This window comes from Vibrio astriarenae, assembly GCF_010587385.1.
Lineage (GTDB): Bacteria > Pseudomonadota > Gammaproteobacteria > Enterobacterales > Vibrionaceae > Vibrio > Vibrio astriarenae.
In genome coordinates this window covers 519042-576712 of sequence record NZ_CP047476.1, presented here as the reverse complement: position 1 = coordinate 576712, position 57671 = coordinate 519042, and the positions used below count along the sequence as shown (strand labels likewise).

The following is a 57671-nucleotide window of genomic DNA, read 5'->3' as shown; positions in this document are numbered from 1 at the left end:
AGTCGTATCCTGCAAAATCACCTACTACACCTTGGTGAAGTCTCGATTGAACGACCTCTTCAGGTGTGAACCACCCTAAATCCACCATATAGCTGTTTTCACTCATATCACCAACGCCGACAAGAGCCACATCCGCTTTACGTGCAATATCTAAGGTTTGTTTGATGGTCGAGTTGTGCAAAAAAGCGTTTTTCTGCTCTTTATTCTCTGCATAAGCGGGGGCATAAAGAGTTTCGGAGCTACCGCCATATTTTTTGGCAAATTGGCGACAGATATGATCAGCGTTATACATCCCTCCTTTCGGGTGTATCCCACCGATACCACAGACGAACTTACAGTCCTTTTGGGTGTTAACTCCAACGTGATGCGCAATCGAAGATACGTTGCGTCCTTGCCCTACGGTGACGACCATGCCGTTTTTTAGGGTGGAATCGAGATAACTGGACACCAACCCTGCCACAAGCTCACGCTGTTTATCCTCTGAAGGTTGGTCCAATGCGATTAAAGCGCGCTTAATGCCAAATCGCTCTATCAATCGCTGTTCAATCTTGGCACTGAATACTGGGTGATACTTTACCGTGATTTCAACGATGCCTTCGTCCCTAGCCATCTTCAGCATACGTCCGACTTTTGCTCGTGAGACGGCAAACTTTTTAGAAATCTCTTCTTGAGTTGCACCATCTTGATAGTAAGCAACGGCAATCTCAGTGAGGAGGTCTGTGTTATTGTGTTCAGGTGTCGACATCAATTTTCCTAACTAATTTATAGTTTACAAAACAACAAGTAGCCTATGTTTCATACAACTGCTCAATGAGTAAGCATCTGTAACGCCATGCGCCATTTGATACATTTGCTCGTCATTATTACAAATGTTCAGACGGTTTTACATTCACTTTTTACCCTTAGTCATGACTAAATATCATAATTTTTACTACATATCGGCTAAGTGAGTTATTTTTTTTCGTTAAATACTAAAAATGGCTCGGTTTTGCTAATCAAGCGTTGACAATATTTTTGGTTGATATAAATATGGATTTATCAATTACTCAAGCCAAGAGCAAATGCTCAAGAGCAGTGAGTGAACGTACAAAATAACAAGTTTCGGTGTTCGGCAGAGGCCGCACACGGATAGAAATTACTGCCCGCGACCGCTTCGTTGCAAAGAGATAGGATGAACACAATGAGTAATAAGCTAGAGCAACTTCGTAAACTGACAACAGTAGTAGCAGACACTGGTGAAATTGATGCAATCAAGAAGTACCAGCCTGAAGATGCAACGACTAACCCTTCACTGATTTTGAAAGCAGCGCAAATCGCTGAATACGCCCCTTTGATCGATGCCTCTATTGAGTATGCGAAATCTCAAAGCAGCGACAAAGCTCAACAAGTCCAAGATACATGCGACATGTTGGCTGTAAACATCGGTAAAGAAATCCTGAAGACTATTCCTGGTCGTATCTCAACTGAAGTTGATGCTCGCCTTTCTTATGACACAGAAGGTAGCGTTGCTAAAGCGCGTCAGCTAGTAAAAATGTACAACGATGCTGGCATCACTAACGATCGCATCCTAATCAAACTAGCTTCTACTTGGGAAGGTATTCGCGCTGCTGAAATTCTAGAAAAAGAAGGCATCAACTGTAACCTAACACTTCTATTCTCATTTGCTCAAGCTCGTGCGTGTGCTGAAGCTGGCGTATTCCTAATCTCTCCATTCGTTGGTCGTATCATGGACTGGTACAAAGCAAAAGAAGGCCGTGAATTCGAAGCTCAAGAAGACCCAGGCGTAATCTCAGTAACGGACATCTACAACTACTACAAAGACTACGGATACAACACGGTTGTTATGGGCGCAAGCTTCCGTAACATCGGCGAGATCTTAGAACTTGCTGGTTGCGACCGTCTGACTATCGCTCCTGCTCTTCTTGCTGAACTAGAAGCGGCTGAAGGTGAAGTGGTAGAGAAGCTAGTCGACTCTAATGGCTCTAAAGAGCGCCCTGCTCCAATGACTCACGCTGAGTTCCTATGGGAGCACAACCTTGACGCGATGGCTGTTGAGAAAGTTGCAGAAGGTATCCGCAACTTCGCCGTTGACCAAGGCAAACTTGAAAGCATGATCGAAGCAAAACTTTAATAACAATATTTTAGGGGAACGTTTGCGTTCCCCTTTTTCTATCTACTAAATCATTTTATTCATATACGGTATTTATTATGGATCGTAAAAACCTAGCAAATGCAATCCGTGCTTTGAGCATGGACGGCGTACAACAAGCAAACTCTGGCCACCCAGGCGCACCAATGGGTATGGCTGACATCGCTGAAGTTCTTTGGCGTGACCACCTGAACCACAACCCGTCAAACCCAGAGTGGGCTGACCGTGACCGTTTCGTTCTTTCAAATGGCCACGGCTCTATGCTGATTTACTCTCTGCTTCACTTAGCAGGCTACGAGCTATCAATCGAAGATCTTAAGAACTTCCGTCAACTGCATTCTAAGACTCCAGGTCACCCAGAGTACGGTTACGCACCGGGTATCGAAACAACCACTGGCCCTCTAGGTCAAGGTATCACAAACGCTGTTGGTATGGCGCTTGCCGAGAAAACGCTAGCAGCACAATTTAACAAAGAAGGCCACGACATCGTTGACCACTTCACTTATGCATTCATGGGTGACGGCTGTCTGATGGAAGGTATCTCTCACGAAGCATGTTCTCTAGCGGGTACGCTAGGTCTTGGTAAGCTTATCGCTTTCTGGGATGACAACGGCATCTCTATCGATGGTGAAGTTGAAGGTTGGTTCTCTGACGATACGCCTAAGCGTTTTGAAGCTTACGGCTGGCACGTAATCCCAGCAGTAGACGGTCACAACGCTGAAGCGATCAATGCAGCTATCATTGCAGCGAAAGCGGATCCACGTCCTACTCTAATCTGTACTAAGACGATCATCGGTTTTGGTTCTCCAAACAAATCTGGTTCACATGACTGTCACGGTGCACCACTAGGCGCTGAAGAAATTGTAGCGACACGTAAACAACTTGGTTGGGAGTACGGTCCTTTTGAAATTCCGTCGGAAGTCTACGCAGAGTGGGATGCGAAAGAAGCAGGCGCAGCTAAGGAAGCAGCGTGGAACGAGAAACTTTCTGCTTATGAAGCAGCACACCCCGAGTTGGCGGCTGAGTTTAAGAGACGAGTAAACGGTGAACTTCCTGCGCAGTGGGAAGAGAAAGCAAACCAAATCATTGCTGATCTTCAAGCTAATCCAGCAAACATCGCATCACGCAAAGCTTCTCAAAACGCACTAGAAGCGTTCGGTGCTATGCTACCTGAGTTCCTAGGTGGCTCTGCTGACCTTGCACCTTCTAACCTAACTATGTGGTCTGGTTCGAAGTCTGTTTCTGCTGAAGATCCAGCAGGTAACTACATCCACTACGGTGTACGTGAATTCGGTATGACTGCGATCATGAACGGTATTGCTCTGCACGGTGGTTTCGTACCATACGGCGCAACGTTCCTAATGTTCATGGAATACGCTCGTAACGCAATGCGTATGGCTGCTCTGATGAAAGTTCAGAACATTCAAGTTTACACGCACGATTCTATCGGTCTTGGCGAAGATGGTCCAACTCACCAACCCGTTGAGCAAATGGCTTCTCTACGTCTAACTCCAAACATGAGCACATGGCGTCCATGTGACCAAGTTGAGTCTGCTGTCGCTTGGAAACTGGCTATTGAACGCAAAGACGGTCCAACGTCTCTCATCTTCTCTCGTCAAAATCTTGCACAACAAGAGCGTAGCGAAGAGCAAGTCGCTAACATCGCGAAGGGTGGTTACATCCTGATAGATTGTGAAGGCAAGCCAGAGCTAATCTTTATCGCTACAGGTTCTGAAGTTGAGCTCGCGGTTAACGCTGCGGCTGAACTGACAGCTGAAGGCAAAAAGGTACGCGTAGTCTCTATGCCTGCAACTGATGCATTCGACAAGCAAGACGCTGAGTACCGTGAATCTGTACTTCCATCTGACGTAACAGCGCGTATCGCTGTAGAAGCAGGTATTGCAGACTTCTGGTACAAGTATGTAGGCTTTGATGGTCGCATTATCGGTATGACGACCTTCGGTGAATCAGCACCTGCTGGTGAGCTATTCAAGATGTTCGGCTTCACGGTTGAAAATGTGGTTGAAACAGCACAAGAGCTGCTTGCCTAAGTCTGGTTAAGCTTTGTTATCCTAAGGGTCACATTCGTGGCCCTTTTTTATTTTTGCTGTACTACTCTGCCCTTTGTTCTCTGTTCGAGCTGAGGAAGTGCTTTCGGTAAACGTAGTTTAGGCAAAAGAGGCCTAGCTAAAGAGCGCCACAGCTTTCGATATACTTGGCTGCTCGTATCTTTTGTTTGAAACTCTTTACGCTCTTCTGGTGATAAAACAGTCTTTGAACTTGTTAAAGTCTCATGTTTCATCGATTGCTTGTTTCTTTGATAAATAAGTAGCCTAGCCTTTTTAAAGTCTTTTCCAAACAGGCTCTTTTCAAATAACCAACGGTTAGGTGTTGCTAAATCGAGTTTATACCTTCGGGCTAAGTAAATTATTAGACACAATGATGTGATGAACAACGCGAACAACAGCAATGGAGTCTGATGTAGATGAACAAAAGATTTAAATGTGTGAGTCACGTTATATTGTTGACCTTCAATGAGCACCGTGCGTAACTCTTGACGCTCAGTGTCCCAAAACTGGAAGCTGAACTCAGGAAATGTCACCTCTCCACCCACTTGAAGGATATTAGATTGGCTTTGGGTTAGATTTGAGGTGAAATCTCCTCGATCATATTTGTCCGACCTTTTAGCTGGGTTGAGGTAGCTTACGTATCCTGCTTTCTCTGATGTTTGTTCAAACTTGGGCATCAATATAGACAGCGTATCGTTAGCGCTGATTGAAATGCTTCTGTTGACGCTGTCACCTACTTTAGGTGACTCTGAACTGAGCTGCCACTCTTGTTCTACCACTAAATTCTTGCCAGCAAACCAGGCATATTGGGGTTTGGGTGATGGTAAGGATGCATTGAAATGTAATGGTTGTATTGATATTTCACCAGTAACAGAGTGGCGTGATGACTGAGCAATGGAAACATAAATGTCCAATGTGGGTATCGTATATTTGCCCTCTTGCTGTGGGTAGATCTGAATCTCCCATAGTTGCATAGACCAAGTTTCACCCGATACCTGTTCAGAATAATTTGTCGCTGTCGATGAGCGCTGCTTGACGATGGCGTTGGCCAAGTCGAGGTAAGCCAAACGTGTTCCCGCTGAAAACCACGTTGATGTGCCTATCTCAATAAAGAGCGTGACTTGCTGATTAACGATAAAGTTTTCACTGGGGTTATTTGCTGATGCCCCCACCCATGCTTTCACGCGAAGTTGCTTATCGCGCACAAGTTCCTGTACAGTCATTTCACTGGCCAATGAATAGCTAATGTTGCTAACTGCTAGCAAGAAGAGAACCATTCGCCACCAACGACTTATCATCGTCATAACTCCTCCCGCTGAAGATGTTGAATCTGGAACTTAGCACGTAAGAATCGTTTAGGGTCCGCCTCTACACCTTTTAGCCATTTGTCAGCAATTTCACCATCACTAAGGATTTGTTCCGCGCTTAATGTTTGCTGGTCTATGAAATCACTCGTGGTCTCCTCGTCTACGCCATCGCCAGTTTGAGGCTCATCATCAGCCAGCTCTGTTGATTGCTCAGGCCCGTCTGGCGTACCTATCTGGCTCTCACTCATCCGATTCACCTCATCGACAATGCTGCTAATAACCTGATAGTTGACTTCTGCTTGCTGTCTTAATTCATTAGATAAGTCTGTTTGTTCCAAAAGTGCCTTCAAGCTATCCCGTGCTTTATCGTACTCTCGCTGCCTTGCCAGTGCATTAGCCGCATAGATGCGCGCGCGTGGCGTCTCTAGTTGAACAAACTCGTTATATGCCCGTTGATAGTCATTGCCATAATAGAATGCGATACCTTTACGTAAAGGCTCTTCAAATCGTGCTGCTGCCGCTAGGTATTGTTTGTCTTTAAATAACCATTGAGCTTGTTGGTCTGGTGTTAACCACAAAGAGATCCACCACTGCTGTGCCTGTTCTAACAACGCTCTTTCTTTTATGATTTCTGTATTTTGTGCCTTCAAACTCACTGATTCAGCCTTAACTTGCTGTGTGATGAGTATTGTAGGTAACAGAACGAGTGCCCAGCTCCATTGAACCAACCAACCTTTGCGAAACCAAAGCAGCATGAGCAAAGCTAATGGATAAACGAGGTAGTAACCCATATCTTTCCAAGGCATCGCAGAATCACCATTTAGGGCCATATTACGTTCGATGTAGCGATTGAACTGCCTGATGTCTGAATCATCGATAGAGACTTCAAGGTAGTGGCCTCCAAGAGCAGATGATAGTTGCTTTAACGAGTCCAAATTTGCAGGGTTTTGGGAGACTGAATTGGGGTTCCCGATACCAAGAGCGATAACTTGATTATTTGCCGAAAGTCCGCTCGCTTCTAGGCTACGGATAGTCGATTCGGACACTTGATCGGTAACGACTAGCACGCTACCACCTGATTCTCGTTGAATTATCTCTTGGACGATGGGCAAAGTTGCTATCAGATTCTTTCCGGCAACGGGCATGATACTAGGTTCTATTGCATCGAGAAAAGGCGTGAACACTGCGATATCTTGAGTCAGTGGCATGGTCAAATGGGCTGAACCAGCATAAACCACAAGGGCATTTCTCCCACCACCTCTAATCGCGAGTAGATCACGAATCTTTTGCTTGGCTCTCGTCAGTCTACTAGGCGCAACATCAGTCTCTAACATTGACTCACTGACATCTAAAACGATAACCAATGCCGCTTTATCTTCGCCGAAGGGCGATGGCTCTCTTTGCCACGTTGGCCCTGCAGCAATTATTGTGGCTAAACTCATCAGTAGTGCGAGAAGTTTCAGAGGAAGTTGACGTTTCCAGCCCTGCTCCCCTATGGTTAACGCCTTTCTAAGATGCGTCGGTAAAATGTCGATCCATTTGGGTTGAGTAGACATTCGGAATCGATAAGCAACTAACAAAGAAATAGGCAATAGCGCCCAAAGCCATTCAGGGCGTAGAAAATGAAATTGAGTCAGTAAAGCATCATTCATCATGTCTCTCCTTTGACAAAGAGATTGTGTTGAAGAATGCGTTTAAAGGTTGCTATTGAGAAGGCCAAAATATAGAGAACAAGTACGGTATAAATGAAGTAGTGATGAAATGATTTTTTCGGATAGTAGGTAGTGCTTTCATAAAGCTGAGGCTCAAGTTCGTCAATCGTACGATAAACTTGAGCAAGCTGGTCGCGATCAAGGGCCTGGAACGATTGTCCTCCAGATGCTTGTGCGATGCGGTCTATAACTTGTAGATCAATAGCGGTCTCACCCACTGTCGTTGGATCGCCTATCGCAATGACATGTATCCGCACTTGTTTCGCTTTAGCGACTTTTGCCGCTTCAATTGGATCGACAAAGCTACCCGTATCGTTGCCATCGGTTAGTACAATCACCACTCTTTCTTTATCTTGTAAGCCATTGTCCAAGCTGAGCTGGTCGTTGAATGACTTGATCGCTAATCCAATCGCATCGCCTAGATGGGTACTTTGGCCCGCCATTCCTACTTGTGTTTCATTGAGCAGCGCTAACCAAGCCTCTTTATCAGCGGTAAAAGGGGCTTGAACAAAGGCGGCATCACCAAATAGGATTAACCCAACGCGATCCCCTTCTCGCTGAGAAATGAAGGACTCTAATACCGACTTGGTGGCATCAAGTCGGCTTATTCGTTCCCCTTGTTCACTGGTAAAGTCGGTTTCTTGCATTGAGCCTGATAAATCCACTGCGACCATTAGGTCTCGTCCGATACTCTCTTTGATTTGTGGGACGTCCAGCACAACGGGCTTTGTGAGTGCAAACACAACCAGCATCCACGAAACGACTAAGATTATACGTTGCCACCATTGTGGTTTAAGTTCAACTACGCCCTCTGATGGCTTATTGCCCGTAGCGGTGACGAGCTGTTGGAAAAAAGGCACTTTAATCGCTAGTTGTTTGGTTTTATAGGCGGGAACGAATACGAGTAATAGAGGTATTGGCAATATCAGTAGCCAATAAGGGTACGTAATTTCTAAACCACTTAGCCATTGATTGATCATTTCACCTCTCCCTCTTTGGGGACGACGTGCTGCAGTAACCACTGCTCTAGATAGGCTTTTAATTCCTTTCGTTGTTCTAAACTGAGTCTTAGATCGCTTCTATTGAGGCAATTCACCCACTGAATACTGACACTTCGGTCGAGTGTGAGATGTTGCCCTGTTTCATCGAGTGTTGTTATGAAGTCAAGGCCATGAATCACTCTGTATCGGTTAGAGCAGCGATTAAGGACAATTTTTATCAGTCTAAATGTCTCGTATTCAAACTGCTCCAATTCAATACTTATTGATCGGAGATAACCGAGCGCCTCGGTTCGATAGCGGTTATGCCACCAAGTAGTTAACCTTCTGAATAGAAGGTAGAGAAGCCAAGTAATGATGATAATGGCAACAACCTTCCATCCTATCGTTTGGGGAAACCAACTCACACTTTCTGCAGGGACGATGTCCTGCAGTTCTCGCAAAATATAAGAGGTAGGTACCTCATGTTGTGCATTCGCAAATCCCATTTATCCACCTCCAACAGCCTGTTTGTATTGTGAGATGTGATCCCCTGTCGTTGAAAGAAGGATACAAGGTAGGCGTTTAGCCGCCATTAGGCGCTGTAGCTGGACAATTTGTTGTTGTTTCTCTGTTAACAAAAACTGGCTAGCTTTCGCGACTTTATGTTGGCTATCCAACATGATCTGGTGGGTTCCGTCTCCAACAACCCAGCCCTGTTTGGCTATCTTTTCTGGCAGTTCAGTTTCAAAAGGATCGACAACCATAATAGCAAGCACGTCGTTCTGTCGTTGAAGCTGCTTTAGACGGTTAATATCATCTGCGCTACAGCCACTCCAGTCAGAAACGATAATGATGGTTGATTGCTTTAACGCCCGTCGGGACAACTCATTTATCCACCTTGAAAAGGTGAGCTTTTCATCATCCGCGCTTAAGGCCGAGAGCTGTTGATTCGCTTTAGCAACCTGTTTCAGTTGCTCTAGTAATTTAGGTTGAGCGCGCGAAGCAACCTGCCATTGGGTTTTGTCTGTATCAGCAATGCAAACACCGACTCTATCTCCATCACGCAGAACACGCCAAGCACTCAAAGCGGCGACTTCAGCTGCAACAACAGATTTCATGCAATGCTGTGATGAAAAGAACATACTGCTTCGTTGGTCCACTAGGATCAGGCAGTGTCGATCTTTCTCTTCACTGTAAACTCTTACATGAGGTTTACCCGTGCGCATGGTGACTTTCCAATCTAGGCTACGAATGTCATCGCCTAGCTGATAGTGGCGTAATTCTTCAAAATTGAGCCCTCGGCCACGAAAGAGTGACAGGTGCCTGCCGGACATCGAGTTCGAAGCATGCAGGTGCGGTAATAAAGTAAATGACAAAGCGTGGTTTTGCAGTCTCACTAAATCTGCATAAGAGGTATGGATTCTTGCATCATGGCTTTGCATAAGCTTGCCTTAGCCTATCTCAACAACGTTCAAAAGTGTTTCGATGACTTTTTCATGGGTCACGCCGTCTGCAAGCGCATCATAACTCAAGGTAAATCGATGACCCAAAACATAGGGCACGACTTCTCTGACATCATCAATTTCTACATAGTTTCGTCCATTTAACCAAGCATTGGCACGTGCACATTTATCCAATGAAATTGATGCCCTAGGGCTCGATCCGATTTGAATCCATTGTGCGAGATTGACATCACTGTAGCGTTGGGGGTTTCTTGTTGCCATAACGAGCGCGACGATATACGACTCAACCATGTCGGAAACTTCCACGAGAGGTAACTCTCTTCTTGCTTCTAGTATCATTTCTGTAGCAATATTTTCTAACGCAGGCTGGGATTGGTCGATACTCGCGCCAATCTCTTCCATCCTAACTAATCTCACAATCTCTTTTTCAGCTTCTTCATCTGGATAGTCAACTGTGACCTTCATGATGAATCTATCCATTTGCGCTTCTGGTAGTGGATACGTCCCCTCCTGTTCTATTGGGTTTTGGGTCGCTAACACCATGAAAACATCGGGTAAAACGTGAGTCTGCTTGCCAACCGTGATGGTTCCTTCCGCCATCGCTTCCAATAGAGCAGCTTGAACTTTAGCCGGCGCGCGGTTTACTTCATCTGCAAGTACAATACTGTTAAAAATAGGGCCAGGTTGAAAATTCAACTGAGGCTTTCCGTCGACCTCTTGGTAGACATCAGTACCAGTAACATCTGAAGGAAGAAGGTCGGGCGTAAATTGAATTCGTCCGAAAGGCGCATTTAGCAGCATTGCGAGTGATTTAACCGAACGAGTTTTAGCGGTACCAGGTAGCCCTTCTAACAGAACATGGCTGTTGGTTAGCAGTGCTATCGCAAGGGCTTTAATCACATGACGCTGACCGATCACAGTTTGCTGTGTTTGGTCAATCAGTTGGTTGATGGCTATTTGACACGGGTTCATTTCGCTATCCTTTCGAACTCAATTCCAATGGGTTACTGACTCGTCGCTCTGGTCGACTCAAGTTGGTCAATGACATTTTTCGGCGCTATTTTCGATAACTCACTTAAACATGTTTGATAGCGTGTGCTTATGCCGGCTTGCGAATAGTTTCTTGCGAGCACTTCACAGCGGGCGTAGAGCATTTCCGGATTATTGCTTAATGCATAACTCTTGCTTAAGGCATCATCAGCTTGTTTTACATTAGTTTGCTCTAACAAGAGTCCATATAGATACCAATATTGAGGATTATGCTGAGCCATTTCAGCGGCTTGGCCAATTTGTTCGGCCGCGTTCTTATAATCATCCTGTCTCATATAGCTTAGACCAAGACTGTAACGAATAGCATGAGAGTTAGGTTGATTTGTAACGCCCTGTTGAAGCGTAGATATCACCATATCTTCATCAGATAAGCGTCGATATACATCGGCTAAATTGACGTAAGCGTTCTCAAAATACGGTTCGATTATGATTGAACCTTTGTACCAATTGATCGCTGTCTGGTAATCGCCTTGAGAGGCGTACACATTACCAAGATTGGTGCGACCAAACCCTCGGTCTGCATTGAACTCTTGAATCATGATGTAATCATTGAGTGCGGGGGTAAGCTGTGCTTTCTGCTCAGAACTTAACTGTGACCAATAGAAGACCAAAGCGCCAGCGGCATCGGAGCGAACAGCAAGCACTGGATCATCGAGCAAAGGTGAAAGCATTTTCCAGCGATCTTGCCAATCGTATCCCGCGCTCCCCGCTATACTTGCAACTCTTAACATCTCGTCGTCGTTTTTTACCGCACGCGCTAACGCAACGGTTGTATTATTGCCAGCATTGCCTGCCATTCGCTCAAGAGCTGATGCTCGAATGATCGGTGCTTGAGAGTGGTCTTGGGCAATCATTGATAAAGCACCTTCAGCGCCTCTATGCCCAATGGCATCGGCATAAAATGCGACGGCAAAGTGTTGTTGGTTGAGGTATTTAGAATTTGGGAAATGCTCGATTAGTTTTTTAGTTGCCCATTGGTTGTCCTTGCCCTCACTTTGATGGCAGTCTAAGCAAACGTTAGGTGTGTTGATGTGCTGGCTCAAGTCTGGTCGTGGCACGTGCCAACTATGATCTCGTCGTGGGTCAACCTGCATATAGGTCGTTTCGGGCATGTGACAAGTCGTGCACTGCGCAGCTTCAGTACCCATTTTATGCATCGTATGTTTTGGAGAGTGGTACTCGCTCGCGACGTGACACTGCAAGCAAACCGCTTCTTGGGGAATTTTGAGTTTTGCGGTGTGTGGGTCGTGGCAGTTGGTGCAAGTCACCCCTTTTTCTGCCATTTGCGACTGTAGAAAAGAGCCATAGACGTAGTTCTCATCGTAGATCTGTCCGTCATGGTAGTAGAGCTCGCTCGATACTAAATTCAAACGATAACGATCGAAAAAACTCCCTTGGACATGATCATAGTCACGTGAATCGGTAAGCTGTGTTCTGCGGCTGTGGCATTGAGCGCACGTTTGTACTTGATGAGTTTGTCGGATATTTTTCGGTTGCAGGGTGCTGTGCCCTTCCTTAATTACCCACTCTTCCACCGCTTGTGATAAGTCTCGGTCAAAACCGAAATGATTAATCCGCTGGTTTTGGTCGTTGTTCGCCCACTTTACGTGATGCTCTGCGGGGCCATGACAAGCCTCGCATGACACATTGATTTCGCTCCAACTAGTTTGATAAGTGTCAGATTCAATATCGTAATTCTTTTGTAAGTTTGTTGAATGACAGTCAGCACACATGAAATTCCAGTTTTGACCCGTATTAGTCCAATAGAACTCATCGTGAATTGTTTGATCAGGATATAGGTGGAACCAACGTTGACCTCCCTCTTTTTTATCGCGACTATCCCATGCAAACGGAATTAGCTGTATACGTCCATCTGGAAACTCGACCATATACTGTTGAAGCGGTTCAAAGCCAAAGGTGTAGCTGATTTTATAATCGGAATACCCATCATTAGGCTCCTGTATATTTACCCAGTACTCGTTATCTTTGCGATAAAATCGGTTGTCTTCACCGTTATGAGAGAACACTGCGTCATTAAAATCGCCTAAAACAGCATCTGATGTGGCATGCCGCATTGCCATGTCGTGATGAGAACCTTGCCAGGCGCTAACTTGTTCGGAGTGACAGTCAATACATGACTCAGAGCCAATAAAGGTCGCGTTTGAAGCTAATAAGGAAAATGAGACTAGCACATTACTTAGTAAAGTGGTCAATCCCATGAGCTTGAACACTACTTTCATACTATTCCTTGTATGAATGCTGCACAGTTATGATTATAACTAACTGTAGTACAAGTAGTTTCTTTAACCAGTTCAAACCAACAAAAGCGGTTTTGCGTCACAGTGGAAGGTGTTTATCGCTGTTCAAAAGTTACAGATAGTACGTAAAGCCCCAATTAATGATGTTCTGGCTTAGGTTTGAACTCGCTGTATGGTCGTAATCGATGGTCACAGCAAGCTTTGAAAACAGTTGGTATTCACCACTAATACCGAACGTATGAAAGCGCTTATCGAATAAACGGCTATAAGCATAATTAGGTTTGAATGACAGATTGTTTGCTACAGACCAAATCACGCCTGTCTCTATTACCGGGCCAGTGCCTTTGGTTGTTTGATATTCATACTGACACTGCTCTATGGGTTTATCCTTTCGGCAAGAAGAGCGTCTTTTATTTTCACTACGTCTAAGCCCAGCCCCCATCGACAGTGATGTCTCATCGTTCAGGCTGTAAATGATCCCCGCCGTCCATTGGAATAGCTCTTGAGTAGTTGAGCCTCTTGTTGTCCATTCGTAGTCGAGATTCAGATAAACATTAGACTGGCTTACATAGGTTCCCCCAATATTTAAACCATAGAGCTTCTTGCTGCCTTGATTGTTATAGATTGGGCCAAAGTAATCTTGAAATCCGTCATGACTAACTCGGTTTTGCACCGTGTTGAGATAGATATTACTTTGACCTGGTGAAGCAAAAGCGTGTGTGCTGGACATCAATAGTCCAAGTGAGGAGAAAATGAGAGTTGAGCAACGCATAGGACCTTTACCTTGTTATTTGAGGTAAGCAGGATACGCGCAATACTCTGTAATTTTGGAATAATAACTATTCCTAACGGATGATTAAAAAAGGGACTCGAAAGTCCCTTTTTTTGTGAGTGCGACAGCCTACTACTTATTCTGCGGCTCTTGCAGCTTGATCATCACATCATCCAAACTGAAACTTGCTGCTTTTTGACGAGGTGGATACTCTTTAAATGTCTCCAAGAACTGACCCACATAGGCCTGCGCTGGGACAAGCATATATGCCCTATCAAGCATCCAGTCATAATAAGTATTCGATGTGACATCTGCGATTTCGTAAGGGTCCATGCGTAGATTGAAGATCTTCGGAACGCGCAGCGGTGTGAAAGGTTCTGCCCATATACGAAGAGTACCTTCAGCTCGTTGTTCCATAAACACGATTTTCCACTTGTTGTATCGCAGCGCGGTCAAATCACCATCATCAGAGAAGTAGAAGATCTCCTCTCGCGGCGCTTCCTCCGTTTCGCCAGTCAAATAAGGCAAGAAGTTATAGCCATCTAAATGGTTTTTGTAGGAGCGATCACCCGCAGTATATCCGTCTAGCAGCTTCTGCTTGATATCAGTGTCACCTGCTGCAGCAACAAAGGTTGGCAACCAATCCATGTGGTGCATGATCTCATTGGAGACTGAACCCGCCTCGATTTTGCCAGGCCAGCGAACCATGGCTGGAACACGATAAGCGCCTTCCCAGTTGGTGTTTTTCTCACCACGGAAAGGAGTCAGACCTGCATCAGGCCATGTATTCATGTGCGGGCCATTGTCCGTTGAATAGAAGACGATCGTGTTGTCTTTCACGCCTAAATCATCGACTTTTTCAAGAAGTGCCCCAACATGACTGTCGTGTTCAACCATCGCATCGGCATAAAAACTGATGCCTGTTTTTCCAAGGTTCTCGTCTTTCACATGGGTACGGAAGTGCATGCGGGTGGCATTCCACCAAACAAAGAACGGCTTATCCGCTTTGACTGCGCGATCCATAAAGTCAATCGCAGCATCAAGCGTCTCTTCATCCACCGTTTCCATTCGTTTACGAGTTAACGGGCCGGTATCTTCAATCTTGCCATCAGCATATGACCGAATAACGCCGCGTGGACCGAACTTCTTGCGGAACTTTGGATCTTTTGGATAGTCTACGTTTTCCGGCTCTTCTTCCGCATTCAAGTGATAAAGGTTGCCAAAAAACTCATCAAAACCGTGATTGGTAGGAAGATGTTCATCTTTATCGCCCAGGTGGTTTTTGCCGAACTGCCCTGTCATATAACCCATGGGTTTAAGTAGGCTTGCAATGGTGGCATCTTCAACTTGTAAACCTAGCTCAGCACCCGGTAAGCCAACTTTACTCAAACCCGTTCGAAGAACACTCTGACCAGTAATGAAGGTTGAGCGGCCAGCTGTACAAGACTGTTCGCCGTAATAGTCGGTAAACATCATGCCTTCTTTTGCGATACTGTCGATATTTGGAGTTTGATAACCCATCAAGCCAAATGTGTAGGCACTGAGATTGGATTGCCCTATATCATCCCCCCAAATCACGAGAATGTTCGGTTTGTCAGCAGCGTATACTGCTGACGATGCGCCTATCATGGCAGCGGTGAGAATAGCCAAGCGACGTTTAACGCCATATTTCGTTATCATACGCACCTCTATATCCTTTGTTAGAGCATTATGCCTTTACAGATATAGGACAGGGCGGCTAATAGTGCGAATTCTAACCAGTAGTTTTAGTTTCTTTTTCAGAAACCTAAACTCATTTCATAGTTTGAAAATGTACAGTGATCTTTTAGGCTTTCGAGCTTCTGAAGCGCTTGGGTGATATTCCGTGGTATTTTCTAAAACGGTGAGAAAAATTATTGGGGTCTTGATAACCAAGACGTGAGCTGATCATTTTTATCGACCAGTCAGTGTTCAATAGCAACGCTGCAGCACGGGTCATTCTCAGCTTTACCAAGTATGAGCGCGGGTTTACTCCATAAAGTGACAGTGTCACCCGATTTAATTGTTCTTCACTTAAGAAACTACGCTTCGCGACTTCAGAGACGCGCCAGTCAAGGTGCAATTGTGATTCTACCAAATTATAGACAGCCATTACTCTCGTTGGTGTGTCGTAGTTACTGGTATCAACCCGCGTTAAACCTCTAATTAGCTCTGAAAGCAATATGCGCCTGAAGGTTCTTCGGCCGCCTATCTCAGAATGCAGTAATTGCACCGTCGACCAGGTTCGTTCTGCATCGTCAAAATTTGTTACCCGTTTCACACCATCGTACCAACTACTCCAAGAGTCGGTATCTTTAAACAGAATCCAGATCATTTTCCAAGACGACACCAAAGGCGCAAGCTCAAAGCGAAACGGAGATTTCGCCGGAAGTACGGTTATGGTGTTTGGCAGGATTCGCTCTGATCCGCTATCGGTAATCAACTGCCCTTCCCCTTCAATCGTTATCAAAATGGTGTGTATCTCAGGCTGAGTGCGTTCTACCCAATACTCTTCTTTGAGCTCTGCCATCCCAGCCATGTGGATACCAAACTCCTTCATTTCGGGAATATCGCTGTCTACTAGGAATCGTTCATAACAAGCTGGGCTCAGAAAGACACCATCTTGCCAATCTCTGTTGATGTTGCTTTTGTCGATGACGGATTCGCACAGGTTTATCTCTTGTTTGAACATGTTAACTTCCAGCTGATGGCTTTAAAGTAGCGACCATTCCATTAGACAGGAGAAGTACCACTATGAAAAGTCTTTCCCTAACGTCAAAGTCACGTTCTTTAATCAGTCGCACACTTAAGCTGGGTATCCCTGTGGCAGTTCAAAGTGCTTTGGTTTCAATACTGGCTTTGGCGGACGTACTGATGGTCAGTAGTTTTGGTGAAGCAGCAACAGCATCTGTGGGTATTGCATCGAAGTGGCACTTTGTCGCGATTATGGTGATGGCAGGTTTAGGCATGGCAAACGGTATACTCATCGCTCAATATTGGGGCAAAGGTGATATCAGCCGATGCCGGAAAATCACACGTTTCGCTATTACGGCTGGACTGGTGTTGTTGGTGCCTATCTCAATTGCCATCGTGGTGTTCGCTGAGTCGATTATGCAACTTCAAACGCCTGATATGAATGTCATCGCGTTGGGTAAAGATTATTTACTTTATGCTGCGCCTGTATTGTTGCTAACGCATATCATCATCATGTTTGAATCAAGCATGCGCTCAACGGGCAATGCGGTTACGCCACTGAATATTGCAGCGGTGACGATTGGGGTAAACATCTTCCTGAACTACTGCTTGATACAAGGCAATTTTGGCTTTCCAGCGATGGGGGTTGCCGGGGCAGCATTGGCAACGACCATTGCTAGAGTTTTTCAGGTACTCGTATTCGTCATTTATCTTAATAAGCGTAATCATTGGCTCAAGAAGCTGAAATTTGAACAGCGTGATACGGCAGTCGAGCGTTCGTTTATCAAACTCGCGATACCTGGCGTAAGTAATGCCGTACTTTGGGGCGCAGGAACACTGGTATACCAAATTATATTTGGTCACATGGGCACCACGGAGCTTGCTGTGTTTAGCATGTTTGGCCCTTTTGAGTCACTCTGTTATTCGGTGTTTTTTGGTTTATCGGTCGCCTGTTCTGTCATTATTGGTCAGTCATTGGGGCAGCGTGATTTCGAAGAAGCAAAAGAGACCGCGAAGACATTTCTAAAATGCAACATCGCTGTTGGCTTCGCAATGAGTACTTTGATGTTTGTTTTTAGAGGCGAGGTCTTAAGTTGGTTAAGCCTAGACACAGATCAATATTTGCCGCTTTCAGCGCCTGCAATTGTTGTTGTTTGCTGGGGTTTATGGCTTCGTATGAGTAACTTAATGATCATCAATGGTATTTTAAGAGCGGGTGGCGAAAACGCCTTTTGCTTGCGTATGGATTTTATTGCCATGTGGGTGGTGGGTTTGCCCTTCACTGCCATCGCCGCCTTTATATTAGGTTTGCCATTCCATTTGGTATACGTCGCGATGTTGTGTGAGGAGATAGTTAAGTTATCTCTTTGCTACTATCGATACCGCCAATTTATTTGGGTTAAAGATCTAACCTTAGGCTCTGATACCGTCAAAGCGTAAAACACAAGCTCTCTTAATATGTCGTGTACTTGTCTACCACGGCGGATAATTGTTAAGAGAGCTATTTTGTATCTTGATAATTCAATTGAAAGAACTGAGATACATCCTTGGCGTTAATAGTGGTATTCTAAGACAATTCGTCATTAGCTCATTAGTATCATGTCTTCCAAGCTCCATTATCGTGTCCTCGCACTGTGTGTGTTGATCATCAGCATTGGTCAACTCTCAATGGGATTAGTGTTCCCTTCTCTACCTTGGATCGCCAAAGATTTTTCAGTCACCCTAGATCAAGCTCAGTTGCTCGTTAGTATCTATCTGCTTGGTTTTGGTCCATCGCAGTTTATTTACGGCCCAATCTCTGACGCGCTAGGCCGCAAGAAAGTACTCCTATTTGGTTTGGCTGTCGCCCTGGCAGGGTTGATGAGTATCATCTTTTTTCACGATTCGTTTGAGGCCCTTGTTTTAGGGCGCCTATTGCAAGGCGTTGGTACAGGCTGTTGCGCCGTGTTAGCACGTGCAACCATTCGTGACAGTCACAGTGGTGACCAGTTGGCAAAAGCACTGGCCTATATTGCGATGGCCGCTTCTATTACCCCGCTGTTTGCCCCCGTTATTGGCGGCTTTATCAACCATCACTTTGGTTGGATGATGGTTTTTATCTCGTTGTTTGGTTATGTATTAATTGCTTGGCTGTTACTGTTGGGCTTTTTTGATGAGACTCGAACTCAACGAGCTAAGGTGCCCTCGCTTAAAGAGATGTTCAATCAATATAAGACGTTGCTCAGTTCAAAGTACTTTGTGAGTTTTGCCATGATCACCTGGCTTAACTTTAGCTTGATGATTACGACTATCTCGGTCATGCCATTCATCATGCAAAATCAAATCGGTATGGATTCGGATGAATATGCTTTATGGGCACTGATTCCGGCTATTGGTATGCTTTTAGGCACGAGCTTGTGTAATCGTATTCGGCCACAAATTGGCACGCAGAAAATGTTGTATTGGTCACCGGTGCTTCATGTGTGCGCAGCACTATGGCTACTCTTCTGCCCTCTAGAGCCTTTGTATGTGATGGTTGGTCAGCTATTTATGATTTTAGGTAATGGTATCGCCTTACCATGTGCTCAAACAATGCTCCTACAGCCTTATAAGAAGCAGGCAGGCGCAGCAGCGGCGATGGCGGGCGGCGGACAAATGGTCATGTCTGCAGTGGTGAGCATGGTATTAACACAGCTTGGTCTTCAGTTTACTTGGCAGCTAGCGATCGTCATCGCGATTTTTGCTGCCATTACACTGACCAATATTACGAGAGGCTTTAACTCTCAGCCCTGATTGGGTTATAAAGATTAAGCCGACAAAAAAACGCCGTTGCTACTTCTAGCAGCAACGGCATTTTTCTTAGTTAGCAGGTTATAACCAGAACATCATGACGATCACGGTTAACGCCGCGATACACATAAGGTTAAGAATAATACCCACCCTCATCATATCGCTTTGCTTGATGTGACCAGAGCCAAATACAATCGCGTTTGGCGGTGTTGCCACCGGTAGCATAAATGCACATGAAGCCGCTACCGCGATCAACACGGAAAGAATCACAGGCGAGATACCAAAGGCTTCTGCCACCGTTGCAAATACCGGAATGAGCAACGCCGCACTGGCCGTGTTACTTGCAAATTCGGTTAAGAAAACAACAAACACTGCAATTACCGCAATAATAAAGAAAATACCGAAATGAGCGATCAGTTCACTGAGTTCATTGGCAAGAAAGACACTCGTGCCTGTCGTTTTAAGAACATTACTAAGGCAGATACCCCCACCAAATAGGATGAGCACGCCCCAATCAGCGGTTTTCTCGATGTCTTTCCAATGTACGACTCGCGCAAAATTGACTGCGATGATAGCTGCGAGTGCAACGATGGTATCGAACTTTGAAATACCTCCTAGCATCGCATTGATTGGTTTACTAAAAATCCAGAAAAAGACAGTTAAGGCAAAAATCGCTAAGGTAACGACCTTACCCTTATCCCACTCAACAGGCTCATAATTTAGCTCAAAGTTACCTTGGAGTTTAGGACGCATGGTGAAGTAAAGTACTAGTAGAGCAATCGGCAATAAAATCAGTGATGTTGGTAGGCCAAACGCGAGCCAATCACTAAAGGTTAATCCAACCTCAGCGGCAGCGATGGCATTGGGAGGGCTACCAACAAGTGTCGCAATACCGCCAATACTTGCGCTGTAAGCAACGCCAAGAAGAACAAAAACATAGGTTTTTCTTTCACTTTCCGCGTCTACTTTACTCAAAATACCTAGTACAAGTGGCAGCATCATCGCCGCAGTTGCCGTGTTACTGATCCACATTGATAGGCCCGCAGTCACGCCAAATAACATAAAGACCGCGACACTCATCTTCCCTTTCGCCATGATTAACACTTTGTCAGCAATGACTTTATCAAGGCCTTGACGATGCATAGCCGCAGCAAGCGCAAAACCACCTAGAAATAGGAAAATAATCGAATTAGAGAAGTTATTAAGTGCAGTTTGCGTGTCAAACACCCCCATCACAACGGCTAAGACGGGCACGAGAATAGCGGTAACGGTAACGTGAAGTGCTTCTGTGAGCCACAGCACGGCGATAAAGGCGAGAATACTCAATCCGAGTACAACGTTTTGTTCGAAAGGTAACGTAAAATAGAGGGCAAGAAATAGAGCAATATCAGCCAAGACAATCATGCTATTACGATGTAAGAACCACTCTTTGGTGTTGGTGGGGAGCGGGAAGAGATCATTCCTATGCATGCGACTTTCCTTCTTATTAAATTGACCTCCTTATAATTCCATACATTTCACAGGGGAATAGTAGACCTTGGTCGCATATTAACTAAAATTTAACCAATCTGTGACATCCATCATCCGCGACAAGGTGTGAAATGATACAAAAAAACCGCTCTGTATTAGAGCGGTTTATTCAACGTCTTTGGAATCTATTTCGCGTAAACAGGATAATCTGTCAGGCCCTTTTCAGCGCCACCAAATAAGGTGTTTGGATCATGTGGAGCAAGTGGGTGACCGTTTTCTATACGTGAAGGCAAGTCTGGGTTCGATACAAATGGTCGTCCAAAGCCAATCATATCCGCCAAACCATCATTAATGGCTTGCTCGGCCTTTTCAGCGTCGTATTTGCCTGCCCAGATAAGTACATTGCTAAATGATTCACGCATATCACGTTTAAACTCAACAGGAGTTTCCGGAGCGTCGTCCCAATCCACCTCTGCAATGTGCATGTATGCAATGTTGTGCTTGTTCAACACTTTCGCTGCTGCAGGATAGGTTTCCAGTGGGTTCGCATCAACAGTGCCGTTTAGTGTTGTCAGTGGCGCTAGGCGAACACCCACTTTATCTGCACCAATCGCATCAACCAGAGTTGCAACAACTTCATCCAAGAAGCGCAAACGATTTTCTAAGCTGCCGCCGTATTCATCAGTACGGTTGTTTGATTCTGAATCAATGAACTGGTTAATGAGGTAACCGTTCGCTGCGTGCAGTTCGATACCGTCAAAGCCTGCTTCAACCGCGTTCAACGCCGCTTGATGGTACTCCTGAATGACCGCTTTAATATCCTCTTTCGTCATCTCGCGAGGTTCGACAACATCGACAAAGCCTGGCTCATCGCTGCCATTATCGATAAAGACTTTTACCCCTTCCGCTTTTAGTGCAGAAGAAGAGATCGGCTGTGCGCCACCAATGTTATCTGGGTGTGTAACACGACCAACGTGCCAAAGCTGCGCGAAGATTACGCCATTTTCAGCATGAACCGCATCCGTTACTTTTTTCCAACCAGCGATTTGCTCTTGTGAGTAGATGCCTGGTGTCCACGCATAGCCCTGACCCATTGCTGAAATTTGTGTACCTTCGGCAACAATTAGACCTGCACTTGCTCGTTGAGCGTAGTAAGTCGCCATCATATCATTTGCAACATTACCTTGTTGTGAAGCACGTGAGCGAGTCATCGGAGGCATGACTATACGGTTATTAAGTGTCAGTTGACCAAGTTGAATAGTTTGGAACAGAGATTGAGACATACGTATCACCTTTAATTGGAAACAACGTTGGGCACAGATCTTTGCTTGGGATTCATAAATAACAAGCAAGTCCGATACCCTTCTTTAATGGCGACACAATACGCGTTTAGAACCCAATAATATAATTATTGATAATTATTTTGTTGATAATTTAACGTTATCAATAACTGTTGCCTAACTACTTCATGCTAATGGTAAGCTCATATCCACTTACGATTAGTCGTTATGCCTGCTTTTTAACGGCCTTGGTCAGTTTGCTCTCTTTAGACTCTGTCACTTTCTCCTTGATGCTTGTCACCTCACTAGGGGCCATCTCAGAATTCTCACCAATGAATTTACCCCCAGGCTCAATACACAACTCATGACAGGCTACTTTGCCGTTCAATCGACCTTTAGATAGGACTTCAATGTTTGATGCGGTGCATTCACCCTCAACCATACCGTTGATCACGAGTTTGTTACTGAAAACTTCACCTTTGATACGTCCAGACTCAGACACAACCAATGTGCCTTGGACATCAATACGTCCCTCGATGAACCCATCAATCTGAATATCGCCTTCTACTTTGATTTGACCGCTAGCGTGGCAACCTTTTGCGATGAGGGTTGCAATAGTTGGGCTAGTCTCAGTTCGACTGTGTTTATTAAAGAGTCCCATGGTATTAACTTCTCCTTTTTTATTATGGATTCAAAATCATCTAACCCCCACTCTACAAAGTTGAGTGGATCTAAAGCTCGACCGACGAAGCGAACTTCGTAATGTAAATGTGGGCCACTCGATAGCCCACTGTTTCCTGAAACGGCAATAAGGTCACCTTTGCGAACAAATTGCCCTGAGCGGACCTTAAACTCATGTAAATGCGAATATGAGCTAGAAAACCCGTAAGCGTGTTGGACTCTTAGAAAATTACCGGAGCCTTCATTGCTCCGTCGTGTGACTTCAACTACCCCGTCTGCTGGTGCGTAGATATTGGTCCCGGTGTTGACGGCAAAGTCGAGCCCACGGTGCATTCTGCGTTCACGGGTTACGGGATGTATCCTTGCCCCAAAACCTGAGGAGATTCGCGCTTTACCCACGGGCGAGCCGTTTGGGATTTTACTTAGCATCATTACTCTTGTGCTCATCTCAACGGCCGCGACATTCAGGCGCTCCTCGAGAGAGTGACTGTCATCTTTTTGTATGTCAGGCGACAGTAATAACTCAATATCGGCAAGTCGGTCGGAAACCAGTGCAACTTGTGACTCTCTTTCTAGAAGTTCATCTTCCAGCTCTTGTTTCATCGAATTCAAAGCGACGAGCTCGTCATTCAGATCACTAGATTGCTTAATCAACAAAGAATTTTTTAGGTGAGCATTATCAAATGCGACGTATAAATAGGTAGAAACGCACAAAATTACCGCGACAATAGAAGCGACAGTGTATGCAAACGCTTTGATTTTTTGTTTCTTTTTTCTATCGATGTGCCAATGGCGTGAACCTGATACCGACGATATCGATATGGTTATTTGGTCTTTCATTACCAATACAAACTAACATTAATACTCAATTATAATCAGTAGTTTATAGGATGACTGGCGTTATAGATGAGTGATTAGATACGGTTCTGTGAGTCAGTTTCAAAACTTTAATTTTAACATTTCAATTGTTTAAGTTTGCTCGATTTCAGTCGTTTAGGATTTCTAACCTGCGGTTCAATAGACAAAAAAAAAGCCCAAGCAAAAACTGCTTGGGCAAGGATAAAAAATAAAACTATCAATACTAAATCGAGGTAAAACCTAAGGGAGCATGACTTCCCTAAGTAGGTTTGGCGCAGTGTGAGAGATTAAAGAAGCTCTACAGACTGCTGTGCAATTACAAACTCTTCGTTTGTTGGGATAACCATTGCAACGGCATCCAACATCTCAGATTTTGCAATAATGCCTGAGTCACCGAAACGAGCAGACTCGTTTCCTTTTTCATCTTCAACAAAACCTAGAAGTTTTAGGTTGTTCAAGATTTCACGGCGAATTGGTAGTGAGTTCTCACCGATACCACCAGTAAAGATTACTGCGTCTAGGTTAGACAGTGGAATCATGTAAGAGCCAATGTATTTAGCTACACGGTAAGTGAAGACTTCAAACGCAAGCTTAGCGCCTTCGTGACCTTCTTCCATCGCATCTAGGATACCGCGAGCATCAGAAGTCAGGCCTGAAACACCTAAGAAACCAGATTTCTTGTTTAGTGCATCGAATACTTGTTCAGTTGTCCAACCTTTCTTGATTAGGAATTCGATAACGCCTGGGTCAAGGTCACCAGAACGTGTACCCATCATAAGGCCAGCTAGCGGTGTGAAGCCCATTGAAGTATCAACTGACTTACCGTTTTCAATCGCACAAACTGATGCGCCGTTACCTAGGTGAACAGAAATGAAGCTTGCTTCGTCAATGTTCTTGTCCAGCATTTTAGCTGCTTCACGAGATACGTAGTAGTGGCTAGTACCGTGGAAACCGTAACGACGGATACCGTACTTAGTGTACAGCTCGTTTGAGATAGCACCGGTAAATGCTTTTTCTGGCATTGTTTGGTGGAACGCTGTGTCAAATACAGCAAACTGTGGAAGCGCTGGGAAAGCTTCCATTGCTGCACGAATACCGATAGCGCCTGCAGGGTTGTGTAGAGGTGCAAGATCAGAAAGAGCTTCAATCTCTGCAGTGACTTCTTCGGTGATACGTACAGTCTTAGTGAACTTCTCGCCACCGTGTACGATACGGTGACCGATAGCAACGATGTCGTTTGAGAAACCAAGTTCTTCAGTTAGACCTACTAGCTTGCCGATAGCGATCTTATGGTGGCTGTCGTCGCCTTCGATAGCGATTTCAGTTTTCTCACCATTGAATTTCCAACTCATGCGAGACTCTGGAAGACCAAAACATTCACCTAAACCAGTAAGAACATCATCACCCGTTGCTGCATCAATCACAGCAAACTTAAGAGATGAACTACCTGAGTTGATAACCAGTACAAACGATTTCGACATGAGTATAATCCTGTAATATAAAAAGGTGTGGAGCACCCTGTTTTGTTGAGCCTATTATTCAATAATTTTTGAGTGTTTCAACTTTTATTTAGCCATATCAACAAAAGTTAAAGCCTTTTTTTGATATACATCAAGTTCTGAATTTGTTCACACCTCAAATTATATCAGCATAGCGCAACCGTTTGCGCCTTATAGAATGAGAAGTGTGCAACATGTTGAGCTTACTACATCCAATTGCATGACAATTAAAAATATTTTGAGTTGTATGACAATTGAGACACTCAGGTTCTATCATAGCATTTAGGAGCATAATTACTACGATGAATATTGGAGAAGTTGCCAAACTGACTGGCCTCACTGCAAAATCAATTAGACTCTATGAAGAAAAAGGCCTGATTCTGCCCCCGACCCGCACAGAGAGTGGCTATCGTGATTATGGCGAAAAACAGATTCAACAGCTCACTTTGGTGGCTCGCGCAAAAGCGGCAGGCTTTTCACTCATCGAGTGTAAAGAGTTTGTCCAACTTGCTGAAAACCCGCATCGCACGAGTAAGCAAGTTAAAGCGCATGCACTGGAAAAACTAGAGGAAGTCGAGAAAAAAATTCGTCATTTAGAAGAAATTCGTGCCCAATTGAAAGCTTGGGTGGTGAGTTGCCCAGGAGATGAAGGAAGTGAGTGTCCGATTATTGATGACCTGACACACCCTACTGTTGGAGGCTGAAGGCTAAAGGTTGGGCGTGAAAAGAAAAACGACCATTTTCAGGGTTTGTACAACCCTGAAAATGGAAGCGCTAGTTAGAAGAAGTTGATTTCGCCTCTTCCGCCATTGTTAGATTTCTTCGGTTTGTCTTGCGGCTCAGGTTTCTTTTGCGAGCTTGCAGAAGATTTTGATTTGCTCTTTTGAGAAGAAGATTTGTTTTTCTTCTTTTTGGTTTGTTTTGGCTCAGGTTCAACCGCTTTTGGTTGTTCAACCTCTTCAACGGGTGGTTGGTCACAAACTACGACGTAGTACTCTTGGTTAAACTCAAGAAAGTCACCGTCATACATTTTTCTGCGTTTGCGGATTTCAAGCTCTCCATTTACCGCGACATAGCCTTCAGCTATATAGTGTTTAGCTTGACCACCACCATCAACGACATTGGCAAGCTTTAATACCTTATACAGCTCGATAGGCTGAGACGAAACTTCGACACCAATCGCTTCGATTTCGATCTCTTCTTGAAACTCTTCTTCCACACTTAACCTCAATTGTTCTTTCTACATCGCTGAGAGCGATACAAGCGTCTTAGTGTAATCGTGTTTTGGGTCAGTAAACAAGGTTTGTGTATCACCCTGCTCTACGATCTCCCCTGCTTTCATTACGATGGTGTAGTGGCATAGCGATTTAACTACATTAAGATCATGACTAATAAACAGGTAGGTTAAGCCATATCGCTCTTGTAGAGACTTCAGCAGATCCAACACTTGCGCTTGAACGGTGCGATCAAGCGATGACGTTGGCTCATCCAGCAAGATAAATTCAGGTTTGAGTATTAATGCGCGTGCAATCGCAATGCGTTGGCGCTGACCGCCCGAAAACTCATTTGGATATCGGTGCCGTGTTTCTGGGTCTAAGCCCACTTCAAGCATCACACCTTTAATGCGCTCATCGAGTTCGGCCTCTTCCAGATCATGATGAACACGCATCCCTTCGCCAATCACTTGTGCAACTGACATTCTTGGATTCAGCGCAGAGAATGGGTCTTGAAAGACCACCTGCATACGGCTGCGATACGGCAGCATCCCTTTTCTATCGAGAGGCTGTATATCGCTGTTGCCGTATTCAATTGTCCCTTCCGAGTCGACAAGTTTGAGGATCGCTAGGCCGGTGGTCGATTTACCCGACCCCGATTCACCGACAACACCGATGGTTTGCCCAGATTTAAGTTTGAACTGCATATCGGTAACGGCTTTTACATGATCCGTGGTTCTTTTAAAGATCCCAGACTTTATTGGAAACCAGACTTTTAATTTGTCCACACTTAAAAGCGTTGCTGCATCATCTTTCATCATCACTGGTTCCCCACGGGGGTCAGAGTTGATGAGCATTTTTGTGTAAGCATGATTCGGTGCCGAAAACACTTGCTGACACGCACCCACTTCAACCAGGTCACCACTTTTCATTACCGCTACACGATCAGCGATTTGACGTACGATACTCAAGTCATGAGTAATGAACAGCATCGCCATGCCTAACTCTTTTTGAAGGCTTTTCAGTAATTCGAGTATCTGAGCCTGCACTGACACATCCAGTGCGGTTGTTGGTTCATCCGCGATTAACAGTTCTGGCTCATTAATCAGCGCCATCGCGATCATCACACGTTGCCGTTCACCGCCAGACAACTCATGAGGATAAGCATCAATTTTTTGCTCTGGATGACGAATTCCTACTTTAGATAGCCACTCTAGCGCTAAAGCGCGCGCCTTAGTCGCGCGCATGCCACGGTGTATCTCCAGCGTTTCAACTAATTGCTTTCCGACTTTGTGCAGTGGATTTAATGACACCATTGGCTCTTGGAAAATCATCCCAATACGACCACCACGAATGCCCCTCAGTTGACGCTCTGAGCAACTCAACATATCGATGCCATCGAAAGTGATCGTCCCACCTTGATATTCAACTGTTGATCGTGGAAGCAGCTTTAAAATGGAATTGGCGGTCACGGATTTACCCGACCCACTCTCACCCACTAACGCCAGGGTCTCCCCTTTATTAATTGCCAAGGAAACGTCCTGTGTGACAGTGCGCGTACCCTCTTTACTCTTGAAACCAACCGTTAGATTAGAAATATTCAGTAATGTCTCAGTCATCGGTTAGTGTCCTTTCTGGTGAGGGTCAAATGCGTCACGTACGGCTTCGCCAATAAACACAAGCAGCGTCAACATAATAGAGAGAACGGCAAAAGCAGAAAGACCAAGCCAGGGTGCTTGTAGATTCGCTTTGCCCTGAGCTAGTAGCTCACCTAAAGAAGGCGAGCCAGCGGGTAAACCAAAGCCAAGAAAATCAAGCGAGGTTAATGTCGTGACTGAGCCTGAAAGAATGAAAGGCATCATGGTTAATGACGCGACCATTGCATTAGGCAACATATGACGCCACATGATGCGCTTATCATCCACCCCCATCGCTTGAGCAGCTCTGACGTAATCGAAATTTCGGCAGCGTAGAAACTCTGCACGAACGATGCCGACTAACCCCATCCAACTAAACAGGACCATAATGCCGAGTAGCCACCAGAAGTTCGGTTCAACAAAACTACTCAAAATAATGAGCAAAAATAGGGTTGGCATGCCGGACCAAACTTCAATAAACCGCTGACCGAAAAGATCGAGCCAACCACCGTAATAACCCTGACTAGCGCCAACAGCCACCCCAATCACACTCGACACTATTGTCAGCACAAAACCAAACAGTACTGAAATCCGGAATCCGTAAATCACTCGAGCGAGTACGTCGCGCCCTTTGTCGTCAGTTCCTAACAGGTTGGCCTCACTTGGCGCTGATGGAACTGAACCAACAACGTCAAAGTTAATCGTGTCGTAGCTAAATCGAATCAATGGCCAAATCAAAAAGCCCTTCTCTTCTATAAGCTCTACCACATAAGGGTCGGTATAGTCTGCTTCGGTCTCAAACTCACCGCCAAAACGAGTTTCAGCGTATGGCTTAGCGATAGGGAAATACCAGCCGCTATCGTAGTTAACTACCAATGGCTTATCGTTGGCGATAATCTCCGCGAACAAACTCAAGACAAATAAAATGGAAAAGATCCATAGTGAATAGAAACCACGCTTGTGATTGCGAAATGTTTCCCAGCGCTCTTCCCACATCGGATTGCGATGTTTATTTTTACGACTCAATAGCATCTTAACGTGCCTCAAAATCAATGCGCGGATCAACCCAGGTATAGGTTAAGTCCGAAATGATACTCAAAATTAATCCCAACAACGTCATGATGTAAAGTGACGAGAACACCACCGGGTAATCACGCTGAATAGTCGACTCAAAGCCAAGTAAACCAATACCTTCCAACGAGAACATCACCTCTATCAACATTGAGCCTGTGAAGAAAATACTGATAAACGCACTCGGGAATCCAGCGATGATGATCAGCATCGCATTGCGGAAAACATGACGGTACAAAATCTTGTTATCGTCGAGCCCTTTGGCTCGCGCTGTGACCACATATTGTTTGTTGATCTCATCAAGGAATGAGTTTTTGGTTAGCATGGTTAAGGTAGCAAAACCACCAATTACCATCGCCAGTGTTGGCAGTGTCAAATGCCAGAAATAGTCACCAATTTGTTGAATTAGGGTCATTTGATCAAAATCTGATGACACTAAACCGCGTAAAGGGAACCAACTAAAGTAGTTACCGCTAGCAAAGAAAATAATCAAGATAATGGCAAATAAAAACCCAGGGATTGCATATCCCACAATCACCACTGCACTCGACCATATATCAAACCGAGAACCGTGATGAATGGCCTTCATGATGCCTAAAGGAATGGAGACGAGATAGATGATCAGCGTACTCCACAAACCAAGAGATATGGAGACAGGTAGACGCTCAATGATTAAGTCAATGACATTCCCCCCTTTAAACAGGGAATCACCGAAATTAAACGTGGCATAGTTTTTCAACATGTCCCAATATCGTTCAAGAATCGGTTTATCGAAACCAAACTGCTTTTTGATCTCTTCAACCACTTCGGGGTCTAATCCACGCGAGCCTTTATAGCCTGTTGCGGACGTGTCTTGACCTGAAGGCAAGTCAACTTCACTGCCCCCACCGGAAAAGCGCTCCATAATGCCCGAAGAGTGGCCTTCTAACTGTGCAATCGCTTGCTCGACTGGGCCACCAGGCGCAATTTGAATAATAAAGAAGTTAATGGTGATGATTGCCCACAGAGTTGGTATCACTAAGAGCAATCGTCGAAAAATATAGGCTGCCATATTGGTTGTTCTGTATCCTTACTGACGTTTAGCAGGTAGTTTCTGTGCTTTCTCTTTTGATACCCACCATGTATCGATCGCTAAATCGTATTTTGGCGTAATTTCTGGACGCTCAAATTTATCCCACGTCGCCACACGATAGATACTGCTGTGCCACTGAGGGATAATGTAGAAGTTCCATTGGAAATATCTGTCTAACGCGCGACCAAGCGCCAATAGCTTTTCTGGGTCTTCTTGGCTTTCAGAGATTTCAAGTGTGAGTGCGTCTACTACTGGGTCAGCAACCCCTGCTCTATTATAAGTTGAGTCTATATATGACGAGTGCCAGACAATCATCATGTCTGGGCTTGGGTGAGTAAAGGCTGGGTATGCGGATGACACCATATCAAAATCACGTTCACGCAGGCGTTTAATGTACTGCGTGGTATCAATCGTGCGGATCTTCATATCAATACCCATACGCTTAAGATTCTTTTGCACGGGTATCGCGATACGCTCTGTCGTTGGACTGTAGATAAGCAGCTCAAAACTCATCGGCTCACCAGTCTCAACATTTGTCATAACTTTATTTTGTAGCTCCCAACCCGCTTCTTTTAGCAAAGCAAACGCCGTGCGCATTTGAGCTCGGATACGACCCGAGCCATCGGTCACTGGTGGCTGGTATTCTTCGGTATAAACGCGTGGGGGTATCTTGTCGCTGAACGGCTTTAACACCGCGACTTCCTCGTCACTCGGCAAGCCTTTGGCCTCATATTCAGTATTTTGGAAGAAACTACGAGTACGTTCATACTGGTTGTAGAACATATTGGCGTTCATCCATTGGAAATCGAGTGCATAGTTCAGAGCCTCTCGTACCTTAGGGTCACCAAACATCGGTTTTTGGATATTGAAGACTAAAGCCTGTGTCCCCGTTGGTTTTGAATGCGGTATCTCTTCTTTCTTTATAAAACCTCGGTCGAAGTTAGCACCTGTGTATGAATTTGCCCAGAACTTGGCTGACGACTCTTCTCGATAATCAAATTCACCGGCTTTAAACGCTTCAAGCATAACGGTTTCATCGCGATAGTAATCGTATTGAACCTGTTGGAAGTTGTTGCGCCCTATGTTGACAGGTAAATCTTGCGCCCAGTAATCCTCGACCAACTCGTACGTCAACGATTGACCTGACTTATAAGTAGAGACTTTATAAGCCCCGCTACCTACAGGCGGTGTATCTAATGGCTCGGAAAAGTCTTTCCCTTTCCAAAAATGCTTTGGAAGTACAGTCATCGTCTGAGCGAGACTAAAGAGCTTTTCGCGATTCGGCGTCTTCATCTCAATACGAGCGGTTTTATCATTAACCGCTTTTACGCTCTCTACATCTTGATAATAGACGCGGTATTGAGGCACACCCTTAGTCATAAAGGTTTCGAACGTAAACTCGACATCATGAGCGGTAATGGGTTGACCGTCATGGAACTTCGCAGCGGGATTAATATCGACTTCTAACCAAGAGTAATCATCAGCATAACGAATCTTTTCTGCGATCAGTGGATAGTAGGCATCCACTTCATCAGCGGGACTAAACATCAAAGTGTCATACAACTGCCCAGTCGCCGCTCCCGCAACGCCTCGCGAAGCGTAACGGTTGAAGTTATCGAATGTCCCGACTTGTCCGTAGGTCACTTTGCCGTATTTAGGGGCTTGGGGGTTAACGTAATCGAAATGAGAAAAATCGGCGGGGTATTTCGCTTCTCCGAACCCAACAAGGCGAGTGGTTTCAATGACCGTTACGTCTGGTTCAGTTTCAGCCTGAACCGCTAACGCCACAAGTGTCATAGAAACACCCAACACTACCTGTTTCATTTTTCCCATTGCTGATTCCTTACATTCCTTTAGGGATAGAATTTGAGTATAACCTACTGAAAAAGAAAAAGACCAGTTGGTTTCCCGAACTGGTCTTGAGACAACAAATTTACCCGAAGGTTTGATCTATGACTCTATTAATATTGTGTCAACACTTTTACATCACCAGTAACAGCCGATGCGTCGACATAACCAATCGCGTTCACGTCACTTTTCACGGCATTGATGACAGCAGAATAATCGGCAACTTGGATTGGCGCTTCTGCTTTACCAGTAAACACCAGGCGAGACCAAGCAGATTGAAGCTGTGATTCACTACGACCTGTTGATACTGAGTGAAACGCCAAGCGACCTTCTGCGCCATCCGTTAGCTCAATAATTTTAGCCGTTTGGCCGTTTGGAAGTTGTGTCTTTTTTCCCATGAATAGCTTTTTCACGTCACCTTCACTCAGTGCATCAACGCCTGATGAGTTGCCGATCACAACCATACCTGCTGATACATTGAAAGCTAGAGCCGCTGTTGCTAGAAGAGTTAGTAGTTTCTTCATGTTTTCTCTCCTTAGAATACGAAGTCTAGTCGTGCTGAGTAGACAAGTGAGCTGTCTTCATACTCGTTGCCAGAAACCTGAGGCACATTTGAGGTGAACCCGCCACTCGTCTCTTTGTAATCGACGTAAGTTACATCAAATTTGAGAGCCATATTTTTTGTGAAATCCCAACGAGATCCTACCGAGTATGATATACGCTCATAGCTCATAGACAACGCAAGTGGTGAGCCAGTACGCTCTTCGTTGTCTGTTGTTTCTACCCAACCTGCAGCTAGGTACGGAGTAAATTTACCCACACGATAGCCTAGAAGACCTGTAACTGAGCGGTAGTCATAAAACTGACCCTCTAGTTGAACATCAGCAGCTTCAATATTCGCGAGTAAATCACCATTATCATACTGAGCGCCTAGCGAAATAAACTGTCCATCTTGCCCAGCGACAATACCGTGGGCTACGGTGCAAGCGTCTGTTTTACTCGTAGGGTCTGTAACCGTACAAGTCGGATTTGCCTCAGCCGCAAAATAAGAACCACGAAGCATCAAGTCCTCATGGATCCACTGCGCACTTAATCCGTACATGCCATCAAGATCTACCTCACCGAATACAGAGTCATCCTCATCGATTTCACCTATACCCACTACAGGTTGAAACAGTAGCGTTGAGTTTTCAAACTCCACTGGAATCAGTAGGTCAGCACCGGTGTAACCCTTCAATACAAGGTTTTCATACAGCTCTTGTGACGGACGAATCATTGGGTATGCGTAGCCTACATCTGTGTAATCAGAGTAGAAGAACAGTGGCAAGCGAAGCTTACCCGCACGAGCAGTGAACGATTCAAACGAATAGCTCGCGTAAGCCATTTCAATCTTTGGAGCGTAGTCGTAGCGACTGTTTGATACGATTTGAGTAACAAACTTTGAACGGTCGTTGATTCTGAAATCAAACTGCAGACCCGCTAACGTTTCTTGTTCCCAATCTACTTTTTCATCTGTGTAACCAGCGTAGCCCACTGCGTTATCTGATTGTCCAATTCCTACAGAACCAAAACCACTGATTCTTAGATCATCCCATCCAGCAGCTTTCGCGCCTAATGATAAACTCACTAAAGCGGCAACGAGTGTTCTTTTCATTTTTAACTCCACTACGTTAATACGTATTATTGTTTTGTCGTTCATTGAACGAATTTTGAATAAGCAACCCCCTGCGCAACCATGTGTCACACATATTGATATCGAAGGGGGATTGTTTTTTGTAAGAATTAACCGACCTTAAAGTGACCCGTTAATTCAGATAGGTTTGACGCGATATTATTAATATCTTGCGCAACTTGATCGAGTTCTCCGACACTTTCAGCAGTGCCGTGCGCCATATGGCGAATATCGTCGACAAAGCTTTCAATACGAGATGACGTTTGTTCTTGTTCTTCCGTTGCAGCTGCAATCACTTCGTTACGTTGACTAATTTCTGCCACGTCCGAAGTGATACGAATCAGTGATTGTTCAGCAATAAGCGATTTATCAACGCACTCTTCTGCTTTAGTTGCACTTTCAGCGATGATAGCAGCGGCAGTTTTAGTCTGTTCTTGCAATTGATGTAAAACCGTTTGAATCTCTTGAGTTGATGTCTGAGTTCTCGAAGCAAGAGTACGTACCTCATCGGCAACAACCGCAAAACCCCTCCCCTGCTCGCCTGCTCGTGCCGCCTCAATGGCAGCGTTCAGCGCTAACAAATTGGTCTGCTCGGCAATCGCGCTGATGGCATCAAGAATCGATCCAGCACTTTGTGTATTATGGTCGAGTTGTTGAACCACTTCCGATGCATTTCGCACATCGTTTGTTAACTCTTGAACTGCCGTAATCGTACTCTTCACTTGAGCTTCACCATGTGACGCCTGTTCACTAGCGCTCATCGCGGAAGTTGATGCGTCGTTCGCATTTTGAGCGATATTACGAGCTGCAGCGAAGAGTTGCCCGAGTGATTCGGATACTTCTTCAATAGACGTGGTCTGTTTCATCGTTAACTGACTGGTTGTACGGCTCGAATCCACCAGTGAGTTTGAAATCATATCGAGCTGGCTAACATTCTGAATAGTATTCGTTACGTTATTCTGCAGTTTTTCTACGAAAGCATTAAATGATTCAACAAGGTCACGTAATTCATCTTTTTTATCATGAACTAGGCGAACCGTTAAATCTCCCTCACCTTTCGCAATATCATGCATCTTGTCTGTGATTGAACCTAAGTCAGCACGAATACCACGAACGACAAAGAAACCCATAATAGAAATAAGCGACAAAGCAAGACCACCCAGAATAAGCATAATAGCTTGAGCCTGTGAGTTATTCTTTTCAAGCGTCGCAACAGATGATTCGAAATCTGCTTGACGTGCTGTAGAAAAATCATCCATTGCAACTGTAATACGTTCAAGTAACTCGCTATTGTCAGATGCTAATTTAGCGGCTTGTTGCAGATTAATATCCCCTTCTATCATGCCATAAGCGACTTTATAAGCTGACTCAAAATAAACATTGATATCTCGCTCTAAGGTATTTACTTGAGATGCTAAGTTAGGCTGAAGCTTTTGTTGGAGCTGGAAGTTAGCGACAATTTGTTCAACAGTTGTGCGATTGACTTCAAGCATTTCTTCGTCACCGATAGTTACAGCGAGATTAAAACGCTCTGCTAATTGATTAATTAATACACTATTCAGTGAAGCCGAGTTCATGATTGGATAGTAAACTTTATCGATATCGGTCACTTGGTCAGTATTACTTATTAAAGCATTTCCACCGACAGTCAAAACACCACCAAAACCAGCTACAGACAGTAAACACAAACTTACTATTTTATTTTTGATAGACAGCGACAACATAGCTTTCCCTAACTGCAAATTAAATATTTCTATCGTCTCGATAAAAATATGATAACTGTTATTTTTGTTACCTTTTGTTACAGCGCGAAATATATCAGAAGCAGGTTTATAAAAGAATATGGTTAAATGATATTTTTACTAGCCATTATTTTGGCTAACGACAAATTTACAGCACAATATAATTTACTAAAATATAAAACATAGACTTATGAGTAGTGATACAAAAATGGCGCCAAATTGGCGCCATTTTATGTGCTTTCATTTGTGATGAATATCACGGTTTCTAACTACGCAGTTATCAGAAACCACAATCAGTTAGAGTGAACAACTATATCTACTAACGGTGACTAATTATGTGCGATACAGTACTTTAACCACGTGCCAACCGAACTTAGTTTTCACTAAATGTGGCACCAGTGTTTCGCCAGAAAAACACACCTTATCAAACTGTGGTACCATTTGGCCGCGTTTAAACTCACCTAAGTCACCACCTTTTTTACCGGAAGGACAAGTTGAATATTTACGCGCTAGCGTTTGGAACTTAGCCCCTTTTTTCAATTGTTTTATAATATCTTCAGCTTGTTCTTTATGCTTTACCAAAATATGAAGCGCAGCTGCTGTATTCGCCATCTCGAGAAACCCTTAGAAAAATGTGTGATCAGTATAACAGTTTATGGGTGCAGACTCACTACTGTAACTATGGTTACGTTAACTTAAGGGCTATCGAAGTCTTTAACGCATTGCCCATAAGTCCTGGTAATATAGTGCGTTAGCAGTAAAGGATCGAATTATCATGGCGAAAGTAGAAAGTAAGGCAAATCAATCCCAAGGTATGTTGATGTTTAAGCTCAACATGCAACAGCAGCTCTTTGCTATTGGTACACTTAAGGTTCGCGAGATCGTGCCCTACCAGCCAACAACTCAGATCCCTTACTCTCATCATCATGTTGTCGGGACGGTAACTATTCGAGGTAAGACAATTCCCGTTATCGACATGCCTGGAGCAATTGGGTTTCGACCGATACAACCTGAAGAGTATTCAAACACCTATCTGATTGTCACTGACTGTTTGAGAACCGTCGTGGCGTTCATGGTTCGTTCGATTGAAAAGATCATCGAGTGTAACTGGCGCTCGATTGAGCCTGCTCCAGAAAGTGCTGGTAAAGATGTGTTCGTAACGGGTATCGCTCGTTTTGAAGATCAAATTGTTCAAATGCTCGATGTCGAACTATTACTTTCAAAGATTTACCCTCAATACGAGTCTGCAACGATCCCGATGGTGACGGATGTCGAGCGAGAGCTTCTCAAGCAGATGAACATTCTGCTTGTTGATGACTCGTCTATCGCGCGTAAACAGTTGTCCGATGCCTTAGATAGCATCAACATCAGTTATCACATTTCAAACAATGGCTTAGATGCGCTTGATAAAATGCGAACGGCTGCCGCAAATGGTCAAGCATTTGACTTGCTAGTCAGTGATATCGAAATGCCAGGATTAGATGGCTATGAGTTGGCTTTTGAAGTGCAAAACGATAAATCACTCAATCATTGTTATCGTATCTTACACACGTCTTTATCCAGCGAGATTTCCGTCGATCGCGCCCACCAGGTCGGCGCACACGACGCATTAGAGAAATTCAACGCCGGAGAGCTTGTTAAGTCGATGCTTAAAGGTGCAAAGAGTATCAATGATCAGCTAGTGGCTTAATGTACGTATAACACTTTACCGATATATCTTAGGTTAGCGTTATGGCTCATAATAAAACCAACCTACCCTCCAAAACATGCCCAGTTTGCCACCGGCCTTTTAGTTGGCGCAAGAAGTGGCAGCTAAATTGGGAACATGTCGTTTATTGTTCAAAACGCTGTTCAACACAAAGAAAACAGAGTGGTTAAAGCGAGTTTAAGTCCGAAAGGTAAGATAGTGCCGTCTCTAGTGTCGCGTTTTGCTCTTGATCATCGAGGTTATCCCAACCTCGATACACCATATTCATCCTAGGATTTTTCGTTAAGCGTTCTCGATGTTTAACCATAAAGCGCCAGTACAAAGCATTAAATGGACAGGCGTTATCGCCACTTCTGGCTTTTATGTTGTACTCACACCCCTTGCAGTAATCACTCATTCTATTGATGTAGGCCCCCGATGAGACATAAGGCTTAGACGCAATTAGCCCACCATCCGCGTATAACGCCATACCAATCGTGTTTGGCAGTTCGACCCACTCTATCGCATCGATATAAATGCCCAAATACCACTCATGAACTTGTTTGGGTTCTATTTCAGCCAACACGGAAAAATTCCCGGTGATCATTAATCTTTGAATATGATGTGCGTACGCATAGTCAAGAGATTGGTCGATAGCATGCTTCATGCAACTCATTCTCGTTTGACCGCTCCAGAAGAAGTCAGGCAACACATTATTGTGTTGTAGAAAGTTTTTCTTTTCATACCCTGGCATGTTCGCCCAATACATGCCGCGAACATATTCGCGCCATCCTAGAATTTGACGAATAAACCCTTCTACTTGTGCTAGCAGTGAGCGGTCAGGACGCTTGTTGTAAACATCTAAAGCAGATTGAATCACCTCCATCGGTGATAGGAGCTTACTGTTTAATGCGAACGAGAGGCGGCTATGGTAAAGGCTCCACTTGCTATCACCTTCCTGGGTCATAGCATCTTGAAAAGTGCCAAACGTTGGGAGACAAATCTGACAAAAATGTGCGAGGAGATTGAGTGCTTGACCTCTGTTAACGGGCCACAAGAGTTGTTGTTCAACGCGACCAAAACCCATTAACTCATGCCGTTGTAACCTATCGATAATATCCGCGACATTATTAGTGAAAACTAATGGTTGAGGCACGTCATCAATATCCGCCTGCTTGAGCTTTTTGCGATTCTCTACATCATAGTTCCATTTTCCACCTTCAGGCTGCTGCTCTTCATCAACCAAAATACGATGCGTCTTTCGCATTTTTCTGTAGAAGTTTTCTAGCCTTACAGCTTTATTACTTGGAAATGTCTGAAGGAGATCTTCAAATCCACATAGAAAGTGCTCTGTATCTGCTTCAACGCTAACAACTGATTCTATCGACAACTGTCTTAGCTGTGACAGTAGTCGATACTCGTCAGGCCTTTGGTAATGGAACTGCTGCGCTGAAGTGATTTGGCATATTGAGACTATCAGCTCAGGTAAGTCTTTGAAGTTTTCCGTATCATCGAGTGTAAGGTGTAAGACGTGGTGCCCTTCGCTGACGAGTTCTTGTGCAAATGACTGCATCGCGGCAAAAAAAGCGACCTGTTTTTGCCCGTGATGACTAACGTATTCTTGCTCTTGTTTAAGCTCGGCAACCACAAATAGAACATCATTTGATAATTGTTGAAACCACGAATGTTGAGCGTTGAGTTGATCCCCCAAGACCAGTTTAACGTGGGTAATATCCACAACCTTTAGCGAATCTAACCAGCTATTATTCAAACGTTTGTACTCCATCTGCCATTTAGTTTTCGTTCCAGCGGGAAATAAATTTTCCCTTAGGGTCATACCATTGTTGCTGCTTGTCTAAATCAAACTTTCTATGGCCTCGTGGGTCTGCACCGACACCCGCTAGGTATTGCCAGTTTCCCCAATTTGAAGACACGTCATAATCAATCAACATAGCTTCGAAGTAAGCAGCACCAAAACGCCAATCCAGTCCCAGTTCGTGAACGAAGCAACTCGCAACGAGTTGTCGACCTCGATTAGACATCATGCCTGTTTGATTAAGTTGTTTCATGCAGGCATCCACAACAGGGAACCCAGTATTGCCTTCGCACCAAGATCGATAAGGTTGTGTGTAGAAGGTTGTTAACGGCCTTTTATCTGTAATGCCCTTAAAAGCAAATAACTTACGGCCGTGCTTTAGAGCATATAGGCGAAAATACTCTCTCCACAGCAATTCAAAATAGATCCAGTAGGTTGAGTCATTACTCCCGTGTCGATGCTCATACTGCCTTAGCTGAGTCAATATTTGTCGCGGGGTGATGCATCCCCATGCCAACCAAAGTGAGAATGCTGTCGAATGGGTCCAATCGTCAAAGTGATTTCGTGTTTCTTTGTAGCTTAAAGCTCGAGGGGTATTGAAATAAGAAGCCAAATGCTCATGCCCTTCACTCTCCCCGCCTAGAAATTGAAATTCTATATTGGCGACATCTTCATCCCAAGCTGTTAATCCTTGGTCATTGAGGTCAAAACGGGCGATGGCATTTAGCGATGCTTCATTCAAAGGGAGAAGCACTGGTAAATCTTCCGCTTTTTTACGGAACGAAGTAAAGGTCTTGGGGAGTTCACTTAGGTCAAAAGGAAATTCATTGTATTCAAACAGCTGGTTATTGCATTTCGCGTGAATGTCCAAAGATGCATGCTTATTTCGCAAATACTCCTTGAGCTGACGTAACTCCCAGTCACTGCCGTCTGCAAAATATACGTCGGTGATCTCTGGGTTGAGTTCTAACAGCGTATTAAGAACAATACTACGCTTTCCTTGATAGCCAAGGAGAACTTGGCCCTGATCGCCTAGATTTACACGTAAGTTTTTGACTGACTGCACCTCAAAACTCAAGCTTGCTTGTCCTTGATTAACATGTGGCGAAAAGTGACGGTGAAAATTCGACACCTCCGGCTTAATGTATATAAACGCAATTTGTTCACATTCGCTGGTTGCGCGAGTTAATAAAGTGTTGTCATGCAATCTAAGATTGCGTGTGAAGCAAAAGATCCCTATACGTTTCAAAATACCTCTCCCCGTCCATAGATATCGCTACGACTTGGTTGGAGTAACGATCATAAATCCTTGGGCACATAAATTTAGTGGCAGAAATCCGTGATGCTTTTCGGTATGATTTCAACATAACTATAGGATAAGGCTAGACAAACAGATTATGAGCAAAGAAGAATTTGTAAAGGCTACGGAAAATCTAAAAAAAGCAGTGCCTCTCATGATGAAAAATAAAGTTGCTCCGACGCCAGCAAATTATGCTTTGTGGTACACCTATGTCGATGAGGTCAACCCAGAACTCAACGCCGAACTTAACACGATCCTAGACAATTACGGGGAATGCCCCCCTAGCCAGGTTAAGTCAATGTATAAACGTCATATCGCTCGACAAGCTGAAACAGATATTAACGAGCTTAGAGCCAGTGTAGAGTTGATGGTCAGTGAACTGAAATCCTCGATGACGGATACTCTCAAAGATACGAATGACTTTAGCGAAACCATTTCAAATTCGTTCTCTGAGTTAGAAAGAATCGACAAAGAAAACCTCTCTTTTGATGAGGTGATGTTGGTTGTTCGTGACTTAGTGAAAAACTCTCGTGAAATCCGTCACTCTACCTGCTTTTTGAATAATCAGCTCACATCGGCAAGTGATGAAATATCTCGATTAAAAGAGCAGCTTGCAAAAGTTCAACAAGACGCGCTATTTGACTGCTTATCAAACCTCTATAACCGACGCGCTTTCGATTCAGATATCAAAGCATTATGTGAAGGCAAACAACCCATGTCACTAGTCCTACTGGATATTGACCACTTCAAAAACTTTAATGATGAGTTTGGCCATCTGCTTGGTGATATGGTCATTAAAGCAATCGCAAAAAGGCTCAATACTGCCTGCCGTGATGGTATTAATGCCTATCGCTTCGGCGGTGAAGAGTTCGCATTGGTCATTCCAAACAAGTCTTTGCGTATTGCTCGCCAATTTGCTGAAAGTCTGCGTCGTTCAATAGAAAAGTTGGTTTTAAAAGACCGTCGTTCAGGAAATACGGTGAATAACATCACAGCTTCATTTGGTGTTAGTGAGTTTCAAGAAACCGACTCACCTGACTCTCTGATTGCCAGAGCTGATCGCTTACTCTACGAAGCCAAACAACTTGGCCGAAATCGTGTCATGCCTTTATAGGAGTCGACTTAAATGTTTGAAGAGTGGTATTCCACTAGCGCTCTGATTGCGATGGGCCTTATTTTTCTTGGCTCATTTGTTCAATCAGCGATTGGCTTCGGGTTAGCAATTGTTGCTGCTCCGCTTTTGTTTCAAGTCGATCCAATTTATGTTCCCGGTCCAATTTGTTTTGTGGCCCTTTTCATCTCTATTCTTAATGCGATGCAAAATCGGGCTAATATCGAAATCGGTGGCCTCAAAATGGCATTACTTGGCCGCATACCGGGCTCATTAGCCGGAGCTTGGTTACTACTTGTTGTCTCCGGTGAGCAATTATCCTTATTACTTGGTGTGATTGTGTTATTAGCCGTTGTTATTAGCCTGTTGCCATTCAGAATAGAACCTACACCACGACGCATGGGTATTGCCGGTTTCTTCTCTGGTTTTTTTGGCACAAGTAGCGCTATCGGTGGACCGCCTATGGCGCTACTACTACAACATCAAGACGCAGGAAAGTTACGTGGTAACTTATCTGCATTCTTTGTGTTCAGCTCTATCATCTCACTACTTATCTTAACCCCAACGGGTTACTTTGGTTGGTATCACCTGTACTTAACACTGCCGCTGCTGCCTGCGGCCTTGTTAGGTTATATTATCGCTAAGAAAACAACTCAATCGCTACCAAAAGAGAAAATCCGGATTGGCGCGTTGCTTCTTTGTGCCACGAGCGGGCTCACCGCCGTTTTACAAGCCGTTTTATAATGACAAGGAATAGACATGATTGATTTACGCTCTGACACAGTCACGCGCCCTACTGAAGAGATGCGACAAGCAATGGCACAAGCCCTTGTGGGAGACGACGTGTATGGTGATGACCCTACCGTAAATGACTTAGAAGAGTATGCAGCACAACGTCATGGTTTCGAGGCTGCCCTTTTCACCACATCAGGTACGCAGGCTAATTTGCTCGCTTTGATGTCACACTGTGAACGTGGTGATGAATACCTTTGCGGCCAGCAAGCACACAACTACAAGTACGAAGCGGGTGGTGCCGCGGTTCTAGGTTCCATTCAACCACAACCGATTGAGAATAACCCAGACGGCACTTTGTGTTTTGACAAGTTACGAATGGCCATTAAACCAGATGACTTTCATTTTGCTCGTACTAAACTACTAAGCCTTGAAAACACAATCAATGGCAAGGTTCTCCCAATTTCTTATATGTCAGAGGCTCGAAAGTTCTGCAATCAACATCAACTTTCACTGCATCTAGACGGCGCTCGAGTCTACAATGCAGCAACAGCACTCGATGTCGACATTCAAGAAATTTCAACACACTTCGATTCCATGACGATTTGCCTCTCGAAAGGACTGTGTGCCCCTGTAGGGTCTTTATTGCTTGGCTCAACGGCTTTGATTAACAAAGCAAAACGTATTCGAAAAATGCTCGGAGGTGGGATGCGTCAAGCTGGCATATTGGCTGCAGCAGGTAAGATAGCACTGACTGAGCAAATCAAACGCCTGCAAGTCGACCATGACAATGCGAAATACCTTGCCCAACAGCTTAATCAAATCGAAGGTTTCAGCGTTAACGAGCAGCATGTTCAGACTAATATCGTATTTGCTAAGGTAGACTCAAGCTTAGATATTGAGCAGCTCGTTGAGACATTAAAAACAAAAGATATTCTTCTATCAGCAAGTAACCCAATGCGTTTTGTCACTCACCAAGATGTGTCTCGAGAAGATATCGACATCATGATTAGAGAAATAAGTAACGCATAGCCGAATATGCAAACACACCAGTGTCAGCTGGTGTGTTTAAACTTATCTTTTTGGATAAAGTGGTCGATCTGCTTCGTTACGACATTGTTGTATATCAGCGCTGTATGGCTGAAATGAGTGACGATGTGGTCGGTCATCCCCTCAATGACGGTTTCTTCAACCGTAACGGTTCCATCAGAGGATTCCATTCCGCCCAATAACAATCGTCTTGCACCAATATCAAAATCCCCGGCAATACTGCCCAACTTTTGTGGGTGAAGCCACTGATTGTCGTTCATGGTGAGGCCGTGCTCAGGAGAATTGCCTAACAATGCCCCCATTCCCATCTCTTCTATGACTGAAACAATGGAAGCGCCCTGCAATGGTGAGCCTATGGTCACAACATGAGAGACCACATCCGTACTAGGCTGACGACTATCAAGGTAACGTTGTATCATCACGCCTCCCAGGCTATGACCAATCAGCACGTTGGTTTTGGACTCGTCTAGTGCTCGATCGATGCGCCTAAACAGTCTCTCAGGTTCAATAGCGAGAGAATTATATGTGATAAGGTGAGTGGTGTAGCCAATCTTCTCCATGTTCATAGCGAGCGGCTGCATAGCAATGCCGTGCATGTACAACCCATGAAGAATAACCAAGTTCATACTTACCTCCTGATTATATTGAACTGTGTTCAATATATCGCTTTTACGTCAGCAAAATAAGTAGATACGTGAAAAACTTTCATATCATTCGACATAACTATGTTACGACGTCACTATTACGCCCCTGTTCGACGAGCGATTCTGTATCAAATCATTCAAATTCTCACACTGAAGGATATCATCTAAGGGGCGTGGGCGACTAAAGAAGTAACCCTGCACATAGTCGACGTCTAAGCTCTGCACGGTTTTCAGTTCACTCAGCGTTTCTACACCTTCAACCACGACCTTCACATCCAGCTCATGTGCTAACTCAGTAAGCATTTTCACCGCGAGAAATTTATGGCGAACTGAATCGATATTCGAGATAAAACTCTTGTCAATTTTGATGCAATCAAACTTCAAGTTATTGAAATATTGGAACGAAGAGTTACCAGAGCCGAAATCATCGACGGCAATATCAATGCCATTCTTACGTGCCTTCACGACTTCTTTCGAGTCCATCAAGCTATTGTCAAAATAGGCCGACTCAGTAATTTCAACGGTCACCGAGGATTGTTCAGGTTTAAATTTCTGAATGACGCTACAGAGCTCATCAAAGACCTTTAACTTCTCATCAGCGTCAACAAGCGAGCAGTTTAGCGAGATATTTTGGTTCCCTGCGAACTTAGACTGGATTTTGGCAAACCCTCTGAGCGCCTTCTCTGCAACAATTTTATCTAACACATGAACCACACCAAGTTTTTCCGCGGTATCAATCAGGTTTTGTACAGAGAAGAGCTTAGCAACATCTCCAAAACGACACAAAGCCTCAAAGCGGTGAATCTCCCCTGATTTGAGGTCAATAATTGGCTGAAAAGCAACGTCAATATTTCGTAAGCGAATCGCTTCAAGCACGATAGACACTTGCTTTTGTTCACGAGTTGCATCTTCTATAAGCTGAGGATTAAAGAATGCGTACGGTCCCTTTCTACGATCATGGAGTTGCATTGTTTGTATCGTTCTTTCAATAACTTGCTCACTCGTACTACCGTCGATACCGAGAATATCTATACCCCACAAACCATTGATAATGTCTCGATAAATTAGATCATGAACGTGATTTTTAAGCTCTTTTCTCAATTTTCTCAACAACTTGGTAATAGCATGAGAATCTTTAAAATTCTGCGGGCAAAGTTTGGAAACAATGCAATAAACGCCCTCATCGACTTTTGCCATAACAAGTGGGAGTGAGAGTTGTTTTAAGGCGAGAGCAAGTCGTCTGTTTGCCTCTTCTTTGACCGACTTGTGGAAATCAGGTTTTATACAGGTAATAAGTAGCACTTGGTCTTTGCAGGACATACCGTTTATGGCTTCCGCTAAGGCTTTACGGTCAGGTAGATCAAGACTCGACTTCCAGTGGGTATTGGTACCCTCATTGAGATCGAGTTGGAGCCCAGTCACCTCAGAAACGCGTATGAGGTAAACGACATTCTCAGTACACCAATAAAGCTTCTTAACGTCGATTTCATGGGTGACTCGATCACCATTGCGCTTTTCAAACTCAATCACTCCCCCCCAACTGTCTAGCCCTCTATTTTCATCCTTAAGTGTACGCAGAGCTACTTGGGTTGAAGAACTCGAGCTTAACGCAGAAAGATCTCTCCCTACGATATCTTCCTCCCTTACGTCAAAGAGATTGAGAAGCTGTTGATTAACGCAAAGTATATTCAAATCAACGTCTGCTACGACAACACCTTTACGCTGATCTTTTAGAAAGCTCATGAGAATCCATTCAGAATCGACCTGGCGCGGAATGATAGACTGGATTTTCAGTCTGCCACAAACTGATTGGGGTGAGGACGAAGTGAGCTCCACATGAATTATCGCCTTTCTCTCAGTGTCCAAATTGTAAATCAAGGTTGCTTTCGAAGGATGATCATCTTGGTATACAGAAAGCAATTGCTTGAGTCTTAAACGTCCACGTTTTGAAATTCGCTTAAATATCTGCTTGATCGGGCGGCTTTCCGGGAATTTTACATCTCTGTTTTGAGGATGATACGAGAACATCAATGTTGGCCTATCCAGATGCCAATCAAATGTTTCCCCAATCGAAGAGCTGATTAATTCATCCATATTAAGCCCCTATAAAATCCCTTGCATACATCACTATAAAAATAATAGGACACATTTATTTCAAAACAAGGATAAGTCTTTGAAATTTAGAAGCCTGTTTTCAAAACTGATTCCGTATTTTTACTTCTGATCAGTAAAAACTTTGCGTATGTTTTTGCGACTGTATTCTCTCTCCACTGGCTCACTATACGAGTCGCAGCACAATAGTAGTCTGGGTTCTTTAGTAACGTTTCTATTAAGTCATTCATTTCATAGAATCGAACAGACTGATTTTGAGTGAGCTCGTCCGGCGCTAAATCAAGCAGTGGCTTTAAACCAAACTCAAGCCATGCACGCAGTACCTCAATCATTTCTAATTCCGCTTCGGGAACATCATCTGTTGTTAACTCACCGTCCTTTGGTGGCAGCTTACTATATTGGAGTGAGTGTCTCGAATTAACGTATCTGTACATAGCCATCATTCCTGAATCCCGATATAGGTAAACTAGGATCGTATAGTGACAAAACAAGCCAATCGTGATCAGTTTAACAATGAGCTGACAATTTTTAGCGTCACGCAAAGTTTAACTTTGAATTTATCCGTTTTGTCCTATCTTACAAATAACTGAAGATAAGAAGGATCAAATCATGATAGATATTGCCCAACTTGAAGAGATGTTCGAAGGAGATAAGGAGCTCATTCAAGCCCTGTTTATGGCATATTTAGATGACAATTCGCAAGCCGAATCAAAAGTTCAAGAGAACGTCACTAACAAAAATTTTGAACAGCTATTTTTTATCTCTCATACTTTATATGGAACGTTGTTTAACTTGTGTGAGTTCGATATCACACCCAACTTAAAACAGTTGGAAGAGGCAGCCAGGGACGGGGAACTCTCGAGTACCGAAGATTTAACAAAAGTTCTTACCGAACTACCCAAAATAGAGCAACAGATGCAGGCTTACATAAGTTAGTCAACGAACTATGTACCGACATAGTCCATTTGTATTGCTGAGAATGGACAGCTTTGCTTACAACGCCCACAACCATCACATATACTGTTGTCTACTTTAGGCAATTCGTAATCAGTGATGGTTATAGCGTTAGTTTGACACGCTTCCTTGCACAAATAGCAATCGCCAAAGATTGCATTTTGGCAGCTCATGCTAAAAACAGGTCTCATTGCTAAATCACTGATGGAGCCGTGAAGTGCTCCTGTCGGACATACCTGATTACACCCTCCACATTGACTGCAGTAACCGTAATCTAAATTCAGTTGGGCTTTGCCTTCAACAACCTCAATAACTTGTTCGGGGCAGCTCGTTGCACAAGTACCGCAACCGTCGCAGATCTGCAGAAACAAGGTCTCGTCGAGGGCTTTAGGCGGACGCGCAACAACGCGTTCCACACGCTCTAGCTCACCAACCCCCAGCACATAGGTGCTTTTTTCGGACTCCTTTAGACTTCGCCTTGCACCACCTGTAAGCGCACGAAACAGCCCACGGCGACTGACCGTATTCTGCTCCATGTAGGCTTTGTAGTAGCGTGAATCTCTGTCTGTCATTAGCGATATAGTTTTAGAGGTTTAGGTTCAATCGATAGCACTTCTTGCACGGCTTCACACCACTGCCCGGCTAAGTCAGCCAGCTCTTTATAACTTTTGGACAACGCATGCTCTTGCACAAGCTCCAAGTAACGATAGCACCATGGTAGCAAATGGTCAGAAAACAGATTCTTGACAACCTCTAGCTCTGCTTTTTGTTCTAGAAATTGACTGACAGCGAACAACATCAAGCCGAACTGATCCTCAGGCTCACGCATACCCGTATCCAACTCAATACCATGTTCACGCAAAAACTGACGATAGGCTACAGTGCTATCACCGAAGATCACTTCTTCGCGGTCCAAATACACTGAGCCCCAAGGCGGAGCGACCATGATTTCACCGCCTTCAAAAAGCAGGAAGAAATCTTGGTTCAAGGTATCTTTCAACTCGCTATTGACGGTTTGACACCAGTCTGAAAATGCACTTTCTTGCTCAGTAGAATCAGCGGCCATCGCTTTAATCAGTGATTGGTTATTCTCATCAGTCAGAGGAAAGTAAAATAGCGAGCCAAGGACTTTTGCCATGGTTTGCAAACTATCTAAATCAATACCGTTTTGTTCTGTCATTCTGTTTATTCTTGTTAAGTGATACCCAAATAACTTTATACCTAAAGTTTAAGTTACTCTATTTTGATAGGTGTTTTACAGAGAAAAGTAATTTGGGTAGTACTCAAAAAGGGGGCAAAATAGCCTGCCCCCATTCGATTAAACTTACATGCCCGCCGTCATGTGCAGTCCAAAGAACACACTGCGACCAACCAGTTCTGCTGCCATTACGAGAACAACGCCTGCTACCGCAAGTGGTAGCGTGTTTTTGCGAATAGACAATAACCATACCGCTACACCAATGAAAATCATAGCGAAGCGTGCGTTTTGAATACTCGCCATATTTGGTACAAGTTCATTCGCCGACACAATGGCAGATTGAATCGTATTCAAGTCACCCACCATACCCATCGTCGCGATAACGACAGCGATAACAGCGAATACACCGCCAAAGATGGCCCATCCGTTAAACTTAGGACATTCGAAGCCAGCACCAGCCGCAAGAAGTTGCGCTAACATCACGCCACAAAGTACTACAGTTAATGCAAAATTAACGCTAGTAAACGGAGTATCCCAAGTGGGAACCGTGTTGATTAGGTAAACATTCGTCATTGCATACATAAACACAACACCAATGAACATCGTAGCGACCATCATCAATTTACGAAGCCCCACTGAGCCCTTATCGAGCAGCTCTGCCAGCCAGTAAAGACCACCAAGTCCGAAGAACATTGAGCCAAATAGAATTTCTCTTGATAACCAAGATTCCCCCACCTGGTTTAGCGCGTTGATCGCTCGCATCGGACTGCCTAAGTGCGCAGTAGATGCCATAAAACCAAGAGCCATCAAAGCCCACACGAAGAACAAGTTGCGATTGAGTTTTGCCTTTGTCTCTCCTCTGAGGTCAACCAAAAGGTTTAGAAGACCTACAACAATAAACGCACCGACTGCGGTCTGAGCAAATACTGTGAAGAAAATCAGTGGCCATTCATGCCATCCCATCTTAAACCTCCTTAGGGTTTGCTAGGTGACCCGTCTGATCATCCGTAGGACGTGCATGACGGTTTGGTTTAATGACAATGTTGGGCTTCGTCAGAGACGAAGAAGGTAAAGGAGCAACATCTGCATTGGTGCCATATTTCGCACGTAGCTCGTTGATTGGGCCAAATTCAAGTGCACGAAGAGGACAAGAGCCGACACAGATAGGCTCAAAGCCCTCGGCAACACGCTCGAAGCAACCGTCACACTTGGTCATGTGACCTTTTTCTTTGCTGTATTGTGGCGCGCCATACGGACACGCATTGGCGCAGTGCTTACAACCAATACACACCTTTTCGTCAACGATAACGAAACCATCTTCGCGTTTATGCATCGCGCCAGATGGACACACTTTGGCACACGCTGGCTCATCACAGTGATTACAGGCGATTGACGTGTAGTATGCGAACACATCTTGACGATAAGTGCCGTTCTCTTCTACCCAGTTCCCACCTGCGTATTCATACACTCGACGGTAACTACGGTCGACACCTAAGTCTTTAAAGTCTTTACAAGCAAGTTGACACGTTTTACAACCCGTACATTTGCTTGAGTCAATATAAAAACCGTATTGTTTCATCATTCAGTCCTTACGCCTTAGTTGCTAGCTGAACTTCAACTAGGTTTGTATGTTGCGGGTTACCTTTCGCCAATGGGCTCGGCTTTTGTGATGTCAGCACGTTAATAGAGCCATTGTGGTCCACTTTGTTACCATCTGGCGCGTACCATGCTCCCTCACCCAACGCGACAACACCAGGCATCATACGCGGTGTGACTTTGGCGTTGATTCTAACCTCACCGCGATCATTAAAGATACGGATACGGTCACCGTTCTTAATGCCACGACGCTGAGCATCAACGGGGTTAATCCACATTTCTTGTTGTGCGGCTTGCTTCAAAACATCAACGTTGCCATAGGTCGAGTGACAGCGTGCTTTAAAGTGGAAACCTGTTAGCTGCAGTGGGTATTGACCACGTTTAGGTGAGTCCCATCCCTCTGAAGTGCTCACGTAAATAGGCAGCGGGTGAATCACGTCACCTTCTGGTAGCTCCCACTCCGCAGCAATATTGGCTAGTGCTTCCGAGTAGATTTCAACCTTGCCTGAAGGTGTATTCAATGGATTCGCTTCTGGGTTTTCACGGAACGCCTGATAAGCAACGAAGTGTCCGTTAGGATCGCTGCGTTTGACAATGCCCTGCTGACGGACAGTTTCGAAATCTGGCAGGCTTGCGTCTAATTTGAGTGTTTCAGCGTAAAGGTGGCGAAGCCAACCTTCTTGGTCACGTCCTTCAGTGAATTCTTGACCAACACCTAGGCGCTCTGCCAAGTCCGAACAAATTTGATAGATACCACGAGCCTCAAATTGCGGCTCAATCGCTTTATCCGCAAAGATAAAGTAAGGCATGTTTGCCGCTTTACCATCCATACAGAAGTCCGCCTGCTCTGAGGTGGTCAAGTCTGGGAGGATAATATCTGCGTACTTCGCTGAAGACGTCATGTGGTTATCAATGACGACAATCATTTCACAGGCATTTTCATCTTGCAGGATATCGTGAGTGCGGTTGATATCTGAGTGCTGGTTGATCAGGCAGTTGCCTGCATAGTTCCAGATAAACTTGATTGGCACATCTAGCTTGTCTTTACCACGAATACCATCACGTGTTGCTGTCATCTCCGGTCCGCGAACAATCGCATCAGTCCACAAGAACATTGAAATCGACGTTTTAATAGGGTTCTCTAACGTCGGGAAGCGAACAAATGGAATGTTATAATCAGATTCACGTGCACCAGAGCCGCCACCGTGAATACCTAAGTTACCCGTCAGCAACGCAAGCATCGCAATAGCGCGAGAGGCGATTTCACCATTTTGTGTACGCTGTAGACCCCAGCCTTGGTAAATAGCACAAGGCTTGGTAGATCCGATCTCACGAGCAAGCTTGATAATAATATCTTCAGGAATACCCGTAATCGGCGCTGCCCACGCTGGGGTTTTCTCAACGCCATCTTCACCCAAACCTAGGATGTAAGACTTATAGTCACTGTTCTTTGGTGCTGAAGCAGGTAGCGTTTTCTCATCATAACCGACACAGTATTTGTCCAAGAATGGCTGGTCCACCAAGTCTTCTTTGATCATGACATGAGCCATCGCAGCAACTAGCGCAGCATCGGTACCTGGCTTAATTGGCACCCACTGATCTTCACGACCGGCTGCCGTATCGTTGTAACGCGGATCGATCATGATCATTTTCGCGTTAGATTTCTCTTTGCTCTCAATCAAATGGTGAATCAAGCCACCGCCCGACATACGAGTCTCTGCAGGGTTGTTACCAAATTGAACGATCAGTTTGCTATTTTCGGTATCAGAGAAAGAGTTACCATTAGCCCACCCCCCATAGGTATAGCTAAGGCCTTTCGCGATTTGAGCGGTTGAATAGTCACCATAGTGATTCAAATAGCCGCCAGTCAGGTTCATAAGTCGAGCAATCAATGAACTTCCTGGTGGCCACGACTTCGTCACTGTGCCACCCAGCGTACCTGTCCCGTAATTCAGGTAGATTGCTTCATTACCATATTCTTTTTTAATGGACTGAATGCTATTAGCGATTTCGGTATACGCTTCATCCCAAGAGATACGTTTAAACTTACCTTCGCCTCTCTTACCGACCCGTTTCATTGGGTATTTCAGGCGGTCAGGGTTGTAAACACGGCGGCGCATCGAGCGGCCACGAAGACAAGCACGAACTTGTACATCTTTCGCTGCGTAATCATCATTGCCCGTATTATCGGCATCTACCCATTTGATCTCACCGTCAGCGACATGCATGCGTAAAGGACAACGACTACCGCAGTTTACCGTACAAGCACTCCAGACCACCTTCTCTTCGGAAGCAGGTTTAGTTTCACTGTTGGCTTGAGCAGATTTAAAAGGCAGAGAGATGGCACTGGTTGCTGCTGCAACACCACCCAGAGCCGAAGACGTTTTGATGAATCCGCGTCGGGTCAACGACGGACTCAGTATTTGCTTCAGTGTTTTTTTCATATTGAATTGCTCGATTATTGTTATGAGTCTTTCATGTGCCATAGTAGCCATGAATACGTAACCAAATCTTGACGCAAATCAACCATTACTCTTTAGTGGTGCACACTTTTTAACATTCTGAAATTAAATGATATTTATTTTCAATAATGTCACTCACCGTGCGCTGAACATTATGTTCGATTCAGATCTAAATACTCTAACGGTGTCACACCTCTTTGCTTTTTGAACATACGATTAAAGCTTCCAACATTGGTATAGCCAATAGACTGAGCGACGATTTTAGGTGACTTGCCTTTGGTTAATTGCTCAGCAGCATAATTGCCTAAAACGTAGTTAAATAGGACGGTGAAGCTAGCCCCTTCGGCATTAAGTTTGCGCTGTAACTGCTGACTCGATAGACCCATAAAACCAGCGACACGCTCTACTGTTGGCAAACCGTAATAGCGGCAATATTTTATCATCTCTGATACATTCTTTAGAAACTCATCAGGATTTGGCATGTCTAGTAAACTGTCTAACTCACTGTAAGTCATTGCAAGATTGTGGGTTTTTCGAGTATCTAACTGTTTACTGTGCAAGCGATCTTCATTACTCAACCATACTTCGGTTCTATGGTGATTCCATACGACTTCGCACCCAAAAAAAGAATCGTAGACTTTTTGGTTTGAGCGAAAGCCGCAGAGCAAAACTCTGACAGGTGTGTAATTTTCACCAAGGTAATCACGCAATAACTTGACCATAAATATGGCGAAACGCACACTGTCATGTACACGTATATTCACGGGCAATCCCTTTACATCATAAGTCCATTTAATGATGTTGCCTATTTGTGAACCCTGCACCGTCGCACCAGAATGGAGGCAAAACACACCACCGTTAAATCGTCTAACGCAACTGGTGACATCCGGCGCAGATAAAATCCAACGACTGATCATTTTGGTATGATCTAACGGTGAACCTGCCATACTGTTAAGGACATAATCGCCATCACCACTGTGTTTCTCCAGTTCACTATATAAAACCGCGACTTGGGAGGTTGGAATAAGCGCCATCGAATTTTCAAATACCGCTTTAGGCACTGAAATACTGTCTGGGTCTACTCCATATTTGTTGAGACAGTTTAAGTAGAGGTTCTCCATAACAAAAACTCGAATAAATCGCGTTACCGACATTACACATTCCATCAATATCCCATTATTTATGAAGTAATCTGTCATAGTTTAAACCCCATAACAATCTATTTTGCAGAATCCAACGCCTAATATCAGGGGAATATCTATGAGTTTACTATCCACTCCTTTTGTTGGTACTGGTGCCGACACTGCACTCCATTTCGTCGCTTTCGTCGTTTTGGTTAGTTCTATAGGGGCTGCTATTTATGGCTTTTGGCGTATTCATGAGTTGCCAATCAATAAGGCACATAATCGTCAGCATAATCAAGTTGGTTTAATTACCATTCTCACCTGGATCGGTTTTATTTGGCATTGGGTTTGGGTACTCGCGGTTATTCTTGCATTTGTCGATGTTGAAAAAGCCATCATCTCACTTCGCGATACCTGGCACAGCCCAACAAAACCTAAAGACCAAGAGGAGTCAGCATCATGTTAGAGGGCTTAGCGGTATGGGCACTTTTCATTTATCTACTCCGATTAGTGGGTATGCCTTGGAACAAGTTCACCAAAGGTTTTGCTTATCTTGGCGGGACTGGATGGCTGATGTTCGTTTGGGTTGGCTTGATTAACTATACGCCGATGGATTTGTCCGGAGGCTCTTTAGTTCAATCTCCTCATATTCAGTTAAGACCGGACTCGCTCAATGTAAAGGGTAAGGTCACTGCGATTCATATTGAGCCCAACCAACAGATAGAAAAAGGCCAGCTCATTTACGAAATTGACGATACGCAATACAAAATCGCGGTCAAACAAGCGCACGGTCAGGTTCAGGCTTCACAAATCGCATGGGCACTGGCAAAGGAAGATGTCGATATTTCAAAAGCCAACCACCGTGCGCTACTGCAAAATATGAGTACCACTCAAAGTCAGTTAAATAGCGCAAAGGTCGACTTAGAGCTTCAAACTAGTATGCTCAATCGCTATTTAGAACAGAACAGTGTGGTTAAAAACACGATTACAGAGAGTGACATTGATAAACAAAGAAGCCTGGTCGATGTAGCAAGCCACAATGTGACTGCTATGCAAAGTCAGCTAGATACTCTGAAAATAGAAGCAGATAAAGCACTGTTAAGTATTGACAAATCCAAGCTGACCGTCTCTTCTCGTAAAGCAGAACTGTTAAAAAGCGAGCAGCAACTAGAGCAAGCTGAATGGGAACTCAGCAGCACCAAAGTCTATGCACCGGCAGACGGTTTTGTGACTAACTTTATTCTACGTGAAGGTCAGCGCGTTTCGACCATGCCGCGCCTGCAAATGTACACCGATGAGAAATATGTGTTAATGCGCGTCAATCATCAGGCAATCCGCAATATTAAACCTGGCAATACAGCAGAGTTTGCTTCTTCTGTATACCCTGGTCATATATTTTCTGCCGAGGTAGAGGGTGTGGTTGAAGCGACGGGTGAGTCACAGAGTAACCTGTTAGGTTGGGATGCGAAAGTAAGCAGCACTACCGGCCAAAACGTGAATAACAAGCATCACTTTGTGCGCCTAAAAATCGAAGAAACAGAGGGGTATGATATTCCCGTGGGTTCAGTAGGCTTGGCTTGGGTGAGCGGTGACAAGCCAATTGGCTTCCTCAACTTCCTAGATGTGATCAGGGGTATCATTGTTCGAATGAAGTCGCAGCTCTACTACTTCTATTCGGTGTAATTCTGCTGGGTGTCCGGTCATTCATGATGTCAGACACCCTCTCAAAATGGGCAGTTACAGACTTAACTTCGGCTGTATATAATCTATAAACGCGGCGATTCGCTTCGCTAGATGTGATTGCTTATAGAACACTGCATTCACTAATTCCCTACCCGTGTCTGTTCGCTTGTTTTCTTCAAAAAGTGCAACAAGACGCCCGTTCTCAATATCGCTTTTAACCATAAACCCAGACAAACAAGCCAAACCATTACCATCGAGTGCCAATTGTCGAACGGTTTCGCCATTACTCGCAGTGAAAGTTGGCGTAATCATAACCCCATTGTCGATTGGCCAGTGATTAAGTACTTTCACGCCGGAAAATCCCAGCAAATCATGTTGAGTAAGTTCCTCGGCTGCTGATGGCACACCTCGTTCAGCGAGATAACTCGGTGAAGCAACAACATAAAGATCACTCTTTCCTAAAGCTTTCGCGTGCAGCGTAGAATCAGTCAATTTTCCGATACGAATTGCAATATCGGTTTTCTTCTCAAGAAGGTCAACGAAACCTTCGTTAGAAGTTAACTCGAGTTCGATATCAGGAAACTGTTGTTTAAAACCCTTAATCAGTGGAACGAGTTGATGAAAGATGAAGGGACTCGCTGCATCCACTCTGAGTTTGCCGCTCGGTCGCTCTCCTCTCTCCATAACGTCATCTTCTGCTCCGTTCAGGATAGCAATCCCTTCGCGAACTTGATCGACAAACTGTTTACCTTCTTCTGTCAGCTCCACTCGTCTTGTGGTTCTGTTGAGAATAGTAATGCCTAACTGACTTTCTACCCGTGTTACCGAACGCGATACTTTCGCCACTTGTATCTCCAACTGTTCAGCAGCAGCAGAGAATCCGTGACTATCTACGACAGCCAACAATATTTCGAGATCATCAGAACGTGTAATCATGGTGAACACTCAAACGTTTAATTTATGCAATTTTAGCAAAAGTAATTTGTAAAACTCACTGTTTTTGTAAAAATAAAATCTCTGCATAATGCGCCCCAACGAAACACACAACACAACGGGATAACATTATGCCTTTAGCACTATTTGCTTTAACGCTAAGCGCGTTTGCCATCGGCACCACCGAATTTGTCATCGTTGGTCTCATTCCAACAATGGCGGCAGATTTAAACGTATCACTGCCTTCTGCAGGTCTACTAGTGAGTCTGTATGCACTGGGTGTTGCAATTGGCGCTCCAGTTCTGACCGCTTTGACGGGTAAGTGGCCGAGAAAGACAGTATTACTTACAGTCATGTCACTGTTCGTGATTGGTAACGTACTCGCATGGCAAGCACCTAACTACACCACCCTTATTACTGCACGTATTTTAACGGGCCTTGCTCATGGTGTTTTCTTCTCAATCGGCTCAACGATTGCGACTGGTCTAGTATCTAAAGATAAAGCCGCCAGTGCGATTGCCATTATGTTCACTGGGTTGACAGTAGCACTCGTTACAGGTGTTCCATTAGGAACATATATCGGTCAAACGTTCGGCTGGCAATCGACATTCTTAGTGGTTGCTGTACTGGGTTTAATTGCTTTGATTGGCAGTGCGCTATTAGTACCAAATAACTTAAAACAGCCACCAGCGGCGAAGCTATCAGCCCAGCTTAAAGTTTTGACTCAGCCAAGATTGCTCCTTGTTTATGCAATTACAGCGCTTGGTTACGGCGGTACATTTACAGCATTTACTTATCTCGCACCGATTTTGGAAGAAGTTTCAGGCTTTGAATCAAGTGCTATTGGCTTAATTATGCTGGTGTATGGTGTATCAGTTGCGATTGGAAACATTTGGGGTGGCAAACTGGCTGACAAAGCTGGTCCAATCAAAGCTCTAACCATTATCTTTGCGTTCCTTGCTTTGATTCTGTTCATCTTTACTTTCACTGCTGGTCACAAAGTAACAGCGGTAATGACAATACTTATCTGGGGTGCCTTTGCCTTCGGTAACGTACCTGGTCTGCAAGTCTACGTTGTAAAACTCGCAGAAAAGTATACCCCTGATGCTGTCGACGTGGCATCTGGACTAAACATCGCTGCATTTAACGTAGGTATCGCGTTAGGATCATGGGGTGGCGGTATCATTGTTGCCGAGTCTGACCTAATGAACACACCTTGGGTGGGTGGAGCAATTGTTATCAGTGCGCTGCTATTAACTCGTTTGAGTGGGGCACTTGATAAAAAAGAAGCGAAACAACTCAATGTCGCTTAACTAACAAAACTAAGTGGGGCTTTCGCCCCACTTTTTTATTATCCCAAAGTGTTCACTTAACTCTTCTGCATTTCCTAGCGATGAAGATCAAACCGATCGGCATCCATCACCTTATGCCACGCACTAATAAAGTCATCGACAAATTTACGTTTATTGTCATCTTGAGCGTATACTTCAGCGTAGCTGCGCAAAATCGAGTTCGAACCAAACACTAAATCGACTCTAGATGCCTGATACTTCACTTTGCCGGTCGCACGTTCAATAATGTCGTAATCACCTTTACCGGTTGGCTGCCATGCAAACGCCATATCCGTTAGGGTCATAAAGAAATCATTGGTTAAATGACCCACATTATCAGTAAAAACACCATGTGTTTTGCCACCATGGTTCACACCAAGCACTCTCAAACCACCGACTAAAACCGTCATCTCGGGTGCTGTCAGGTTCATCAACTGAGCTCTATCTAACAGCATCTCTTCTTCAGATACGACATAGTCAGCTTTCACCCAGTTTCTAAACCCATCATGTAATGGCTCTAAAACGTCAAACGAAGGCTTATCCGTCATCTCTTCGAGCGCATCGCCACGTCCCTGTTCAAAAGGTACATTTGCATCATAGCCTGCGAGTTTGGCCGCACTTTCAATAGCGACACTACCGGCTAACACGATGAG

52 protein-coding genes (2 of these 52 cut by a window edge) are annotated in these 57671 nt (G+C 44.5%); 14 read left to right on the top strand and 38 right to left on the bottom strand.

Features of this window, described 5'->3' with window-relative positions:
- On the bottom strand, positions 1-745 hold the 5' portion of the coding sequence (locus GT360_RS16890; protein WP_164650134.1) for a sugar-binding transcriptional regulator. Its footprint begins 227 nt before the window's first position; 745 of the gene's 972 nt are visible here — the first part of the coding sequence; it begins with the start codon at positions 743-745; its stop codon lies off the left edge, out of view.
- A gap of 435 nt (positions 746-1180) precedes the next feature.
- On the opposite strand from GT360_RS16890, the gene tal reads away from it, so the two are divergent.
- Complete coding sequence (gene tal / locus GT360_RS16885; RefSeq protein ID WP_164650133.1) at positions 1181-2131, top strand: transaldolase; 951 nt, start codon at positions 1181-1183, stop codon at positions 2129-2131.
- 77 nt (positions 2132-2208) lie between these two features.
- On the top strand, positions 2209-4200 hold the full coding sequence (gene tkt, locus GT360_RS16880; protein ID WP_164650132.1) for a transketolase: 1992 nt from the start codon (positions 2209-2211) through the stop codon (positions 4198-4200).
- A 47-nt stretch (positions 4201-4247) separates the two neighbouring features.
- On the opposite strand, the gene GT360_RS16875 is transcribed toward tkt, so the two are convergent.
- From GT360_RS16875 to GT360_RS16830, 10 genes are all read right to left on the bottom strand, one after another.
- Positions 4248-5522 carry a BatD family protein gene (locus GT360_RS16875; RefSeq protein WP_164650131.1) on the bottom strand — a complete coding sequence of 425 codons (1275 nt, stop codon included), beginning with the start codon at positions 5520-5522 and terminating at the stop codon, positions 4248-4250.
- Positions 5519-7180 (bottom strand): vWA domain-containing protein, encoded by a 1662-nt coding sequence (locus tag GT360_RS16870; protein ID WP_164650130.1) that lies wholly within the window; start codon positions 7178-7180, stop codon positions 5519-5521. The genes GT360_RS16875 and GT360_RS16870 overlap by 4 nt, the downstream gene beginning before the upstream one ends.
- On the bottom strand, positions 7177-8217 hold the full coding sequence (locus GT360_RS16865) for a vWA domain-containing protein (RefSeq protein ID WP_164650129.1): 1041 nt from the start codon (positions 8215-8217) through the stop codon (positions 7177-7179). The genes GT360_RS16870 and GT360_RS16865 overlap by 4 nt, the downstream gene beginning before the upstream one ends.
- The gene (locus tag GT360_RS16860) at positions 8214-8723 is read right to left on the bottom strand and encodes a DUF4381 domain-containing protein (RefSeq protein ID WP_164650128.1); all 510 of its coding nucleotides are present in this window, start codon (positions 8721-8723) and stop codon (positions 8214-8216) included. Before GT360_RS16860 ends, GT360_RS16865 begins: the two co-directional genes overlap by 4 nt.
- Positions 8724-9659: a DUF58 domain-containing protein gene (locus GT360_RS16855; protein WP_164650127.1), complete on the bottom strand. Its 936-nt coding sequence runs from the start codon at positions 9657-9659 to the stop codon at positions 8724-8726.
- Between the two features lie 9 nt (positions 9660-9668).
- Complete coding sequence (locus GT360_RS16850) at positions 9669-10652, bottom strand: AAA family ATPase (protein ID WP_164650126.1); 984 nt, start codon at positions 10650-10652, stop codon at positions 9669-9671.
- Positions 10653-10684: 32 nt separating this feature from the next.
- Positions 10685-12949 (bottom strand): multiheme c-type cytochrome, encoded by a 2265-nt coding sequence (locus tag GT360_RS16845; protein WP_239502699.1) that lies wholly within the window; start codon positions 12947-12949, stop codon positions 10685-10687.
- Between the two features lie 151 nt (positions 12950-13100).
- Entirely contained in the window at positions 13101-13718 is a 618-nt protein-coding gene (locus GT360_RS16840) for a hypothetical protein (protein ID WP_164650124.1), read from the bottom strand.
- A gap of 174 nt (positions 13719-13892) precedes the next feature.
- A complete protein-coding gene (locus tag GT360_RS16835) occupies positions 13893-15440 on the bottom strand; it encodes an arylsulfatase (protein WP_164650123.1) in 1548 nt (515 codons plus the stop codon).
- 145 nt (positions 15441-15585) lie between these two features.
- On the bottom strand, positions 15586-16470 hold the full coding sequence (locus GT360_RS16830; RefSeq protein ID WP_164650122.1) for an AraC family transcriptional regulator: 885 nt from the start codon (positions 16468-16470) through the stop codon (positions 15586-15588).
- Positions 16471-16532: 62 nt separating this feature from the next.
- Here GT360_RS16830 and GT360_RS16825 point away from each other — a divergent pair, with 62 nt between their 5' ends.
- Together GT360_RS16825 and GT360_RS16820 are read left to right on the top strand one after the other, a co-directional pair.
- Positions 16533-17912 (top strand): MATE family efflux transporter, encoded by a 1380-nt coding sequence (locus tag GT360_RS16825; RefSeq protein ID WP_164650121.1) that lies wholly within the window; start codon positions 16533-16535, stop codon positions 17910-17912.
- A 159-nt stretch (positions 17913-18071) separates the two neighbouring features.
- Positions 18072-19244 (top strand): multidrug effflux MFS transporter, encoded by a 1173-nt coding sequence (locus GT360_RS16820; protein ID WP_164650120.1) that lies wholly within the window; start codon positions 18072-18074, stop codon positions 19242-19244.
- Positions 19245-19322: 78 nt separating this feature from the next.
- On the opposite strand, the gene GT360_RS16815 is transcribed toward GT360_RS16820, so the two are convergent.
- The 5 genes from GT360_RS16815 to GT360_RS16795 form a co-directional block, all read right to left on the bottom strand.
- Entirely contained in the window at positions 19323-20711 is a 1389-nt protein-coding gene (locus GT360_RS16815) for an SLC13 family permease (protein WP_164650119.1), read from the bottom strand.
- 185 nt (positions 20712-20896) lie between these two features.
- Entirely contained in the window at positions 20897-21994 is a 1098-nt protein-coding gene (locus GT360_RS16810; RefSeq protein ID WP_164650118.1) for an alkene reductase, read from the bottom strand.
- A gap of 223 nt (positions 21995-22217) precedes the next feature.
- Positions 22218-22652 (bottom strand): bactofilin family protein, encoded by a 435-nt coding sequence (locus tag GT360_RS16805; RefSeq protein ID WP_164650117.1) that lies wholly within the window; start codon positions 22650-22652, stop codon positions 22218-22220.
- Positions 22556-23512, bottom strand: coding sequence for a M23 family metallopeptidase (locus tag GT360_RS16800; RefSeq protein WP_164650116.1), 957 nt, complete (start codon positions 23510-23512; stop codon positions 22556-22558). Before GT360_RS16800 ends, GT360_RS16805 begins: the two co-directional genes overlap by 97 nt.
- A gap of 305 nt (positions 23513-23817) precedes the next feature.
- Complete coding sequence (locus GT360_RS16795) at positions 23818-25011, bottom strand: acetate/propionate family kinase (protein WP_164650115.1); 1194 nt, start codon at positions 25009-25011, stop codon at positions 23818-23820.
- Positions 25012-25331: 320 nt separating this feature from the next.
- On the opposite strand from GT360_RS16795, the gene cueR reads away from it, so the two are divergent.
- On the top strand, positions 25332-25733 hold the full coding sequence (gene cueR, locus GT360_RS16790; protein WP_164650114.1) for a Cu(I)-responsive transcriptional regulator: 402 nt from the start codon (positions 25332-25334) through the stop codon (positions 25731-25733).
- A 74-nt stretch (positions 25734-25807) separates the two neighbouring features.
- On the opposite strand, the gene GT360_RS16785 is transcribed toward cueR, so the two are convergent.
- From GT360_RS16785 to ppiC, 9 genes are all read right to left on the bottom strand, one after another.
- Complete coding sequence (locus GT360_RS16785; RefSeq protein ID WP_164650113.1) at positions 25808-26248, bottom strand: RNA-binding S4 domain-containing protein; 441 nt, start codon at positions 26246-26248, stop codon at positions 25808-25810.
- Positions 26249-26269: 21 nt separating this feature from the next.
- The gene (locus tag GT360_RS16780; protein WP_164650112.1) at positions 26270-27862 is read right to left on the bottom strand and encodes an ABC transporter ATP-binding protein; all 1593 of its coding nucleotides are present in this window, start codon (positions 27860-27862) and stop codon (positions 26270-26272) included.
- A 3-nt stretch (positions 27863-27865) separates the two neighbouring features.
- Positions 27866-28876, bottom strand: coding sequence for an ABC transporter permease (locus GT360_RS16775; protein WP_394242532.1), 1011 nt, complete (start codon positions 28874-28876; stop codon positions 27866-27868).
- A gap of 37 nt (positions 28877-28913) precedes the next feature.
- On the bottom strand, positions 28914-30002 hold the full coding sequence (locus tag GT360_RS16770; protein WP_164650110.1) for a microcin C ABC transporter permease YejB: 1089 nt from the start codon (positions 30000-30002) through the stop codon (positions 28914-28916).
- 18 nt (positions 30003-30020) lie between these two features.
- The gene (locus GT360_RS16765; protein ID WP_164650109.1) at positions 30021-31856 is read right to left on the bottom strand and encodes an extracellular solute-binding protein; all 1836 of its coding nucleotides are present in this window, start codon (positions 31854-31856) and stop codon (positions 30021-30023) included.
- A 128-nt stretch (positions 31857-31984) separates the two neighbouring features.
- Entirely contained in the window at positions 31985-32395 is a 411-nt protein-coding gene (locus tag GT360_RS16760; RefSeq protein WP_164650108.1) for a type 2 periplasmic-binding domain-containing protein, read from the bottom strand.
- Positions 32396-32406: 11 nt separating this feature from the next.
- Positions 32407-33525 (bottom strand): outer membrane protein, encoded by a 1119-nt coding sequence (locus tag GT360_RS16755; RefSeq protein ID WP_164650107.1) that lies wholly within the window; start codon positions 33523-33525, stop codon positions 32407-32409.
- Positions 33526-33653: 128 nt separating this feature from the next.
- Positions 33654-35120, bottom strand: a complete 1467-nt coding sequence (locus GT360_RS16750) for a methyl-accepting chemotaxis protein (protein ID WP_239502697.1) — start codon at positions 35118-35120, stop codon at positions 33654-33656.
- A gap of 498 nt (positions 35121-35618) precedes the next feature.
- Positions 35619-35897, bottom strand: a complete 279-nt coding sequence (gene ppiC, locus GT360_RS16745) for a peptidylprolyl isomerase PpiC (protein WP_164650105.1) — start codon at positions 35895-35897, stop codon at positions 35619-35621.
- Between the two features lie 163 nt (positions 35898-36060).
- On the opposite strand from ppiC, the gene GT360_RS16740 reads away from it, so the two are divergent.
- Both GT360_RS16740 and GT360_RS16735 read left to right on the top strand, forming a co-directional pair.
- Positions 36061-36975 (top strand): chemotaxis protein, encoded by a 915-nt coding sequence (locus tag GT360_RS16740; protein ID WP_164650104.1) that lies wholly within the window; start codon positions 36061-36063, stop codon positions 36973-36975.
- Positions 36976-37016: 41 nt separating this feature from the next.
- Positions 37017-37163 carry a DUF2256 domain-containing protein gene (locus tag GT360_RS16735; protein WP_164650103.1) on the top strand — a complete coding sequence of 49 codons (147 nt, stop codon included), beginning with the start codon at positions 37017-37019 and terminating at the stop codon, positions 37161-37163.
- Here the strand turns inward: GT360_RS16735 and GT360_RS16730 are convergent.
- Both GT360_RS16730 and GT360_RS16725 read right to left on the bottom strand, forming a co-directional pair.
- Positions 37160-38710, bottom strand: coding sequence for a cryptochrome/photolyase family protein (locus GT360_RS16730; protein WP_239502696.1), 1551 nt, complete (start codon positions 38708-38710; stop codon positions 37160-37162). The genes GT360_RS16735 and GT360_RS16730 overlap by 4 nt on opposite strands.
- A gap of 55 nt (positions 38711-38765) precedes the next feature.
- Positions 38766-40037, bottom strand: coding sequence for a DASH family cryptochrome (locus tag GT360_RS16725; RefSeq protein WP_164650101.1), 1272 nt, complete (start codon positions 40035-40037; stop codon positions 38766-38768).
- 148 nt (positions 40038-40185) lie between these two features.
- Between GT360_RS16725 and GT360_RS16720 the strand changes: the two genes are divergently transcribed.
- The 3 genes from GT360_RS16720 to ltaE are packed head-to-tail and all read left to right on the top strand — an operon-like array spanning position 40186 to position 42963.
- The gene (locus GT360_RS16720; RefSeq protein ID WP_164650100.1) at positions 40186-41202 is read left to right on the top strand and encodes a GGDEF domain-containing protein; all 1017 of its coding nucleotides are present in this window, start codon (positions 40186-40188) and stop codon (positions 41200-41202) included.
- 12 nt (positions 41203-41214) lie between these two features.
- Entirely contained in the window at positions 41215-41943 is a 729-nt protein-coding gene (locus GT360_RS16715; RefSeq protein ID WP_164650099.1) for a sulfite exporter TauE/SafE family protein, read from the top strand.
- Between the two features lie 18 nt (positions 41944-41961).
- Complete coding sequence (gene ltaE, locus GT360_RS16710; RefSeq protein WP_204274606.1) at positions 41962-42963, top strand: low-specificity L-threonine aldolase; 1002 nt, start codon at positions 41962-41964, stop codon at positions 42961-42963.
- Between the two features lie 23 nt (positions 42964-42986).
- On the opposite strand, the gene GT360_RS16705 is transcribed toward ltaE, so the two are convergent.
- From GT360_RS16705 to GT360_RS16695, 3 genes are all read right to left on the bottom strand, one after another.
- Positions 42987-43607, bottom strand: coding sequence for an esterase/lipase family protein (locus GT360_RS16705; RefSeq protein ID WP_164650097.1), 621 nt, complete (start codon positions 43605-43607; stop codon positions 42987-42989).
- Positions 43608-43709: 102 nt separating this feature from the next.
- Positions 43710-45368 carry a sensor domain-containing phosphodiesterase gene (locus GT360_RS16700; RefSeq protein WP_164650096.1) on the bottom strand — a complete coding sequence of 553 codons (1659 nt, stop codon included), beginning with the start codon at positions 45366-45368 and terminating at the stop codon, positions 43710-43712.
- A gap of 437 nt (positions 45369-45805) precedes the next feature.
- Positions 45806-46171, bottom strand: a complete 366-nt coding sequence (locus GT360_RS16695) for a hypothetical protein (protein ID WP_164650095.1) — start codon at positions 46169-46171, stop codon at positions 45806-45808.
- A 175-nt stretch (positions 46172-46346) separates the two neighbouring features.
- Between GT360_RS16695 and GT360_RS16690 the strand changes: the two genes are divergently transcribed.
- Positions 46347-46673, top strand: a complete 327-nt coding sequence (locus GT360_RS16690; protein ID WP_164650094.1) for an Hpt domain-containing protein — start codon at positions 46347-46349, stop codon at positions 46671-46673.
- A gap of 8 nt (positions 46674-46681) precedes the next feature.
- Here the strand turns inward: GT360_RS16690 and GT360_RS16685 are convergent, their stop codons facing one another.
- The 6 genes from GT360_RS16685 to GT360_RS16660 all read right to left on the bottom strand — a co-directional run bounded on the left by GT360_RS16685 (position 46682) and on the right by GT360_RS16660 (position 53101).
- A complete protein-coding gene (locus GT360_RS16685) occupies positions 46682-47263 on the bottom strand; it encodes a ferredoxin-type protein NapF (protein ID WP_164651138.1) in 582 nt (193 codons plus the stop codon).
- Entirely contained in the window at positions 47263-47871 is a 609-nt protein-coding gene (locus GT360_RS16680) for a molecular chaperone TorD family protein (RefSeq protein WP_164650093.1), read from the bottom strand. Before GT360_RS16680 ends, GT360_RS16685 begins: the two co-directional genes overlap by 1 nt.
- Before the next feature lie 144 nt (positions 47872-48015).
- Positions 48016-48852 carry a DmsC/YnfH family molybdoenzyme membrane anchor subunit gene (locus GT360_RS16675; protein WP_164650092.1) on the bottom strand — a complete coding sequence of 279 codons (837 nt, stop codon included), beginning with the start codon at positions 48850-48852 and terminating at the stop codon, positions 48016-48018.
- Between the two features lies 1 nt (position 48853).
- Positions 48854-49468, bottom strand: coding sequence for a DMSO/selenate family reductase complex B subunit (locus GT360_RS16670; protein ID WP_204274604.1), 615 nt, complete (start codon positions 49466-49468; stop codon positions 48854-48856).
- 10 nt (positions 49469-49478) lie between these two features.
- Positions 49479-51929, bottom strand: coding sequence for a DmsA/YnfE/YnfF family dimethyl sulfoxide reductase (locus GT360_RS16665; protein ID WP_164650090.1), 2451 nt, complete (start codon positions 51927-51929; stop codon positions 49479-49481).
- 170 nt (positions 51930-52099) lie between these two features.
- Positions 52100-53101, bottom strand: a complete 1002-nt coding sequence (locus tag GT360_RS16660) for an AraC family transcriptional regulator (RefSeq protein ID WP_164650089.1) — start codon at positions 53099-53101, stop codon at positions 52100-52102.
- Between the two features lie 106 nt (positions 53102-53207).
- On the opposite strand from GT360_RS16660, the gene GT360_RS16655 reads away from it, so the two are divergent.
- Positions 53208-53537, top strand: a complete 330-nt coding sequence (locus GT360_RS16655) for an MFS transporter (RefSeq protein ID WP_164650088.1) — start codon at positions 53208-53210, stop codon at positions 53535-53537.
- Complete coding sequence (locus GT360_RS16650; RefSeq protein WP_164650087.1) at positions 53531-54754, top strand: HlyD family secretion protein; 1224 nt, start codon at positions 53531-53533, stop codon at positions 54752-54754. Before GT360_RS16655 ends, GT360_RS16650 begins: the two co-directional genes overlap by 7 nt.
- Before the next feature lie 54 nt (positions 54755-54808).
- On the opposite strand, the gene GT360_RS16645 is transcribed toward GT360_RS16650, so the two are convergent.
- Positions 54809-55690 carry a LysR family transcriptional regulator gene (locus tag GT360_RS16645; protein WP_164650086.1) on the bottom strand — a complete coding sequence of 294 codons (882 nt, stop codon included), beginning with the start codon at positions 55688-55690 and terminating at the stop codon, positions 54809-54811.
- A gap of 128 nt (positions 55691-55818) precedes the next feature.
- On the opposite strand from GT360_RS16645, the gene GT360_RS16640 reads away from it, so the two are divergent.
- Positions 55819-57000 (top strand): MFS transporter, encoded by a 1182-nt coding sequence (locus tag GT360_RS16640; RefSeq protein WP_164650085.1) that lies wholly within the window; start codon positions 55819-55821, stop codon positions 56998-57000.
- 74 nt (positions 57001-57074) lie between these two features.
- Here GT360_RS16640 and katG read toward each other — a convergent pair whose 3' ends face one another.
- A protein-coding gene (katG, locus tag GT360_RS16635; RefSeq protein ID WP_164650084.1) for a catalase/peroxidase HPI crosses the window boundary here: on the bottom strand, positions 57075-57671 show its final stretch. 1584 nt of this gene lie beyond the right edge of the window; only the last 597 of its 2181 coding nucleotides appear in the window; its start codon lies off the right edge, out of view — the gene reads right to left on this strand; it ends in the stop codon at positions 57075-57077.

Bases quoted from the DNA above. Each gene is read 5' to 3' on its own strand.
- GT360_RS16820 (WP_164650120.1), top strand. From the start codon at position 18,072: ATGTCTTCCAAGCTCCATTATCGTGTCCTCGCACTGTGTGTGTTGATC.
- ppiC (WP_164650105.1), bottom strand. From the start codon at position 35,897: ATGGCGAATACAGCAGCTGCGCTTCATATTTTGGTAAAGCATAAAGAA.
- GT360_RS16825 (WP_164650121.1), top strand. From the start codon at position 16,533: ATGAAAAGTCTTTCCCTAACGTCAAAGTCACGTTCTTTAATCAGTCGC.
- cueR (WP_164650114.1), top strand. From the start codon at position 25,332: ATGAATATTGGAGAAGTTGCCAAACTGACTGGCCTCACTGCAAAATCA.
- GT360_RS16715 (WP_164650099.1), top strand. From the start codon at position 41,215: ATGTTTGAAGAGTGGTATTCCACTAGCGCTCTGATTGCGATGGGCCTT.
- GT360_RS16750 (WP_239502697.1), bottom strand. From the start codon at position 35,120: ATGAACTCGGCTTCACTGAATAGTGTATTAATTAATCAATTAGCAGAG.
- GT360_RS16875 (WP_164650131.1), bottom strand. From the start codon at position 5,522: ATGACGATGATAAGTCGTTGGTGGCGAATGGTTCTCTTCTTGCTAGCA.
- GT360_RS16775 (WP_394242532.1), bottom strand. From the start codon at position 28,876: ATGTGGGAAGAGCGCTGGGAAACATTTCGCAATCACAAGCGTGGTTTC.
- GT360_RS16660 (WP_164650089.1), bottom strand. From the start codon at position 53,101: ATGTCGGTAACGCGATTTATTCGAGTTTTTGTTATGGAGAACCTCTAC.
- GT360_RS16855 (WP_164650127.1), bottom strand. From the start codon at position 9,659: ATGCAAAGCCATGATGCAAGAATCCATACCTCTTATGCAGATTTAGTG.
- GT360_RS16805 (WP_164650117.1), bottom strand. From the start codon at position 22,652: ATGGGACTCTTTAATAAACACAGTCGAACTGAGACTAGCCCAACTATT.
- tkt (WP_164650132.1), top strand. From the start codon at position 2,209: ATGGATCGTAAAAACCTAGCAAATGCAATCCGTGCTTTGAGCATGGAC.
- GT360_RS16845 (WP_239502699.1), bottom strand. From the start codon at position 12,949: ATGGGATTGACCACTTTACTAAGTAATGTGCTAGTCTCATTTTCCTTA.
- GT360_RS16840 (WP_164650124.1), bottom strand. From the start codon at position 13,718: ATGTCCAGCACACACGCTTTTGCTTCACCAGGTCAAAGTAATATCTAT.
- GT360_RS16685 (WP_164651138.1), bottom strand. From the start codon at position 47,263: ATGACAGACAGAGATTCACGCTACTACAAAGCCTACATGGAGCAGAAT.
- GT360_RS16800 (WP_164650116.1), bottom strand. From the start codon at position 23,512: ATGAAAGACCAAATAACCATATCGATATCGTCGGTATCAGGTTCACGC.
- GT360_RS16860 (WP_164650128.1), bottom strand. From the start codon at position 8,723: ATGGGATTTGCGAATGCACAACATGAGGTACCTACCTCTTATATTTTG.
- GT360_RS16760 (WP_164650108.1), bottom strand. From the start codon at position 32,395: ATGAAGAAACTACTAACTCTTCTAGCAACAGCGGCTCTAGCTTTCAAT.
- GT360_RS16735 (WP_164650103.1), top strand. From the start codon at position 37,017: ATGGCTCATAATAAAACCAACCTACCCTCCAAAACATGCCCAGTTTGC.
- GT360_RS16695 (WP_164650095.1), bottom strand. From the start codon at position 46,171: ATGTACAGATACGTTAATTCGAGACACTCACTCCAATATAGTAAGCTG.
- GT360_RS16770 (WP_164650110.1), bottom strand. From the start codon at position 30,002: ATGGCAGCCTATATTTTTCGACGATTGCTCTTAGTGATACCAACTCTG.
- GT360_RS16645 (WP_164650086.1), bottom strand. From the start codon at position 55,690: ATGATTACACGTTCTGATGATCTCGAAATATTGTTGGCTGTCGTAGAT.
- GT360_RS16720 (WP_164650100.1), top strand. From the start codon at position 40,186: ATGAGCAAAGAAGAATTTGTAAAGGCTACGGAAAATCTAAAAAAAGCA.
- GT360_RS16810 (WP_164650118.1), bottom strand. From the start codon at position 21,994: ATGTCTCAATCTCTGTTCCAAACTATTCAACTTGGTCAACTGACACTT.
- GT360_RS16830 (WP_164650122.1), bottom strand. From the start codon at position 16,470: ATGTTCAAACAAGAGATAAACCTGTGCGAATCCGTCATCGACAAAAGC.
- GT360_RS16870 (WP_164650130.1), bottom strand. From the start codon at position 7,180: ATGATGAATGATGCTTTACTGACTCAATTTCATTTTCTACGCCCTGAA.
- GT360_RS16640 (WP_164650085.1), top strand. From the start codon at position 55,819: ATGCCTTTAGCACTATTTGCTTTAACGCTAAGCGCGTTTGCCATCGGC.
- GT360_RS16705 (WP_164650097.1), bottom strand. From the start codon at position 43,607: ATGAACTTGGTTATTCTTCATGGGTTGTACATGCACGGCATTGCTATG.
- GT360_RS16665 (WP_164650090.1), bottom strand. From the start codon at position 51,929: ATGAAAAAAACACTGAAGCAAATACTGAGTCCGTCGTTGACCCGACGC.
- GT360_RS16850 (WP_164650126.1), bottom strand. From the start codon at position 10,652: ATGAACCCGTGTCAAATAGCCATCAACCAACTGATTGACCAAACACAG.
- GT360_RS16780 (WP_164650112.1), bottom strand. From the start codon at position 27,862: ATGACTGAGACATTACTGAATATTTCTAATCTAACGGTTGGTTTCAAG.
- GT360_RS16795 (WP_164650115.1), bottom strand. From the start codon at position 25,011: ATGTCGAAATCGTTTGTACTGGTTATCAACTCAGGTAGTTCATCTCTT.
- GT360_RS16815 (WP_164650119.1), bottom strand. From the start codon at position 20,711: ATGCATAGGAATGATCTCTTCCCGCTCCCCACCAACACCAAAGAGTGG.
- GT360_RS16740 (WP_164650104.1), top strand. From the start codon at position 36,061: ATGGCGAAAGTAGAAAGTAAGGCAAATCAATCCCAAGGTATGTTGATG.
- GT360_RS16680 (WP_164650093.1), bottom strand. From the start codon at position 47,871: ATGACAGAACAAAACGGTATTGATTTAGATAGTTTGCAAACCATGGCA.
- GT360_RS16865 (WP_164650129.1), bottom strand. From the start codon at position 8,217: ATGATCAATCAATGGCTAAGTGGTTTAGAAATTACGTACCCTTATTGG.
- GT360_RS16700 (WP_164650096.1), bottom strand. From the start codon at position 45,368: ATGAGCTTTCTAAAAGATCAGCGTAAAGGTGTTGTCGTAGCAGACGTT.
- GT360_RS16650 (WP_164650087.1), top strand. From the start codon at position 53,531: ATGTTAGAGGGCTTAGCGGTATGGGCACTTTTCATTTATCTACTCCGA.
- tal (WP_164650133.1), top strand. From the start codon at position 1,181: ATGAGTAATAAGCTAGAGCAACTTCGTAAACTGACAACAGTAGTAGCA.
- GT360_RS16655 (WP_164650088.1), top strand. From the start codon at position 53,208: ATGAGTTTACTATCCACTCCTTTTGTTGGTACTGGTGCCGACACTGCA.
- GT360_RS16690 (WP_164650094.1), top strand. From the start codon at position 46,347: ATGATAGATATTGCCCAACTTGAAGAGATGTTCGAAGGAGATAAGGAG.
- GT360_RS16765 (WP_164650109.1), bottom strand. From the start codon at position 31,856: ATGGGAAAAATGAAACAGGTAGTGTTGGGTGTTTCTATGACACTTGTG.
- GT360_RS16755 (WP_164650107.1), bottom strand. From the start codon at position 33,525: ATGAAAAGAACACTCGTTGCCGCTTTAGTGAGTTTATCATTAGGCGCG.
- GT360_RS16835 (WP_164650123.1), bottom strand. From the start codon at position 15,440: ATGATAACGAAATATGGCGTTAAACGTCGCTTGGCTATTCTCACCGCT.
- GT360_RS16670 (WP_204274604.1), bottom strand. From the start codon at position 49,468: ATGAAACAATACGGTTTTTATATTGACTCAAGCAAATGTACGGGTTGT.
- GT360_RS16675 (WP_164650092.1), bottom strand. From the start codon at position 48,852: ATGGGATGGCATGAATGGCCACTGATTTTCTTCACAGTATTTGCTCAG.